The sequence below is a fragment of the Enterobacter sp. ECC-019 genome, from assembly GCF_043974075.1.
Lineage (GTDB): Bacteria > Pseudomonadota > Gammaproteobacteria > Enterobacterales > Enterobacteriaceae > Enterobacter > Enterobacter asburiae_D.
This window is the reverse complement of record NZ_CP143759.1, coordinates 454,574-512,244: the sequence shown is the minus strand read 5'-3', so window position 1 is coordinate 512,244 and position 57,671 is coordinate 454,574. Positions and strand designations below refer to the sequence as shown.

Here is a 57,671-nt window from a genome sequence, read left to right as displayed (position 1 = left end):
AGATTGTCCAGTTGGCTGAACTCGGATTGTAATGTGCTGAAAGATTTATTTATATTGGATATGGTATCAGAAAAGTTTACAAGGAAATTATCACTGCCTTTCTCTCTTGTTTTATTTGTGACGAGCAATTTAATAATGGTGTCAAAGTGTTGATGCAGAGATGCTATTTTATCATCTAAAATAACTGGCGACATGTTTTTGTAACATTGTACTGTACGCTCGTAAAGGGAATTCGAATCAGTTACGTAATAATCCTGAAGATCTAACATCTTGAATAGATCTTTAGTTTTCCCATTCAGCATATAATCATAGGCTACAACTTTTTTTCCATGACAGGCTGCGGTAATTGCTCCATGAAAACTCACACCAATATAAGCATGGCAACCTGCCAACATGCTCATTATTTCGTACATATTGAGTTCTTTTTCATAAAGAGTATATCGGGAATCTGCGTGTTGGTTTATCTCTCTAAGAATGCTTTCATCATCATGAGTATATGCCAATGGTAGCAGTATGATTTCAAAGCCTAAGTTGTAGAAATAATCTAATGACTTAACAACATCAGGGATGGCGCTCTTGGGTAGGAATCTGTTCGCGTGATAAACAATGTATTCTTTATCGCTGGTTCTTAAATCATTTAGCGATTTCTCAATAAGCTCACCTGGAATGCATTCTGTCATCATAAATGCAGAATCAGGGAATACGTTAATTAATGCATCGTCTATGCCACTGTCTGTTAGAATTTTCTTGGTATAGTTATCCCGGACTGATATATAGTCAATAGGGTCACATAATGCTTGAGTAAGTTTCTGGTAAAATGGTGAGAAATCATGATAGCCGCCAAGTAGATTCCAGATTAATTTTATGTTGTGCTTGTATGCAACAATAGAAGGAATAACCCATGTTTCAAACACCGGGTAGTCTACGAACTCGTCCGAGTCTCTTTTGATTTTTTGCTGACCACTTGCATAGTGGAATATTCCACCGCCACCAACAACAATCGCATCAAAATTATGTTTGAGATGCAATGATTCCATCTCATTTAAAGGGTAAACAATCTCATTTAATGATAGGCTTTGTGTCCCCCCCACCGGTGAGAAAAGATAAAGCTTGATATTCAGACCTTTCATTTTCATTATTTTATCGAAAATAATTGGAAATAAATGATCGCCATAATTTGCGATATCATAAACGCCAGTGAATGCAATTTTTAGTGGTTCATTAGACATGTATATTCTCTTTAGATAAGTTTTATTCCAGTACAACATGTATAGCATCAAGTGTACTATATCTCTGAAATTAAACAACAATAAGTTAAGTTATGAATTGCAGGAGAAACAACGAGTTAGATACCCAGGTGATTTTTCAGAGTAGTTGATAGGTTTTGGATGTTTGAACAAAATCAATAATATCTGTTTCGCGATTTGATGCTGAAGCAACTTATCCATTAAGTATTTTCTAATTGCAATGACATTAGCGTCGATGGCGCATAACAATGTAACAACCAAACCGGATGTGTAGTCTGGATGCAGCGGTCATTGTAATAAAATTGCTTTAAGACAAATAGTTATTGGTTGACTTCCTTCATTGCTTCCGTCTGCTCCCACATGTGGGGTGTTCCTCTGCCCCACATTCTGCTTTGTTAACCGTTTATTCATCCTTCTACTCCACATGCTTCCGTTATACTAGCGGCATGACATGACAGGAGCGTTTATGAATCAATCCTATGGAAGGCTGGTAAGCCGGGCCGCAATGGCCGCGACGGTAATGGCGTCGTGCTTGCTGGTCATCAAGGTTTTCGCGTGGTGGTATACCGGATCGGTCAGTATTCTGGCGGCGCTGGTGGACTCACTGGTGGATATTGCTGCTTCGCTGACCAACCTGCTGGTGGTACGTTACTCGCTGCAGCCGGCAGATGAAGAGCACACGTTTGGACATGGCAAAGCGGAGTCGCTGGCCGCGCTGGCGCAAAGTATGTTCATTTCGGGTTCTGCGCTTTTCCTGTTTCTGACCGGCATTCAGCATCTCGTCTCGCCGACACCGATGAACGATCCCGGGGTGGGCGTGATTGTGACGATCGTTGCGCTTATATGCACACTTGTTCTGGTAACGTTCCAGCGCTGGGTTGTTCGCAAAACGCAAAGTCAGGCTGTACGGGCGGATATGCTTCATTATCAATCTGATGTTATGATGAATGGGGCTATTCTTATTGCGCTCGGTCTGGCCTGGTATGGCTGGCATCGGGCCGATGCGTTGTTTGCGTTAGGGATTGGTATCTATATTTTATATAGCGCCCTGCGGATGGGGTATGAAGCGGTGCAATCACTGCTTGACCGCGCCCTCCCGGACTCAGAACGTAATGAAATTTTTTCCATCGTGACCTCCTGGCCCGGCGTCAGCGGTGCACACGATCTTCGAACGCGGCAGTCAGGGCCGACCCGCTTTATTCAGATTCATATTGAAATGGAAGACAACCTGCCACTGGTACAGGCTCATGTTATTGCTGAGCAGGTCGAGCAGGCGATTTTGCAGCGTTTTCCTGGTTCAGACGTCATCATTCACCAGGATCCCTGCTCGGTTGTACCCGGTCATGTTGGGCTTTCGTAATTCGTTGTAAAAAAGTGAGCCAGGCCAGCATTTTGTGTATAAATTACCGCCATTTGGTCTGACCTGAATCAATTCAGCTGGAAGGGATTGATATACTATTTGCAGTATTCGTTGGCCGATAAATTTCTTCCGGCAACAGATTTCAATTTTGCATTCCTAAGTTCAGAGGTAGTCATGATTAAGAAAATCGGTGTGTTGACAAGCGGCGGTGATGCGCCGGGCATGAACGCGGCAATTCGTGGTGTTGTCCGTGCAGCGCTGACGGAAGGCCTGGAAGTTTTTGGCGTTTATGACGGTTATCTGGGCCTGTATGAAGATCGTATGGTTCAGCTCGACCGTTACAGCGTGTCTGACATGATCAACCGTGGCGGTACTTTCCTCGGTTCTGCGCGCTTCCCGGAATTCCGTGATGAACACGTTCGTGAAGTGGCTATCGAAAACATGAAGAAACGCGGCCTGGACGCCCTGGTGGTCATCGGCGGTGACGGCTCTTACATGGGTGCAAAACGTCTGACCGAAATGGGTTTCCCGTGCATCGGTCTGCCGGGCACCATCGACAACGACATCAAAGGTACTGACTACACTATCGGCTTCTTTACTGCACTGGGTACCGTTGTTGAAGCGATTGACCGTCTGCGTGACACCTCGTCTTCTCACCAGCGTATCTCTATTGTTGAAGTGATGGGCCGTTACTGCGGCGACCTGACGCTGGCGGCAGCCATTGCGGGCGGTTGCGAATTTATCGTCGTGCCAGAAGTCGAATTTAGCCGTGAAGATTTGGTGGCTGAAATCAAAGCGGGCATCGCGAAAGGTAAAAAACACGCGATCGTGGCTATCACCGAGCACATCTGTGACGTTGATGAGCTGGCGAAGTACATCGAAGCGGAAACCAAACGCGAAACCCGCGCGACCGTACTGGGTCACATCCAGCGTGGCGGTTCCCCAGGCCCTTACGACCGTATTCTGGCGTCCCGTATGGGCGCGTATGCTATCGATCTGCTGCTGCAAGGCCATGGTGGTCGTTGCGTCGGTATTCAGAACGAAAAACTGGTTCACCATGACATCATCGACGCCATTGAAAGCATGAAGCGTCCGTTTAAAGGTGACTGGCTGGACTGCGCGAAAAAACTGTATTGATCAGCGTTTGTATTGTGCCGGGTGGCGGCTTCGCTTTACCCGGCCTACAAAAGCACGGTTCGTAGGCCCGGTAAGCGAAGCGCCACCGGGCTTTTTTATCCGCAGAGTTTGCCTTTTTATTCCTCAAAGTTATAGCCAATCTTTTTTTATTCTTTAATCCTCGAATCGCTTTCTGGCACGCTGCATTCATCAAAACACTACACAAGAGAGCTGGGCGATGAATAAATGGGGCGTGGGTTTAACATTATTGCTGGCATCGACCAGCGTTCTGGCTAAGGACATCCAGTTACTGAACGTGTCATACGACCCGACGCGTGAACTGTACGAGCAATACAACAAAGCGTTTGCAGCACACTGGAAGCAGGAAACCGGTGACAATGTCGTGGTTCGCCAGTCTCACGGTGGTTCTGGCAAGCAGGCGACCTCCGTCATCAACGGTATTGAAGCTGACGTGGTGACCCTGGCGCTGGCCTACGATGTCGACGCTATCGCCGAGCGTGGCCGCATCGACAAAAACTGGATCAAACGCCTGCCGGATAACTCCGCGCCATACACCTCGACCATCGTCTTCCTGGTGCGTAAAGGAAACCCGAAACAAATTAAAGACTGGAACGACCTGATCAAACCGGGCGTTTCGGTGATTACCCCAAACCCGAAAAGCTCTGGCGGCGCTCGCTGGAACTACCTGGGCGCGTGGGGCTATGCGCTGCACCACAACAATGGCGACCAGGCCAAAGCGCAGGAATTCGTGAAAGCGCTGTATAAAAACGTCGAGGTGCTGGACTCCGGCGCGCGTGGCGCCACCAACACCTTCGTCGAGCGCGGGATTGGCGACGTGCTGATCGCATGGGAAAACGAAGCCCTGCTGGCCACCAACGAGCTGGGCAAAGACAAATTTGAGATCGTCACCCCAAGCGAATCGATTCTGGCTGAGCCGACCGTCTCTGTAGTCGATAAAGTGGTTGAGAAGAAAGACACCAAAGCGGTTGCTGAAGCGTACCTGAAGTATCTCTACTCACCGGAAGGCCAGGAAATTGCGGCGAAAAACTTCTATCGTCCACGCGATCCGGCCGTTGCGAAGAAATACGAAAGCGTCTTCCCTAAACTGAAACTCTTCACCATTGATGACGAGTTCGGCGGCTGGACCAAAGCGCAGAAAGAGCACTTCTCTAACGGTGGCACTTTCGACCAGATCAGCCAGCGCTAACCATTAGCCAATGACACAGTGACCCGGCGTGAGAAATCCGCCGGGTTTTTTATTTGGTCATCATTTTGCGTTACTCTTTTGCCTCTATTGAAAACAGGGAACGCGTTGTGAAAAAAATTATCTTATTGATCCTCATTGTCATCGCCCTTGCCGCAGGCGGCTGGTACTGGATGAAGGCGGGTAATCCGAATGCGTTGCGACATATCGTTCTCGACCAGTGTGTGCCGAATCAGATCCAGAATCGTAACCCGGCACCCTGTGCGCAGGTGAAAACGGATGCAGGCTATGTGGTATTTAAAGATCGCAACGGGCCGCTGCAATACCTGCTGATGCCGACATATCGCATCAACGGTACCGAAAGCCCGCTGTTGACCGACGCTCATACGCCGAACTTTTTCTGGCTGGCGTGGCAGTCACGCAGCTTTATGACCCTGAAGCGTGGATCCGAGGTGCCTGACAGCGCCATTTCGCTGACGATTAACTCCCCGACGGGTCGTACCCAGAACCATTTCCATATTCATATCTCCTGCCTGCGCCCGGACGTGCGCGAGAAGCTCAACGCAGCACAGGGAGAAATCAGCACCCAGTGGCTGCCTCTTCCTGGCGGGCTGGAAGGACATGAGTATCTTGCTCGCCGGGTGACGGAGAATGAACTGGTCCAGCGCAGCCCGTTTATGATGCTGGCAGAAGAGCTGCCGGAAGCGCGCGACCATATGGGGCGCTTTGCCCTGGCGATGGCGCAGCAGTCGGACGGCTCGTTTGTGTTGCTGGCGACCGAGCGCAATCTGCTGATGCTCAACCGCGCGTCGGCAGAGGAATTACAGGATCATCAATGCGCTATCCTGAATTAACCCCACCATAAATCGCGTTTACTCGGGCTGCCTGTCACCGTAGACTTGCTGAAAAATTCTACAGGAGACAGGTATGTCGCTCTGGTTAACGCATCCTCTGCTGCTGCCCTCACTGATCGTTGGCGTCACCATCGTGCTGTGGGCGACGTCGCTATTGCCGGAATTTATCACCGCGCTGCTGTTCTTCACGGCGGCGATGATCGCCAGAATCGCCCCGCCGGAAGCGATCTTCGGCGGTTTTGCCTCGTCGGCTTTCTGGCTGGTATTCAGCGGTTTTGTGCTCGGCGTGGCGATCCGTAAAACCGGACTGGCGGACAGGGCCGCCCGGGCGCTGTCGTCAAAACTCACCGACTCCTGGATGTTGATGGTGGCGAGCGTGGTGTTGCTGAGCTATGCGCTGGCGTTTGTGATGCCGTCGAACATGGGGCGTATTGCGCTGCTGATGCCGATTGTCGCGGCGATGGCAAAACGCGCTGGCATCGCCGACGGCTCCCGCGCCTGGTATGGGCTGGCGCTGGCCGTGGGGTTCGGCACCTTCCAGCTTTCGGCGACTATCCTGCCTGCTAATGTCCCTAATCTGGTGATGAGCGGTGCGGCGGAAGGCTCGTACGGCATCCATCTGAACTATGTCCCGTATCTGCTGCTGCACACGCCGGTGCTGGGCATTCTCAAAGGCCTGATCCTGATTGGCCTGATCTGCTGGCTATTTCCCGGTAGCCCGAAACCGCCGAAGGAACAGGCGCTGTCTGAGCCGATGGGGCGGGACGAAAAGCGTCTCGCCTGGCTGCTGGCGGTGGTGCTGGGGATGTGGGTGACGGAGAGCTGGCACGGCGTGGGGCCCGCGTGGACGGGGCTGGCGGCATCGATCGTCGTCATGCTGCCGCGCGTTGGCTTTATCACCGGGGAAGAATTTTCAGCGGGCGTGAACATGCGTACCTGCATTTACGTCGCGGGTATTCTCGGTCTGGCAATCGTGGTGACGCAAACCGGTATCGGAACGGCTGTGGGCGAGGCGTTGCTTCGCATTATGCCGCTGGATGCAGACAGACCGTTCACCAGTTTCCTGGCGCTGACCGGTATTACCACCGCGCTCAACTTCATTATGACCGCCAACGGCGTGCCGGCGCTGTACACCACGCTGGCGCAGAGTTTTTCGGACGCGACCGGTTTCCCGCTGCTGTCGGTGATCATGATTCAGGTGCTGGGCTATTCCACGCCGCTGCTGCCGTATCAGGCGTCGCCGATTGTGGTGGCAATGGGGCTCGGGAAGGTGCCTGCAAGGGCGGGGATGGTGCTTTGTCTGGCGCTGGCTATCGCAACGTATCTGGTGCTGCTGCCGCTGGATTATCTGTGGTTTAGCGTGCTGGGTCGTTTGTAACGATTGAGTAGGGCGGGTAAGCGCAAGCGCCACCCGCCACAAAGGCAATTACGCCTGTTTAGCCGCTTCTGCCGCTTTAACGATCACCGCGAAAGCGTCAGCTTTCAGGGATGCACCGCCAACCAGCGCGCCATCGATGTCTGGCTGGGTGAACAGCTCAGCAGCGTTGGAGGCGTTTACGGAACCGCCGTACTGGATGATCACTTGCTCAGCGACTTTCGCATCTGCTTTAGCAATGTGGTCACGGATGAATTTGTGAACCGCCTGAGCCTGCGCAGGGGTTGCAGATTTGCCGGTACCGATCGCCCAGACTGGCTCGTATGCGATTACCGCGCCTTCGAACGCTGCCGCGCCCTGGGTTTTCAGCACGGCGTCGATCTGACGTGCGCACACTTCTTCGGTTTTGCCCGCTTCGTTTTCCGCTTCGGTTTCACCGATGCACAGAACCGGGATCAGACCCTGCTCTTTCAGCACGGCGAATTTCTTCGCGATGAACTCATCGGATTCTTTGTGATAGGTGCGACGCTCGGAGTGGCCGATGATGATGTATTTCGCGCCGATATCTTTCAGCATTTCAGCGGAGGTTTCACCGGTGAACGCGCCAGACAGGTTAACGTCAACGTTCTGCGCGCCCAGAATGATGTGGCTGCCGTCAGCGGCGTGTTTAGCCAGATCCAGGTACATATCCGGCGGAGCGATAGCAACCGCGCAGCCCGTCACGCCAGCCAGCTCTTTACGCAGGTTCGCAACCAGCTCGTTTACCATGTGGCGGCTGCCGTTCAGTTTCCAGTTACCCATCACTAAAGGATGTCGCATTTCAATTCTCCACGCTAAATAAGCGAATTAAGGAATATGGCCACCCTGTCGGGCAGCATGGTCTGTGAATCAGTATAGAGATTTTCCCTCGAAAGGCTTTGCTTTTTGTCATTAATTCGCCCCGCCGAGAGTGTCAGATAGTGCCAGCTTAATCGGTTCAACAGCGAAGGTCAGTCCTTTTTCGCCGTTGTCCGCCACAACATAGCGGATCGCGCCTTCGGTATCGGCGTAGTAACGCTTGTTTTTCCCGGCGGTAAGGAGTTTTTGCAGCTTTTGCTGACTTTGCTTTTTCGTCAGCGCAGGGGTAAAGGCCTGCAGTACCGCGCTCATGTACTCCAGCGCTTTCGCCTTAGCGGTTTTCTGCTCTGGCCCCTGTATCGGCAGCCAGGTGATTTGCATGCTTTTAATTTTTAACGTCCCGCGCTCCAGCGCCGTGGAGGCATACAAATTCTCGTTAATCTTGCTTGCCGCACGGGTCAGGGTAGGCGTATCGCGGGGGCCATCAATGGCGCGAAACTCATCCAGCGGGAGCGTGGGGTTGGCCTGATTGAAGGCTTCACGAAACTGGCTGATGGACTGATCGAACGACGGCGCGCCCGCCAGCAGATACGGTGCTGTGGTCGGGGCAGTGGTTTCGGCGGCGTGCAGGGGATGACCCACGCTGAGCAGCGCTAAACACAGGAAGAGAGAACGTGCCGAACTTTTCATCAACATTGCCCATGGCCGTAAGTGCTCATGATTAAAACGATATCTGGTCGGCTTGTCAAAAGGTCACAACTCCAGGGTAAAATGCGCGCTATACGATAATAAGGAACCTTACATGACCATACAGCAGTGGCTGTTTTCGTTCAAAGGGCGTATTGGACGCCGTGATTTCTGGATCTGGATGGTGACGTGGGTTGTCGCCATGCTGCTTCTGTTTTTCGTTGCTTACAATGCATGGCTGAGCACGCAAACGGCGGCCTTCGCGCTGGTTTGCCTGCTATGGCCAACGGCGGCGGTTGTCGTAAAACGGCTGCACGATCGCGGACGTTCCGGCGCGTGGGCATTTCTGATTATTCTGGCGTGGATGCTGGTGGCGGGGAACTGGGCGATGCTTCCGTCCATCCTGCCGTGGGTCGTGGGCAGGATGGTGCCGAGCATTATCTTCGTGATGATGGTTGTCGATCTGGGCGCGTTTATCGGCACCCAGAGCGAAAACAAATACGGTAAAGACACCCTTGAGGTGAAATACCGCTGATCACCAGTAGTGTTCGGCGGTCATATGGCCCGGTCGGCGACGAAGGTGTTTCGTCATCTGCCGGGTTTCCTTCAGAAGCTGCTGCGTGTCACGTACCATCTGCGGGTTGCCACACAGCATGACGTGGCTGGTTTCAGCATTCAGCGGCAAACCCACCGCGTCTTCCAGGGCTCCACTCTCAATTAACGCCGGGACGCGACCGGTAAGCGCTCCTGCTACGGTTTCGCGGCTGACCACCGTCTGAATCTTTAATTTCCCGCCGTACTGCTGTTCAAGCGCCTGCATCTGCGGCAAATAGCTCAGGTCTGCAGCGTAGCGCGCAGCGTGAACCAGCACGATGTTTTTAAAGCGTTCCAGGTCTTTGCCGTACTGCAAAATAGAGAGATAAGGGCCGATGGCCGTACCGGTTGCCAGCATCCAGAGCGTGTCGCAGTCAGGGATCTCTTCAAGCACAAAGAAGCCTGCCGCTTCACTCACAATTTGCACGTCGTCGCCGGGCTTTAGGGCGGCAAGGCGCGGGCTGAGCTTACCGTCAGGAACGGTGACCAGATAGAACTCGAGATCCGGGTTATCAGGCGCGTTAACGTAAGAGTAGGCGCGCTGCACGCGCTCGCCGTCGACGTCCAGCCCCAGCTTCGCAAATTGCCCGGCTTTAAACGGGTGAACGGGAGCATGTACGGTGAGACTAAATAGCGCATCGGTCCAGAACTGTACCTTTGTGACTTTACCTGTTACCCAGTCCGCCATGATCTTCTCCTGTGCTGTTTCTCTGTTCTATCTTCCGTACTTGTGGTGACAATTTCCAGCCCGTCAGGGCCGGAAAGCTCTATCGATCAAACGGTTTTACAGAATGTGCATCTGCACGTCCGGGTCTTTGCGGTCGAGATAGTGGATAGACTGGATGCGGCGAATGGTGCGTGATTTACCGCGGATCAGCAGGGTTTCAGTGGTGGCCATATTACCCTTGCGGGTGATGCCGTCCAGCAGATCGCCTTTGGTGATGCCGGTCGCCGAGAAGACAACGTTATCGCTGCGCGCCATCTCGTCCAGAGCCAGCACTTTATTGGCCTCGATGCCCATCGCTTCGCAGCGCGCCAGCTCGTTTTCCCCGATACGGCGGTTCTCTTCGCTGTCGCCTTTCACCTCATGGCGGGGCAGCAGACGGGCCTGCATATCGCCATCCAGCGCGCGGATCACCGCCGCAGAGACCACACCTTCCGGCGCGCCGCCAATGCCGTACAGCACGTCTACTTCGCTGTCCGGCATGCAGGTCAGGATCGAGGCGGCAACGTCACCGTCCGGAATGGCAAACACGCGCACGCCGAGCTTTTGCATCTGCGCGATGGTGGCGTCGTGGCGCGGTTTTGCCAGAATAGTCACGGTGAGTTCGCTAAGGGGTTTGCCCAGGGCTTTGGCGATGTTGTGCAGGTTCTCTTCCAGCGGCAGGCTAAGGTCGATTGCGCCTTTCGCGTCAGGACCGACAATCAGCTTTTCCATGTACATATCCGGCGCGTTGAGGAAGCAGCCCTTATCGCCCACGGCCATCACCGCTAAGGCATTGGCCTGACCCATCGCCGTCATGCGGGTGCCTTCGATCGGGTCAACCGCGATATCTACGGCATCGCCTTTGCCGGTACCGACTTTTTCACCGATATAGAGCATCGGCGCTTCGTCGATCTCGCCTTCGCCGATCACGATGGTGCCGTCGATGTTGACCTGGTTAAGCACAATGCGCATGGCATGGACGGCTGCGCCGTCTGCGGTATTTTTGTCGCCACGACCCAGCCATTTATAGCCTGCAAGGGCGGCTGCTTCGGTGACGCGGGAAAACTCGATAGCAAGTTCACGTTTCATGAGGTACTCGTGCAATAAAAGGAATTGCACGAAGTTTATCACAGAGTGGGGAGGGGGGAGGGGACCGGTGCGGCCGGAGCCCCTCACCCTAACCCTCTCCCAAATGGAGAGGGGATTAAGGACAATTACTCTTCGTGCTCTTCCCACGCCAGGGCGCGTTTCACCGCTTTCTTCCAGCCGCTGTAGCGGAAGTTACGCTCGGTGGTTTCGATGCCTGGGCGGAATTCGCGTTCGATAACCGCTTTTTCCTGCAGCTCGTCCAGGTTCTGCCAGAAGCCTACCGCCAGGCCGGCAAGGTACGCCGCGCCCAGCGCCGTCACTTCACGCACTTCCGGGCGCTCCACGCGGGTGCCCAGAATGTCGGACTGGAACTGCATCAGGAAGTTATTCGCTACCGCGCCGCCATCCACGCGCAGAGCGTGCAGACGAATGCCGGAGTCAGCCTGCATCGCTTCCAGCACGTCGCGTGTCTGATAGGCGATAGATTCCAGAGTGGCGCGAATAATGTGGTTTGAGTTCACACCGCGCGTCAGGCCGAAAATCGCGCCGCGTGCATACGGATCCCAGTATGGTGCGCCCAGACCGGTGAACGCAGGCACCACGTACACGCCGTTGGTGTCTTTCACTTTGGTCGCGAAGTACTCGGAGTCGAACGCGTCGCTGATCAGCTTCATCTCGTCGCGCAGCCACTGGATAGACGCACCGGCCATGAATACCGCACCTTCCAGCGCATAGTTCACTTCGCCGCGCGGGCCGCAGGCAATGGTGGTCAGCAGGCCGTTTTCTGATTTCACCGCTTTCTCGCCGGTGTTCATCAGCATAAAGCAGCCGGTGCCGTAGGTGTTCTTCGCCATCCCTTCCTTGACGCACAGCTGGCCGAACAGCGCCGCCTGCTGGTCACCGGCGATGCCTGCGATAGGAATACGCGTACCGCCTTTACCCCCGATGTTGGTCTGGCCGTATACTTCAGAAGACTTGCGTACTTCAGGCAGCATTGCGCGCGGAATGTCCAGCGCGTCCAGCATCTTGTCATCCCACTCCAGGGTGTTGATGTTGAACAGCATGGTACGCGAGGCGTTGGTGTAGTCGGTGACGTGAACGCGTCCCTGGGTCATCTTCCAGATAAGCCAGGTATCGACGGTACCGAACAACAGCTCGCCACGTTTAGCACGCTCGCGTGAACCTTCCACGTGGTCGAGGATCCATTTCACTTTAGTGCCGGAGAAATACGGGTCAATCACCAGGCCTGTTGCGCTACGGATGTAGTCTTCCATGCCCTCGCGCTTCAGTTTTTCGCAAATTTCTGCGGTGCGGCGGCACTGCCAGACGATGGCGTTGTAAATAGGCTTACCGGTTTCGCGCTCCCAGACTACGGTAGTTTCACGTTGGTTGGTGATACCAATCGCGGCAATCTCGTCGGAACTGATATCGGCTTTCGCCAGCACTTCGACCAGCGTGGAGCTTTGCGATGCCCAAATTTCCATCGGGTCGTGTTCTACCCAGCCTGGGCGAGGATAAATTTGCTCAAATTCGCGCTGTGACACGCTGACGATGTTCGCGTCATGATCCATTACGACAGCGCGGGAGCTGGTAGTGCCCTGGTCGAGCGCAACGATATATTTTTTTTCGGTCATGGTATGTGTCCCGTAGTCAGATTACAGCGAAGCTTTTTGTTGTGCGGTAGAAGTCGTTTCCTTCTCCTCTTCCACACAGGTGTCGCACGGTAAGTGGCGACCAATTAATTTGCGGTAGCTAAACGCACCCAGCGCAGCCCCGACAACCGGCGCAAACAGCGGTACCAGGAAGTAAGGAATGTCTTTGCCACCGGTGAAGGCGACGTCGCCCCAGCCTGCGATAAAGGCGAACGCTTTTGGTCCGATATCACGTGCCGGGTTCATCGCGAATCCGGTCAGCGGGCCCATGGATGCGCCAATCACCGCAATCAGCAGGCCAATCAGCAGGGGTGCCAGCGGGCCGCGCGGAATGCCGTTTCCGTCGTCGGTCAGTGCCAGGATAACGCCCATCAGAATAGCGGTAATCACCATTTCAACTGCGAACGCCTGCACAAAATTGATATGCGGGTTAGGGTAGGTTGAGAAGATGCCTGCCAGATCCAGACTTTCGACGCTGCCGCGTACCATATGATGCGTCTGTTCGAAGTCGATGAAAAGATTGTAATAAAGCCCGTAAACTAACGCCGCTGCGCAAAACGCGCCGGCAAATTGAGAAATAATGAAAGGAACAACTTTGCGTCCGTCGAAGCACGCGAACAGCCACAGTGCGATTGTCACCGCCGGGTTAAGATGTGCACCAGAAACCCCTGCAGTCAGGTAGATGGCCATCGCCACGCCCAGACCCCAGATGATACTGATTTCCCACTGACCAAAACTGGCACCCGCCACTTTCAGTGCAGCGACACAGCCCACTCCGAAGAATATCAACAACCCGGTACCAAGGAACTCGGCAATGCACTGGCCTTTTAAGGTTGATGTCTGACTCATAATCGGAATCCTGAAGAAATTGATGTTTATTGTTAGCATGGCCGCCCGTGACAGCCACGATGCCCTGTAGACATAGTGTTAATTTATCGTTAACGAGCAAAAACGAGAAATATCGAAATCAAAATGTGTGGTCTGCGTCAATAAAATGAGCGTTTTCGCGCCATAAAGCACATTTTTACATCAGTACAGGAATGTGAGCTGAATCATTTCATTAACGAATCAGTTAACAATTTAGGGGTATATGACGTGAACGCACCAGGACCAGACCTAAAAGTGTTGCAAACCGCGATCTGCGCGGTGTGTCGCTGGACACAGAGCGCCGCGCTCCATACAATCGACGGTATATGTCGTGCGCGTTTATGTTAAAGCGTCGCCTTGCAATTCAGGAGAGGTAGCATCATGTCTTTAGAAGTGTTTGAGAAACTGGAATCGAAAGTACAGCAGGCGATTGACACCATCACCCTGCTGCAGATGGAAATTGAAGAGCTGAAAGAGAAGAACAACAGCCTGGCGCAGGAAGTTCAGAACGCTCAGCACGGCCGCGAAGAACTGGAGCGCGAAAACAACCAGCTGCGCGAACAGCAGAACGGCTGGCAGGATCGCCTGCAGGCGCTGCTGGGACGTATGGAAGAAGTTTAATTCCCATTGGGATTAATGAGTAGGCCGGGTATGGCGAAGCCGCCACCCGGCTTTTTTTTTACTGGCATAAAAAAGGCCGCCAGCGGCGGCCTTAACGCTACTTGTCCTGCGTTGTCATAGTAAGAGCAATCAACACATTCGGTTCATCACTCTTTACAACGAGTACGCTGGCGACAATGAACGCGATACATAAATAGCGTTTCATTATGCGGTCCCTGTGGCTAACCGCTCCACCGTTCACCACCGGTGATAAGTCGGTGGACACAAGCCCTGGTGTGGGCTGTTTTACGGTTGTGAATACACCTTTCCCAGGACCGATGCCCATGTGCGAGATGGCGGAAAGGGACGCAGCATCATAGTTAACATCAGCCTCGCCGTTAAGACGTGCAAATAAAATTAGGATGTTATAAAGGGTCTAAGGGATTGCCTGTCTTTTATTGAGGGGTATGATAAAAGTCCCTGGTGTGGAGCTGTAAATCCTCCCAACGGACCGCGAATCCTGAGGGACAAAAAAAACCGCCACATTGCTGTTGGCGGTTTTTTTATGGTTCACGCTGACTGTTCTACTACTCGATATCCAGCGGATCTTCGGAAAGGATAATGCCGGTATTATCGGCGTAGAGATGGTCCCCGGAGAAAAAGGTCACGCCGCCGAAATTGACGCGCACGTCGCTTTCGCCGATGCCGTCACCCGCCGCCCCTACCGGTATGGCCGCGATGGCCTGAATCCCGATATCCAGGTCTTCCAGATCGTCGACCTGACGCACGGAACCATACACCACAAGGCCTTCCCATTCATTCTGGACGGCAATACCGGCCAGTTCAGCATCAATTAATGCACGGCGCACGGAACCGCCGCCATCGACCACAAGAACGCGGCCGCGGCCATTCTGTTCGAGCAGATCGTACAGCAACCCGTTGTCCTCGAAACATTTCACCGTGACGATTTGACCGCCAAACGACGACCGCCCACCAAAGTTGGAGAACAGCGGTTCAACGACGTTGACATCTTCCTGGTAGATGTCACAAAGCTCGGAGGTATCGTATTTCATAGGTTTAACGCTCAGTTGCTGCGAATGTGTTCAGTATATCGTGCGAAATGCGTTGTTGGCAAAATCATCAATTGTTAATTGATATTTGTCAGCTAACGCAGCGTCTGGCTTAACACAATCCCGATGACGAACAACAGGTTAGTCAGCAACGCGCCTTTTACCGTGCGCTCCAGCATTGGCGGCATGGCGGACGGGCTGAGTTCACGCATTACAAAGCGGGCCTGCTTAATCAGCAGCGGCGCGGCAAGCACAAACAGCCAGCCCCACAAGCTCTGCAAGGAAATCAGGTTAAACAGCGCCAGACAAACCAGCGCGCCAATGAGCAGGCAGGCATGATAGCGGCGGGCATTGACCGGCCCCAGACGCACCGCCAGGGTATTTTTGCCGTTCTCGCGATCGCTGTCGATGTCGCGCAGGTTGTTGATGTTGAGCACCGCCGTCGCCAGCAGACCGCAGGCGGTCGCGGGCAGGAACAGGGCAGGGATCACCGTATGCGCCTGCAGGTACCAGCTTCCCATCACGCTCAACCAGCCGAAGAACACCAGTACGGAGATATCACCGAGCCCAATATAACCGTAAGGACGCGTGCCGACGGTGTAGGTGATGGCCGCGATAATGGCCAATAAACCCAGCACCAGGAAGCCAATAAAATCGCTGGTGGTCTTAGACGCCACCGTCACCAGCGCCAGGCCGGATACGCAGATCAGCACCACGGTGATAATCAGCGCGCGTTTCATCTGCGCCTGAGTAATCACCCCTTTCTGCATTCCGCGCAGTGGCCCTATGCGGTCCGGCTTGTCGCTGCCTTTTACCGCGTCGCCGTAGTCGTTGGCGAGATTGGAGAGGATTTGCAGCAGGCCAGCGGTAATCAATGCCAGCGCGGCGACCAGCGGATCAAAATAACCCTGCCACCAGGCAAGGGCGGTACCGACGATAATCGCGGCAAAGGCCAGAGGAAGTGTTTTAGGGCGCAGACTTTCGAGCCACGCCTGAGTACGGCTGATGTCAGTCATAAGTATTTAGCCAATAAAAATGGGGGCATTAGCCCCCATTAAACGTGATGAGAATCCAGTAACCGCGATTATAGGATAAAACGGCTCAGATCTTCATCTGCCACTAACGCATCCAGATGTTTACTCACATATTCTGCGTCAATGGTAACGGTTTGACCGTTAAGGTCGCTCGCGTCGTAAGAAATATCTTCTACCAGGCGTTCCAGCACGGTATGCAGGCGACGCGCACCGATGTTCTCGGTGGTTTCGTTGACCTGCCAGGCGGCCTGGGCAATACGTTTGATACCGTCTTCGGTGAACTCGAGGTTCACGCCTTCGGTCGCCATCAGCGCTTTGTACTGTACGGTAGCAGAGGCGTTTGGTTCGGTCAGGATACGTTCGAAATCTTCAGTGGTCAGAGCCTGCAGCTCAACGCGGATTGGCAGACGTCCCTGCAGCTCAGGGATCAGGTCTGACGGGCTGGCCACCTGGAACGCTCCGGAAGCGATAAACAGGATGTGGTCCGTTTTCACCATGCCGTGCTTGGTGGAGACGGTGCAGCCTTCAACCAGCGGCAGCAGGTCGCGCTGAACGCCTTCGCGGGACACGTCCGGACCGGAGCTGTTGCCGCCGCGCTTACAAATTTTGTCGATTTCGTCGATAAAGACGATGCCGTGCTGTTCAACCGCGTCGATAGCATCTTGTTTCAGCTCTTCCGGGTTCACCAGCTTCGCCGCTTCTTCTTCAATCAGCAGCTTCATCGCGTCTTTAATTTTCAGCTTACGCGCTTTCTGCTTCTGGCCACCCAGGTTCTGGAACATGGACTGCAGCTGGCTGGTCATCTCTTCCATGCCCGGAGGCGCCATGATTTCCACACCCATTGGCGCGGCAGCGAGATCGATCTCAATCTCTTTGTCGTCCAGCTGGCCTTCACGCAGCTTCTTGCGGAATGCCTGGCGCGCAGCGGACGGCTCCGCCTGCTGTTCAGCCTGGCCCCAGTTGTTTTTAGCCGGTGGGATCAGCACGTCGAGAATGCGCTCTTCGGCCATCTCTTCCGCGCGGTAGCGGTTTTTCTCGATTGCCTGGACGCGCACCATCTTAATCGCCGAGTCGGTCAGATCGCGGATGATGGAGTCCACTTCTTTACCCACATAGCCCACTTCGGTGAACTTGGTGGCTTCAACTTTAATGAACGGTGCGTTAGCCAGCTTCGCCAGACGACGGGCGATTTCGGTTTTACCGACGCCGGTCGGGCCGATCATCAGAATGTTTTTCGGCGTCACTTCGTGGCGCAGCTCTTCGTCGAGTTGCATACGACGCCAGCGGTTACGCAGGGCGATAGCCACGGAACGCTTGGCGTTATCCTGGCCGATAATGTGCTTGTTCAGTTCGCTGACAATTTCGCGTGGGGTCATTTCAGACATGGGAGATCCTTACGCTTTGGAGGTCAATTCTTCGATGGTGTGGTTGTGGTTGGTATAAATGCAGATATCGCCTGCAATATCCAACGCCTTCACCGCGATATCACGCGCGTTCATGTCGGTATTTTCCAACAGCGCGCGGGCTGCAGCCTGGGCATAAGGGCCGCCAGAGCCGATGGCAATCAGGTCATTTTCCGGCTGAATCACGTCGCCGTTACCGGTGATGATCAGCGAGGCGGTTTCATCGGCCACGGCCAGCAGCGCTTCGAGCTTGCGCAGCATGCGGTCGGTACGCCAGTCTTTCGCCAGCTCAACGGCAGCTTTCACCAGATGACCCTGGTGCATTTCCAGTTTGCGTTCAAACAGTTCAAACAGCGTAAAGGCGTCCGCCGTGCCGCCTGCAAAACCGGCGATCACTTTGTCGTTGTAGAGACGACGCACTTTCTTAACGTTGCCTTTCATGACGGTATTACCCAGCGTGGCCTGGCCATCACCGGCGATTACCACATGGCCGTTACGGCGTACACTTACTATTGTTGTCACGAGCAGACCCCCTGGTTACAGAATCGGGAAACAGAAGCCCTGAGCCTATGCTCAGGGCTGAATTAAATGATAGATGGGGGGGATTTTGGGGGTTTCAACCCCCGGAGGCGAGTCGAATGCAGTTTGTGTGACCGGCAATTTTCAAACGCGAAATGGTGCCATCGGCGTTTTCTTTGCCTTTAACCGGACCAATCACCACGCGATTCCAGCCGTTATTGGTGGTAATACGCGAATCAAACCCTTCAAAGGCCAACTGAGCACGTACCGTTTCCGCCTGCTCGGCGCCTTTGAACGAACCGCACTGTACCATCCAGCGGCGTTCGTCTTTTTTCTCTGCCGTCTGCTTCGGCGCTTCGGTCTCTTTGGTGACCGGCGCGGCCTGCTGCGTTTTCGGCTGCTGCGCGGTGTTATGCGCTGGCGTCTGGAGCAGATCCTGATACGGCTGAGCCGCTTGTTTTTGCGGCTGCGCTTTTGGCTGCTGTTGGACAGGCTGAGACTGCACCGTACGCGTCTGCTGCTGGTATGGCTGTTCCGTTACCCGCGGCTGTGCTTTCGGCTGCTGCACCGGCTGGGTTTGCGCCCATTGCTGCTGTTGTTGCTGCTGGATCTGCTGTTGCGCCTGACGCCGCTGCAGCGTTTGCTGGCGCTGCGCCGGGGTCTGCTCATTCCACGGCACTTCGTTCAGTTGCGTAGGCTGCTGGCGCATATCGGCCTGCATCTGTGCCAGCAGCTGACGCTGTTCATCCGTCAGCTGATTCGCATTCTTCACTTCACCACCCGCAGAAGGTTCGGTTGGCGCACGCACCCCAGGCTGACGGCTTTCCAGCTCTTTGATATAGCGCCAGCGCTCTTCAGGCTTCGGAGGAAGGCCATTTCCGGCCACTTTACTGGCCTGAAGCGCCTCAGACTCTTCTTTTTTATGGTGCGTGATAAAGTACAGGCCACCAATGAAGGCGACGACTACAGCCGCAGCAATAGCGACCATTGCTGGCGATACAGCAGGCAGGTTACGTTGCTTTTTCCTTGAGCTACTCTTTTTGCGTCGCGAAGGTGCCGGCTGGCCGCGACGTACATAATCTCGTTGTGCCACTATCGTTTCGCTGTATTTATTCGTTCGTCAGTCCGCCATGTTACTTAAGCGGCGGGGCTTTGACCAGATAAGGGTATCCGAAAGACGTTTACTTTAAGTCAATGCCTGGGTAGTACCGCGAACAATCAGTTCGCAGTCCAGCAACCGCGAGCCGCTGCTAACTGTTTGACCGTGAAGCTGATCCAGCAGAAGCAGCATCGCTTCCCGGCCGATCTGATAGCGCGGCTGAGCGACCGTTGAGAGCGGCGGATCGCAAAATTCTGAAAGCGAAATATTATCGAATCCGATGATCGATAAATCTTTCGGTATCCGCAGGCCGCGGCGTTTGGCGTACGACAATGCGCCCAGCGCCATCACGTCGCTGTGACAAAATACGGCGGTTGGCGGTTCAGGCAGGTCCAGAAGTTTCTCCAGCGCTTGTCCACCCGCGGCGAAGGTAAAGTCACCGCGCGCAATGTAATGCGGATCGACGGTGACGCCGGTACGGCGCAGCGCCTGAACGTAGCCCTGTAAGCGGTAGTGGCACAGCGGCATCTCTTCCGGCCCGGCAATACAGCCAATGCGCTTATGCCCCAGTTCCTGGAGATAGTTTACGGCGTTGAACGCGGCGGTGAGGTTATCAATGTGGACCGTCGGCAGCTCCAGCTCTGGCGCAAACTCGTTGGCCATGACCATCGGCGGTAAATTACGCTGCTCTTCAATGCTGGCATCAAACGGCAGACGAGAGCCAAGCAGCAGCATGCCGTCGATCTGCTTGGTGATAATGAGATCGATGAAGGTTTTTTCCTGCTGGTTCTGGTGAGCACAGTCGCCAATCAGCACCAGGTAACCCTGTTCCGCTGCGGTGACTTCAATACCGCGGATAATCTCGCTGAAGAAGGGGTCACAGATGTCCGGCACAATCACCAGAATGGTGCGCGACTCATTGCGTTTAACGTTACGCCCCATCGCCTGTGGGAAATAGCCTACTTCAAGCGCAGCCTGCTCCACCCGGTTACGGGTCGCCTGGGAGACTTTATCCGGGTTCATTAATGCGCGGGATACCGTTGCCGTAGAGACTTGTGCTTTCTGGGCAACGTCTTTCATGGTCGCCGGTGCAACCTCTTTCCTGGACTTCAACGTCTTCTCCTCGCCTGAACACCGAACTTCTGACATCACCATTTTTACAGATAGTTAATGGAATCGGTTACAGAATTTTCATAAAAAGTGTGAGGAACGTTAAATTTTTCGATCCGTCTTCAACCTTCGATGGGATCAACGTCCAGTACCCACTTCACTTTTCGCGCTTCCGGCAGGGTATTAATCAGTACCAGCGCACCGCTGACGATGTGCTGAAGGCGAACCCGCGAGGGGTGCTGGAGCAAAATTTGCCAGCGGAAACGTCCGCCGCGTTTTGGAGCCAGCGCTGGAACCGGACCCAAAATCCACAGCTGATTATCCACCAGCGGGCTGGCCTGCAGGAGGTTTCTCAGTTGCTGCAGGAAAAGCGGCGCCTGCTGGTTGTTATGATCTTCCGCGCGGATGATGACGTGGCTGGTCCACGGCGGGAGCTGCATGGTCTGGCGTTCGGTCAGCGCCTGCTCGGCAAAGGCGTCATAGCCTTTATGCAGGAGGGTTTGCAGCAGCGGGTGCTCAGGATGGTGCGTTTGCAACACCACTTCACCCTGTTTACCGGCGCGACCGGCACGCCCTGCCACCTGGGTATAAAGCTGGGCGAAGCGCTCGGCGGAGCGGAAATCTGCCGAGAACAGCGCGCCGTCCACGTCCAGCAGGGCGACCAGCGTCACGTCCGGGAAGTGGTGGCCTTTGGCCAGCATCTGGGTGCCAATCAGGATGCGCGCGCCGCCGCGATGCACTTCTGCTAACTGCTGTTCCAGCGCACCTTTGCGGCTGGTGGTGTCCCGGTCGATACGCGAAATAGGCACGTCCGGGAAGAAAGGACCAAGCGCCTGTTCCAGCTGTTCCGTTCCCAGACCCACCGGCACGATATGCGTGGAACCACACGACGGGCACTGGCGCGGCACCGGGCGCTGGCTGTCGCAGTGGTGGCAGCGCAAATGCCGCTGGGCCTGGTGGAAGGTGTAGTAGTGGTCGCAGCGCGGGCACTCGGCAATCCAGCCGCAGTCGTGACACAGCAGGGCGGGCGCGAATCCGCGTCGGTTGAGGAACAGAATGACCTGATTTCCCGCCTGCAGGTGCTGGCGCATACGGGTAATCAATGCAGGCGCAAGCCCGGCCTGGACCTGCTGGCCTTTCAGATCCAGCACGTGCTGAATGGCCGGACGGGCATTCCCCGCGCGGCGCGTCAGGCGCAGCATATGGTATTTGCGCTGGCGCACGTTGTGCAGCGTTTCGAGCGCAGGCGTGGCGGAGCCGAGAATAATAGGGATCTGCTCACTGTGCGCGCGATAAACAGCCAGATCGCGGGCGTGATAGCGCCAGCCTTCCTGCTGTTTATAGGAGCTGTCGTGTTCTTCGTCGATCACGATAACGCCAAGATTTTTAAACGGCGTAAACAGCGACGAGCGGGTGCCGATCACAATCGCCGCTTCGCCGTTTTTCGCTTTCAGCCAGGCGCTGAGGCGTTCGCTGTCGTTCAGGCCGGAATGCAGCACCTCAACCGGCGCGTTAAAGCGTTCGCGGAATCGGGCGATGGTTTGCGGCGTCAGGCCAATTTCCGGCACCATCACCAGCGCCTGTTTGCCCTGAGCGAGCACGTTTTCCAGCACGCTCAGGTAGACCTCCGTTTTGCCGGAACCCGTCACCCCTGCCAGCAGCCAGGCAGAGAAATGATCGGAAGCGCTATGAATCGCGCCCACGGCGGTGGCCTGCTCGGTATTCAGGCGCAGGCGATCCCCTGAAACGGAGAAACTTTCGCGCCAGTCGTAAAGGGCAGGTGCTTCGCTTGCCAGTTCGCTCAGCCCTTTCTTTCTTAATGCCTGTAGCGCCGTTTCGCTGACCTCAAGCTCGTCAACCTGATGCCGCCAGATTTTCCCCTGACGCAGCGCCGCCAGGGCCTGCTGCTGTTTCTGCGAGCGCTTGAGGCTATTAATATCGACCGCCTGACCCTGCTCGGTAGCAAACCAGTACCACATCGGCGCATGGCTGGCGCTTTTGCCCTGGCGCAGCATGATGGGCAGCGCGTGGAACAGGACGTCGCCAATGGGGTGATGATAATAATCCGCCGCCCACAGCAGCAGTCGCCAGGTACTGGTGGAGTAAACGGGCTCGCTGTCCAGTACCTCAACGACCGACTTCAGTTCATTGAGCGGCAGTTCGCTTTGATCGCTGACGGAGACAACAATCCCCACACGCTGCTGTTTGCCAAACGGCACGGTCACGCGACAGCCCGCTTTGGCGCTCATGCTGTCGGGCAGCAGATAGTCAAAGGTGCGGGGAAGCGGAACGGGCAGGGCAACGTGAGCGACGGGCATCGAATCTTCCTGACTTGAAAAGTGGCGCGTTAGTATACACATTAGTGAAAGCAGCGTGCGGATCAGTTTGCATACGCTGGTCAAATTCTGTATGATTCGCCGCCTTTGGTGTATATTACGCCAGAGAAATTACATTCAACATCGCGTGGTGTCTGGCGTTAGGGCTGGAAGAGCGACGCGGCCTTAACTGAGGTTCTCCCATGAAAAAAGATATTCACCCGAAATACGAAATGATTACTGCAAACTGTTCTTGCGGTAACTCTATCCAGATCCGCTCCACCGTGGGCCACGATCTGAACCTGGACGTGTGCGGCAAATGCCACCCGTTCTACACTGGTAAGCAGCGTGATGTTGCAACCGGTGGCCGTGTTGACCGCTTCAACAAGCGTTTCAGCATCCCGGGCGCTAAATAAGTTTCCCGAAAAAAAGGCACCGCAAGGTGCCTTTTTTGTATCCGCTTCTCAGTATTCCCACGTCTCCGGGTCAATACCCAGTTCACGCATGATCACCTTCGCCTCTTCCGGGATTTCATCACTGCGCTCTTTACGCAGGTCTTCATCGTTCGGCAACGGTTGACCGGTAAACGCATGCAGGAACGCTTCGCACAGCAGTTCGCTGTTGGTCGCGTGGCGCAGGTTGTTCACCTGACGACGCGTACGTTCATCGGTGAGGATCTTCAACACCTTCAGAGGAATAGAAACCGTAATTTTCTTTACTTGTTCACTCTTCTTACCGTGCTCAGCGTATGGGCTGATATATTCGCCGCTCCATTCAGCCATGAGATACCTTTAATCCTCTCAGTCATTTATCTAAAGGTGCAAAACCTGTAACCACCCGTTTTGAACCGCAATCTTGCCTAGTTTACCGTAGAGACGATACCGTGGCACGGATATTGCCGCTGCAGCGTGCACTAAAGCATATAATTTTAACGGCTATTTGCGCATTGCTCAATCTATACGCAAAGAAGTTTAGATGTCCAGATGTATTGACGTCCATACTTTCAATGTTTACTCTGGTGCCTGACTTTTCACCTCATTCGCCAGGAAGCCCTCACCATGACGCGTAAACAGGCCACTATTGCAGTGCGTAGCGGATTAAATGATGACGAGCAGTACGGCTGCGTTGTCCCGCCGATTCATCTTTCCAGTACCTACAATTTCACCGGATTTAATGAACCCCGCGCGCATGATTATTCGCGTCGTGGCAACCCTACGCGTGACGTGACCCAGCGTACGCTGGCCGAGCTGGAAGGTGGCGCAGGTGCAGTATTAACCAATACGGGGATGTCCGCCATTCACCTGGTGACCACGGTGTTCCTGAAACCAGGCGACCTGCTGGTCGCGCCGCACGATTGCTACGGCGGCAGCTATCGCCTGTTTGATAGCCTGGCGAAACGCGGCTGCTATCGCGTGCTGTTTGTCGATCAAAACGACGAACAGGCGCTGAAACAGGCGCTGGCAGAGAAACCAAAGCTGGTTCTGGTGGAAAGTCCAAGCAATCCATTGTTGCGCGTTGTCGATATTGCGAAAATTTGTCAGCTCGCAAGGGATGCGGGAGCGATAAGTGTAGTGGATAATACGTTCCTCAGTCCGGCCCTTCAGAACCCACTCGCATTGGGTGCCGATCTGGTATTGCATTCATGCACTAAATATCTGAACGGCCATTCTGATGTGGTAGCGGGCGTGGTGATTGCCAAAGATCCCGACGTTGTCACCGAACTGGCATGGTGGGCCAATAATATTGGCGTCACTGCGGGTGCCTTCGACAGCTATCTGCTGTTGCGCGGCATCCGCACGCTGTCGCCGCGCATGGAAGTGGCGCAGCGCAATGCCCAGGCGATTGTCGATTTCCTGAAAACCCAGCCGCTGGTGAAGAAGCTCTATCACCCGTCGCTGCCGGAAAACCAGGGGCACGAGATTGCCGCGCGCCAGCAGAAGGGATTTGGCGCGATGTTAAGTTTTGAACTGGACGGTGACGAGCAAACGTTGCGTCGCTTCCTGAGCGGGCTGTCATTGTTTACGCTGGCGGAATCATTAGGTGGGGTTGAAAGCTTGATCTCCCACGCCGCGACCATGACGCACGCAGGTATGGCACCCGAAGCACGTGCCGCCGCCGGGATTTCTGAGACGCTGCTGCGGATCTCAACCGGTATTGAAGATTCTGAAGATTTAATTGCCGATCTGGAAAATGCCTTCCGGATCGCAGCCAAGGGGTAATCATGAGTGTGATAGCGCAGGCAGGGGCGAAGGGTCGTCAACTGCACAAGTTTGGTGGTAGTAGTCTTGCTGATGTGAAATGTTACCTGCGTGTCGCAGGGATCATGACGGAATATTCACAGCCGGGTGACATGATGGTTGTCTCGGCGGCGGGCAGCACCACCAACCAGTTGATTAGCTGGCTGAAACTGAGCCAGACCGATCGCCTTTCTGCGCATCAGGTGCAACAGTCCTTACGTCGTTACCAGAGCGAGCTGATTGCCGGCCTGCTGCCTGCGGACGTGGCGGACGGGCTGATCAGCGCCTTCACGCATGACCTTGAGCGACTGGCCGCCCTGCTGGACAGCGGGATTACCGACGCGGTGTATGCCGAAGTGGTCGGCCACGGTGAAGTGTGGTCCGCGCGCCTGATGGCCGCCGTGCTGCAACACCTGGGTGTGGATGCGGCCTGGCTCGACGCGCGTGATTTCCTGCGCGCCGAACGCGCCGCGCAGCCGCAGGTGGATGAAGGGTTGTCCTACCCGCTGCTGCAACAGCTGCTGGTGCAGCATCCGGGCAAACGTATTGTCGTCACCGGCTTTATCAGCCGCAGCAACGCGGGCGAAACCGTGCTGCTGGGTCGTAACGGTTCGGACTACTCGGCAACGCAAATTGGTGCCCTGGCGGGTGTTTCCCGTGTCACCATCTGGAGCGACGTGGCCGGTGTTTACAGCGCGGACCCGCGTAAAGTGAAAGATGCCTGTCTGCTGCCGCTGCTGCGTCTCGACGAAGCCAGCGAGCTGGCGCGTCTGGCCGCGCCGGTACTGCACGCGCGCACGCTGCAGCCGGTTTCCGGCAGCGATATCGACCTCCAGCTGCGCTGCAGCTATACCCCGGATCAAGGCTCTACCCGTATTGAACGCGTACTGGCCTCCGGTACGGGCGCGCGTATTGTCACCAGCCACGACGACATCTGTCTGATTGAGTTCCAGGTGCCTGCGGGCCAGGACTTCAAACTGGCGCATAAAGATATCGACCTGGTATTAAAGCGTGCCCAGGTACGCCCGCTGGCCGTTGGCGTTCACAATGACCGCCAGCTGCTGCAGTTCTGCTATACCGCTGAAGTGGCTGACAGCGCGCTGAAAATTCTGGATGAAGCGGGCCTGCCGGGCGAGCTTCGCCTGCGTCAGGGGCTGGCGCTGGTGGCGATGGTGGGTGCGGGCGTCACCCGTAACCCGCTGCACTGCCACCGCTTCTGGCAGCAGCTGAAAGGCCAGCCGGTGGAATTCACCTGGCAGTCGGAAGAGGGCATCAGCCTGGTCGCCGTTCTGCGTAAAGGCCCAACCGAGAGCCTGATTCAGGGCCTGCACACCTCCCTGTTCCGCGCGGAAAAGCGCATCGGTCTGGTGCTGTTTGGTAAAGGCAACATCGGTTCCCGCTGGCTGGAGCTGTTCGCCCGCGAGCAGGTCACGCTCTCGGCGCGTACCGGATTTGAATTCATTCTCGCGGGCGTAGTGGACAGCCGCCGCAGCCTGCTAAACTACGAAGGGCTGGATGCCAGCCGCGCGCTTGCCTTCTTTAATGATGAAGCCGTAGAGCAGGATGAAGAGTCGCTGTTCCTGTGGATGCGCGCGCACCCGTATGACGATCTGGTGGTGCTGGACGTTACCGCCAGCGAACAGCTTGCCGATCAGTATCTTGATTTCGCCAGCCACGGTTTTCACGTCATCAGTGCGAACAAGCTGGCGGGGGCGAGCAGCACCGATAAATACCGCCAGATCCACGACGCGTTTGAAAAAACAGGGCGCCACTGGCTTTATAACGCCACGGTAGGGGCTGGCCTGCCGGTTAACCACACCGTGCGTGACCTGATTGAAAGCGGTGACAGCATTCTGGCGCTGAGCGGTATCTTCTCCGGTACGCTCTCATGGCTTTTCCTGCAGTTTGACGGCACCGTACCGTTCACCGACCTGGTGGATCAGGCGTGGCAGCAGGGTTTAACGGAACCCGATCCGCGCGTTGACCTCTCCGGTAAAGACGTGATGCGTAAGCTGGTGATCCTGGCGCGTGAAGCCGGTTACGACATCGAACCGGATGCCGTACGCGTCGAATCGCTGGTGCCTGCTGGCTGTGAAGAAGGCTCTGTGGACCATTTCTTTGAAAATGGTGAAGAGCTTAACGAGCAGATGGTACAGCGTCTGGAAGCAGCGAACGAGATGGGGCTGGTGCTGCGCTACGTGGCGCGTTTCGAGGCCAACGGAAAAGCGCGAGTCGGCGTCGAGGCGGTGCGTCCTGAACATCCGCTGGCGGCGCTGCTGCCGTGCGATAACGTCTTCGCCATCGAAAGCCGCTGGTACCGCGATAACCCGCTGGTGATCCGCGGTCCGGGCGCGGGGCGCGATGTCACCGCCGGGGCGATCCAGTCCGATATCAACCGTCTGGCTAAGCTGCTGTAAAAACTGAATTTCCCTCTTCCTGTGGGAGAGGGTCAGGGTGAGGGCGCCAGACCGCACTCACCCTCATCCTGAATTTCTCTCATATTCCCTGAGCAAACCTCACCGTTATTGTTGATTATTTATGTTGACGTCCCTCCGCTTTTCCGTCATTTTTACATCTGGACGTCTAAACGTATAGAAGTTCACAACACAACAGACAACGACATGCGATTGATAGAGGTAAGGTATGAGCTTTTTTCACGCCAACCAGCGGGAAGCACTGAATCAGAGCCTGGCCGAAGTAAACGGCCAGATTAACGTCTCTTTTGAATTTTTCCCGCCGCGCACCAGTGAAATGGAGCAAACCCTGTGGAGCTCTATCGATCGTCTCAGCAGCCTGAAACCGAAGTTTGTCTCCGTGACTTACGGTGCGAACTCCGGCGAGCGTGACCGTACGCACAGCATCATTAAAGGCATTAAAGACCGTACCGGTCTGGAAGCGGCTCCGCACCTCACCTGTATCGACGCCACCCGCGACGAGCTGCGCGCCATCGCCCAGGATTACTGGAATAACGGCATTCGTCATATTGTCGCGCTGCGCGGTGACCTGCCGCCGGGTAGCGGCAAGCCGGACATGTATGCCGCCGATCTGGTCGCGCTGCTGAAAGACGTGGCCGACTTTGATATCTCCGTTGCCGCTTATCCTGAAGTGCATCCGGAAGCGAAGAGCGCCCAGGCCGATCTGCTTAACTTGAAGCGTAAAGTGGACGCTGGTGCGAACCGTGCCATTACCCAGTTCTTCTTTGATGTGGAAAGCTACCTGCGCTTTCGCGACCGCTGCGTCTCCGCGGGCATCGACGTTGAAATTATCCCGGGTATTCTGCCGGTCTCTAACTTCAAACAGGCGAAGAAATTTGCTGATATGACCAATGTGCGCATTCCGCTGTGGATGTCTAAAATGTACGAAGGTCTGGACGATGACCCGGAAACCCGCAAGCTTGTAGGGGCCAATATCGCGATGGACATGGTGAAGATCTTAAGCCGCGAGGGCGTGAAAGATTTCCACTTCTACACGCTGAACCGCGCGGAGATGAGCTACGCCATTTGTCATACGCTCGGCGTTCGCCCGGCGTGATAAACATAAAGCCCTCATAATATGAGGGCTTTTTAGTCAGGTAAAAAACTTAAAAGGTATTAGCTATCGAATCTGTGGATTAATTCAACTATATCTTATTGCTAGTGGTGTATATCGTAACGGTAACACTGTAAAAGGGAGCATAGCGATGAGCACGTCAGACGAGACCAATAAAGCGGCATCAGTCGGCAAATGCCCGTTCCATCAGGGCGGCGTCGATCACAGCGCGGGCGCAGGTACAGGCAGCCGCGACTGGTGGCCAAAACAACTCCGCATCGATCTTCTTAACCAACATTCCAATCGTTCGAACCCACTGGGTGAAGACTTCGACTACCGCAAAGAATTTAGCAAGCTGGATTACTCCGCCCTTAAAGGCGACCTCAAAGCACTTTTAACCGACTCCCAACCGTGGTGGCCTGCCGACTGGGGCAGCTATGCGGGCCTGTTTATCCGTATGGCCTGGCACGGCGCGGGTACCTATCGCTCCGTTGACGGGCGCGGTGGGGCAGGACGCGGTCAACAGCGCTTTGCGCCGCTGAACTCCTGGCCGGATAACGTGAGCCTGGATAAGGCGCGCCGTCTGCTGTGGCCCATCAAGCAAAAATACGGACAAAAAATCTCCTGGGCTGACCTGTTTATCCTCGCGGGTAACGTGGCGCTGGAGAACTCTGGCTTCCGCACCTTTGGTTTTGGCGCCGGGCGTGAAGACGTCTGGGAACCGGATCTGGACGTGAACTGGGGTGATGAAAAAGCCTGGCTGACCCACCGTGACCCGGAAGCGCTGGCGAAGCGCCCTCTGGCCGCCACCGAAATGGGCCTGATCTACGTTAACCCGGAAGGGCCAAACGCCAGCGGTGAACCCCTGTCTGCGGCGGCGGCAATTCGCGCGACCTTCGGCAACATGGGGATGAACGACGAAGAGACCGTTGCGCTGATCGCGGGCGGCCATACTCTCGGCAAAACCCACGGTGCGGGTGACGCCACGCACGTGGGCACCGACCCGGAAGCCTCGCCGATTGAAGCGCAGGGTCTGGGCTGGGCCAGCACGCACGGTACGGGCGTTGGTGCAGATGCCATTACCTCCGGTCTGGAAGTCATCTGGTCACAAACCCCGACCCAGTGGAGCAACTACTTCTTCGAGAACCTGTTCAAATACGAATGGGTGCAGACCCGCAGCCCGGCGGGTGCGATTCAGTTTGAAGCCGTTGATGCGCCGGAAATCATGCCCGATCCGTTCGACCCGTCGAAAAAACGCAAACCTACCATGCTGGTCACCGACCTGACGCTGCGTTTCGACCCGGAATTCGAGAAAATTTCCCGCCGCTTCCTGAACGATCCGCAGGCTTTCAACGAAGCCTTCGCGCGCGCGTGGTTCAAGCTGACCCACCGTGATATGGGGCCAAAAGCGCGTTACATCGGCCCTGAAGTGCCGAAAGAAGATCTGATTTGGCAGGACCCGCTGCCGCAGGCGGTGTTCAATCCGTCGAAAGAAGACATTGAAAGCCTGAAGGCGGAAATTGTGGCATCCGGTCTGTCCGTGAGCGAACTGGTTGCGGTTGCCTGGGCGTCAGCTTCAACCTTCCGCGGTGGCGATAAGCGCGGCGGTGCCAACGGTGCGCGTCTGGCGCTGGCTCCTCAGCGTGACTGGGATGTTAACGCCGCGGCGGTTCGTGCGTTGCCGGCTCTGGAAGCTATCCAGCGCACCACCAACAAAGCCTCACTGGCCGATATCATCGTGCTGGCGGGCGTCGTGGGTGTTGAGCTGGCTGCGAAAGCCGCAGGCGTTTACGTCAACGTGCCGTTCACCCCGGGCCGCGTGGATGCGCGTCAGGACCAGACGGATATCGAGATGTTTAACCTGCTCGAACCCATTGCCGATGGCTTCCGCAACTACCGTGCGCAGGTGGATGTGTCCACCACTGAGTCACTGCTGATCGACAAAGCCCAGCAGCTGACGCTGACCGCGCCGGAGCTGACGGTGCTGATCGGTGGCCTGCGCGTGCTGGGTGCCAACTTTGATGGCAGTAAGAATGGCGTGTTCACCGACCGCGAGGGCGTGCTGAGCAACGATTTCTTCGTGAATCTGCTGGACATGAATACCCAGTGGAAGGCGACCGACGAATCTAATGAATTGTTTGCCGGAAGCGATCGCGCCAGCGGTGAAGTGAAATATACCGCCACCCGCGCCGATCTGGTCTTCGGTTCTAACGCCGTCCTGCGTGCGCTGGCAGAGGTTTATGCCAGTGATGATGCACATGAGAAGTTTGTCCGCGACTTTGTTGCCGCATGGGCGAAGGTGATGGATCTGGACAGGTTTGACCTGCAGTAACCGTTGTGCCGGGTGGCGCTAACGCTTATCCGGCCTACGGGCAAAAAAATCCCCGCTGATGCGGGGATTTTTATTCACGCTATTTACGCCCACTCCTGCAGGAACCGCTGTCCATACTGGTCGGCCACCAGCAGTGCCGCATAAACCTGATCCGGCGTAACGCCGCCGGGCATGTTGTGAATAGTTTCTCCTTCGGCACAGGAGGCTTCCGCGATCAGTCGCATTTTGGCCGGAATATCCTCTTTGATGTTCAGCTGTGCCAGCGTGATCGGCAGCCCAACGCTGTGACAAAGCGCGGCGACGGTCTCTATTTCTTCTACCGGCGCGTTTTCCAGTACCAGCTGCGTCAGCGTACCAAACGCTACTTTTTCGCCGTGATAGAAGTGATGCGCATCCGGTACCGCCGTCATACCGTTATGAATAGCGTGTGCCGCCGCCAGACCACCGCTTTCAAAGCCTACGCCGCTGAGATAGGTGTTGGCTTCGATAATGCGTTCCAGCGCCGGTGTAACCACATGCTGTTCTGCGGCCAGCATGGCTTTTTCACCCTCTTCAACCAGCGTGTTGTAGCACAGCTCGGCCAGCGCGAGTGCAGCCTGCGTACATTTGCCGCCCGCCATGGTGGTCGCGCCGCTGCGCGAGCAGGCGCGTGCTTCAAACCACGTCGCCAGCGCATCGCCAATCCCGGCGGCAAGCAGACGTGCCGGCGCACCCGCTACCACTTTGGTATCGACGATAACCATGTTCGGGTTGTGCGGCAGCATCAGATAGCGATCGAACTCACCGCTGTCGGTATAAATGACGGAAAGGGCGCTGCACGGCGCATCGGTGGAGGCAATGGTTGGCGCAATAGCCACGGGTACGTCCATAAAATGGGCCAGCGCTTTGGCGGTATCCAGCGTTTTACCGCCGCCAATGCCCAGCACCGCCATGCAGTCGGCGCTGTCGGCCAGCTTTTTCAGTCTGTCGATTTCATTTTGTGAACATTCGCCGCCAAACGGCGCGATTTCGCCATGCAGTTCGGCTTTTTTAAAACTCTGACGCAGGGTCTCTTCGGCAAAACCCAGCACAAATTTATCGCCGACAACCAGCCAGCGATTGGCCAGGGGCTTCAGATAGTCGCCGAGACGGGTAAGCACATCAGCGCCCTGGATATATTTCCCCGGCGATTGAATGATACGGTCCATAACAGTTCTCCCTTAGAGGTTGAGGTTACCAAACGCGTTTTTCCAGTCCTGCTCGAACTTCTCTATGGCTGACTCTACCGCTGGCGTACCGAGCATTTGTTGCGCTACGTCTAAGGGAAGCGTGATTGCCTCGCATCCCACCAACAGGCAGTCCAGCGCCTGACGCGGCGTTTTGAAACTGGCGGCCAGCACTTTGCTTTCCGGCGCGTGCATTTCCAGCAGAGATTGCAGCTCCTGGACCATGCGAATGCCATCACCGCCCTGAGCATCAACGCGGTTTACATAGGGGGCGACATATTTCGCCCCGGCCAGTGCGGCAAGCAAACCCTGTGCCGCGCTGTAAACGGCGGTTCCAAGCGTGGTTATCCCCTCTTTTTTCAATGCCTTAATTGCGGTAAGCCCCTCAGCCGTGACTGGGATTTTTACCACGATGTCCGGGATGGCGTTACTCAGACGTTTTGCCTCCGCCACCATGCCTTCGGCATCGCGGCTCATGGTTTGAGCAAACAGCGTGCCTTTAGGCCCGATGGCTTTTTGCAGGCGCGGGAGCACGTCCCAGATGGATTCGCGGCTGGCAGCAATGATGCTCGGGTTGGTGGTGACGCCCGCAATGGGAAAGATGCGGGCCAGACGTTCTACTTCCGCCACGTTGGCGGTATCCAGATACAGTTCCATTACTCTTCCTCGTTTCAGAGTTCTAATTCGTGTTGCAGCAGGGAAGCGATGGCCTCTTCCGAGCAGGCGTTAACCAGCGCGTTGCGGAAATCGTCATGCATGATGCGGCGGGCCAGGCGGGAGAAAATACGCATATGCTGGTCGCCCGCGGCGTGTTTGTTTAGCGTCAGCATGATGATGAACTGTGCTTCTTCATCTCCCCACATGACGGGGGATTTCAGGCGCGCAACGCTGATGGTGGATTGCTCAATATGCTCAGACTTGCTGTGCGGAATGGCGAAGCTGAAGCCAAGACCGGTGGAGAAGACGGCCTCACGCGCCCACAGGTCGGCCTCCAGCTTGCGGGGGTAGCGGCAACGTCCGGCGAGCAGCAGGTTATCGGTCATCCCTTTCATGACCTCTTCTTTACTGTTCCAGTCATTGTCCAGTGAAATACAGCGAGGTGTGACCAACGGCGTGTCCTGCTGGTTCATGCGGAACTGCGCCAGCAGGTGTTCCACTTCAAGCGAGGTGCGACACGCCATGGCCTGGTTCAGCAGCTGGCGGCAGGCGCGGCTATCAAGCTGTGCCAGGCGCGCTTTGGTTGCCGGAATGGCGGGCGACCCCATGCTCAGCTCGTCCAGTCCCAGACCCACCAGCAGCGGCAGCACTGAACCTTTTGCGCCCAGCTCTCCGCACAGGCCAATCCATTTCCCCTGGCGATGGACGGCCTGTACCGCATAATCCAGCGCCCTCAGGAAGGCCGGGTTCAGGCTGTTGTAGTGGCGTGTGACTTTGGCGTTGTCGCGGTCGACGGCCAGCAGATACTGCGTCAGATCATTGCTGCCAATGCTAAAGAAATCAATCTCTTCACAGCACTGATCGATGATGAACATCACCGAAGGCACTTCCAGCATGATGCCGAGCGGGATTTTTTCATCGAACGGAATATGTTCAGCGCGAAGCTGCTGTTTCGCTTCGGCAAGTTTCTCTTTCACCCACATGATCTCTTCCATAGAAGAGATCATCGGGATCATGATCTTCAGGCTGCCGTGAGCAGAGGCGCGCAGGATCGCCCGAAGCTGGGTGGTGAAAAGCGCTCCGTACTCTTCGTAAATGCGCACGGCGCGGTAGCCGAGGAAAGGGTTGTTTTCCGCCGGGATATTCAGGTATTCCACCGGCTTATCGCCGCCGATATCCATGGTGCGCACGATAATGCTGCGCCCGTTTGCACTTTCCAGCGCCTGACAGAAAATGTTGTACAGCTCGTTTTCACCGGGCGCGCTGGTACGGTCCATATACAGCATTTCGGTGCGAAACAGGCCAACTCCCTCGGCGCCGTTCCCGAATGCTGCCTGCGCTTCCACCGCGTGGGCGATGTTCGCGGCAATCTCAATGCGCAAGCCATCGGTGGTTCTGGCTTCCCGATCGAGCCAGATGCGCTGCTGCTCGCGTAGTGCCTGTTGTACTCGTGCTTCCTGTTGATAGTAGCGCGCTACCGCATCGCTGGCGTTGACCACGACCGCACCGGCATTGCCATCGATAAATACAGGTTTATTGCGCCACGGCAGCAGGCTTTCGCTGTCGACGCCCACCAGCGTCGGAATATTAAAGGAACGTGCAAGAATGACGGTGTGCGAGGTTGTTCCGCCGCTTTTTAACAGCAGCCCCTTAAGCAAGGTTTTATCGAGTTCCAGGAACTGGCCGGGCGTAAGATCATCAGCCAGACAAACGCTCTGCTGAGTGAGCTGTCCCGGTGCCGGGAAGCGTTGTTCACCATAAATCTGTTGTAAAAGTTGATAGCAGACATCGCGCACATCCAGCACGCGTTCCTGCAGATAGCTGCTGCTGGAACGAGAGAACGTATCGCAGAAATGGTTGGCTGTGGCGATTGTCGCTTGCGCGCAGCTTAGCCCCTGGCTCACGCCCGCAAGCAGATGCTGGCGTAAAGAGGTATCCGTCGCCAGCGATCGATGTGCCTCAAGAATGGCGCCGGCGGTGCTGTCGCTGTCCAGCGCGCGAAGCTCAATGTTTTTCACCAGCAGGGTGAGGCCGCTGTCCAGCGCGGACTGCTCTTCTTCCACGTTATTCGCGTCGGGTAAATCCGTCAGTGCATTGAGATCCAGCGAGGTCAGCAAGGTCAACACGCCCCGGGTGCTACCGCTGCAAACGGGCAGGGCGCGGAAAAGCGTTGGGTTAAGGCGCGCGAGGGATTCTGGCAGCGGATCGCGCTCAATATGGATGGCTTCTGCGAGCGGCGCATCACAGTGTGGAAACTCTTCCCGGAGCCACTGTTCCAGCTGTTGATGGGCGTTCTGCTCATCTTCACCGTGGATCACCAGACGACAGGCGTCGCCTGCCAGCGTGTCGGTGCCAATAAGTGCCAGCGCGCTCTTGGCATTTCCTTTTCGGTCAGTGCGCAGGTTATGCCACTCGATCTGTGAGATAAACGTATTACACAGCGTCTCCACATGACTTGCCGGACGCGCGTGAACCCCGTTGGGCAATTCACAGGTAAATTCCACTACCAGAGCCATACACACTCCTGAAACCAATCATCATTCATTGGGGAACAGCATACGGGTGTGTTGATGGCGCGCGCCATGTGACAAATCTGCCAAAAGCTGGACAAATGTAATGTCACGTGAAAAGTGAGATTTGACTCACAGGTTGTGGTGGTTTGTCTTATGCGTACCGTCTATCCGAAATATCGAGGCGGATCGCATTTTTATTTCGATATTACAAAAATCCAGTAAATGGCCTTTTTGTCTCCTGTCCGCCGCCTTCCTGATTGCCTATTGTTTGCCACAACATCTTTATGGTTTTAGGCCAGGAGCGACATATGAAAGAGTTGGTGCATATTCTCAAGAACACGCGGCAGCATCTGATGACCGGGGTGTCGCACATGATCCCGTTCGTGGTCGCGGGCGGTATTTTGCTGGCGGTTTCAGTCATGCTGTACGGCAAGGGCGCGGTACCGGATGCCGCAACCGATCCCAACCTCAAAAAGCTATTCGATATCGGCGTGGCGGGATTAACGCTGATGGTGCCTTTCCTGGCCGCCTATATTGGCTACTCCATTGCCGAACGTGCAGCGCTTGCTCCCTGCGCTATTGCCGCGTGGGTCGGTAACAGCTTCGGTGCGGGTTTCTTCGGCGCCATTATTGCCGGGATCCTCGGCGGGATTGTGGTCTGGTATCTGAAAAAACTGCCGGTCCCGAAAGTCCTGCGATCCGTCATGCCTATCTTCATCATCCCTATCATCGGCACCTTTGTTACCGCGGGCATCATGATGTGGGGTCTGGGCGAACCTGTTGGTGCGTTGACGACGGGCTTAACCCAGTGGCTGCAAGGGATGCAGCAGGGCAGCATCGTCGTGTTGGCCATCATCATGGGGTTGATGCTGGCCTTCGACATGGGTGGCCCGATTAATAAAGTCGCCTATGCCTTCATGCTGATCTGCGTTGCTCAGGGCGTCTACACCGTGGTGGCGATTGCGGCGGTAGGCATCTGCGTTCCACCGCTGGGATTAGGCCTGGCGACGCTGATTAATCGCAAGAATTTTACCGGTGAAGAGCGTGAAGCGGGTAAGGCTGCATTAGTGATGGGCTGCGTGGGGGTTACCGAAGGGGCCATTCCGTTTGCCGCTGCCGACCCTCTGCGCGTCATTCCCTCCATCATGCTGGGATCGGCATGTGGCGCAGTGACGGCTGCCGTGATGGGCGCGCAGTGCTATGCCGGATGGGGCGGGCTCATCGTTCTCCCTGTGGTGGAGGGCAAACTGGGCTACATCGCGGCGGTCGCCGTAGGGGCTGTGGTGACGGCCCTTAGCGTCAACGTGCTGAAGAGTATTGCCCGCAAGAATGCAAAACCGGTCGATGAAAAAGAGGACGACCTGGATCTGGATTTCGAAATTAACTGAGTGAGGAAGAGAACATGGCCCGAATTATCGCAGTAACAGCATGTCCGTCTGGCGTTGCCCATACCTACATGGCGGCCGAAGCGCTGGAAAGCGCCGCTAAAGCCAAAGGCTGGGAAGTGAAGGTTGAAACGCAAGGGTCGATTGGTCTTGAGAACGAGCTGAATGCTGAGGATATCGCCGCAGCGGATATGGTGATCCTGACCAAAGATATTGGCATTAAGTTCGAAGAACGTTTTACCGGGAAAACCATCGTGCGCGTGAACATCAGCGACGCGGTAAAACGCGCCGACGCCATCATGAACAAGATTGATGCCCACCTGGCGCAAACCGCCTGACGTTCTCCCGCCCTTCGGGGCGGGTTTGTTTTCCGTTACAGGAGTTCCCTCATGACGAATCGTACCCAGCGTTTGAAAGACGCACTTTTTGCCAGCCCACGTGAAATCTCGCTTGAGCGTGCTTTGCTCTATACCGCCAGCCACCAGCAGACGGAAGGCGAGCCGGTTATCCTCAGGCGTGCAAAAGCCACGGCGTACATTCTTGACCATGTGAACATCGCGATTCGTGATGAGGAATTGATTGCCGGAAACCGGACCGTTAAACCGCGTGCGGGCATCATGTCTCCTGAGATGGATCCGTACTGGCTGCTTAAGGAGCTGGACCAGTTTTCCACGCGTCCGCAGGACCGCTTTGACATCAGCGATGAGGACAAGCAGACCTACCGCGACGTGCTGTACCCCTACTGGGAAAAACGGTCCATGAAGGATTTCATTAACAGCCAGATGACGGATGAGGTGAAAGCCGCTGTGGGGACGCAAATTTTCAGCGTCAACCAGACGGACAAAGGGCAGGGGCATATCATTATTGATTATCCACGCCTGCTCAATAATGGCCTGGGTGCGCTGGTGGAGGAATTGCGCGAACGCTGCGCCCGCGATGCGCAGAACACGTTTTATGCCGCCGCGCAGATTCTGCTTGAAGCGTCCCAGCGTCATATTCTGCGCTACGCCGCGTTGGCTGAAACGCTTGCAACCGTCTGTGATGACGCTTCACGGCGTGAAGAATTACGGAAGATGGCAGAGATCTCCCGCCACAACGCGCAGCATAAGCCGCAAACGTTCTGGCAAGCGTGTCAGCTGTTCTGGTACATGAACGTCATTTTGCAGTATGAATCCAACGCCAGCTCGCTCTCTATCGGGCGCTTTGACCAGTACATGCTGCCCTTTTATCAGGCCTCGCTCTCACAGGGCGAAGATCCCGCGTTCCTGAAAGAGATTCTGGAATCGCTGTGGGTGAAGTGCAATGACGTGGTGCTTTTACGCTCGACCAGCAGCGCCCGCTATTTTGCCGGGTTCCCGACAGGGTATACCGCACTGTTGGGCGGCCTGACGGAGAGCGGGCGTAGCGCGGTGAACGTGCTTTCCTTCCTGTGTCTGGATGCTTACCAGAGCGTTCAGCTTCCGCAGCCGAACCTCGGCGTGCGGGTTAACGAACTTATCGACCGGCCTTTCCTGCTGAAAACGGCGGAGACGATCCGCCTGGGTACCGGCATCCCGCAGATCTTCAATGATGAAGTGGTGGTGCCTGCCTTCCTCAATCGGGGTGTGTCGCTGGAAGATGCCCGCGACTACGCGGTGGTTGGCTGTGTAGAGCTATCGATTCCGGGGAAAACCTACGGTCTGCACGATATCGCGATGTTTAACCTGCTGAAGGTGATGGAAATCGCGATGCAGGAGAACGAAGGCAACGCAGGGCTGAGTTATGAAGGCTTGCTGGAGCATATTCGCGACAAAATTAATCACTACATTGCGCTGATGGTCGAGGGGAGCAATATCTGCGATATCGGCCATCGTGACTGGGCTCCGGTGCCGTTGCTCTCTTCTTTTATCAGCGATTGCCTGGCATCAGGGAAAGACATTACCGACGGTGGCGCACGCTATAACTTTTCCGGCGTGCAGGGGATCGGGATAGCGAATTTGAGCGACTCGCTGCATGCCCTGAAAGGGCTGGTGTTTGAACAGCAGCGCTTAAGTTTTGACGAGCTGTTAGCCGTGTTAAACGCTAACTTTGCCACGCCTGAGGGCAAAAAAATCCGCGCCCGGTTGATCAATCGCTTCGAAAAATACGGCAATGATATCGATGATGTCGACAACATCAGCGCTGAACTGCTTCGCCACTACTGTAAAGAGGTCGAAAAATACCGGAACCCGCGCGGCGGGCAGTTCACGCCCGGCTCTTATACCGTATCGGCACACGTACCGCTGGGGGCGGTGGTGGGGGCAACGCCCGATGGCCGTTTTGCCGGGGAGCAACTGGCAGACGGTGGGCTCTCGCCGATGCTGGGGCAAGATATGCAGGGGCCGACGGCGGTACTGAAATCGGTAAGTAAGCTGGACAACTATCTTTTATCTAACGGCACGCTGCTAAACGTTAAATTCACCCCTGCGACGCTGGAAGGCGACACCGGGCTGCAAAAGCTGGCGGATTTCCTTCGCGCCTTCACCCAGCTTAAGTTGCAGCATATCCAGTTCAACGTGGTGAATGCGGACACATTGCGTGAAGCGCAACAGCGTCCGCAGGATTTTGCCGGGCTGGTGGTACGCGTTGCCGGATACAGCGCCTTCTTTGTTGAGTTATCGAAGGAGATCCAGGATGACATTATCCGCCGCACAGCGCATCAGCTGTGACGTGGTTGAAACGCGCGTCGACGTGGCGCGTATTTTCAACATCCAGCGCTACTCATTAAATGACGGACGCGGCATCCGCACGGTAGTTTTTTTTAAAGGCTGCCCTCACCGCTGTCCGTGGTGCGCGAATCCGGAGTCGATCTCCCCGAAAATCGAGACGGTACGTCGGGAGAGCAAATGCCTCCACTGTGCTCCCTGCCTGCGGGACGCTGAGGAGTGTCCCTCCGGCGCGTTCGAGCACATCGGGCGCGATGTGACCCTGGATGAGCTGGAAAACGAGGTGATGAAAGACGATGTCTTCTTTCGTTCCTCGGGAGGCGGGGTGACGCTTTCGGGCGGGGAAGTGTTGCTGCAGGCGCCTTTCGCGACACGGCTTCTACAGAGGCTGCGTCGTTTCGGCGTGCATACGGCCATCGAAACGGCAGGCGATGCGCCGTTGTCCCGACTCATGCCGCTGGCCCGCCAGTGTGATGAAGTGCTGTTTGATTTGAAGATCATGGACACGGCGCTGGCCCAATCAATTGTGGCAATGAATCTTCCCAGAGTGCTGGATAATTTCCGCCAACTGGTGGCTGACGGGATAAACGTGATCCCCCGCGTCCCGCTTATTCCTGGCTATACGCTTAACGAAACGAACATGGCGCGCGTGCTGGCTTTCCTGCTACCTTCAGGAATACGGCATCTGCATTTATTGCCCTTCCATCAGTATGGGGAGCCAAAATACCGTCTGCTGGGACAGGAGTGGGGAATGCGGCAAGCGAGCCCGCCGACAGAAGATGAGGTGTCAGCGATGCGTCAACTGGCCGAGCGCGAAGGTTTCAATGTTACCCTGGGAGGCTGAATATGACAGTGATAGCGGGACGTCATCTGGTTGCGGTGACCGCGTGCGTCAGTGGCGTCGCACATACCTATATGGCTGCCGAACGGCTGGAAAAGCTCTGCCAGCAGGAGAAGTGGAGCGTTAACATCGAGACGCAGGGAGCGCTGGGCGTTGAGAGCGAGCTTACGGAAGAGGACATTCAGCGTGCCGATGTCGTATTGCTCATTACTGACATCGAACTGGCGGGCAGTGAACGTTTCGAGCATACGCGCTACGTGAAGTGCGGTATTAACGCCTTTTTACGTGACCCACAAAAGGTAATGGGCGCGGTGCGTAAAATGCTATCCGCTCCGCAGCATACTCAGGTCATTCTGGACTAGCGGCCTTCCCGGTGAGCTGGCTGTGATACTGGCGACGGTACTCTGACGGCGAACGCTCCGTGTTCTTGCGAAATAACCGGCAGAAATAATTGCTGTCGACAAATCCGCAGGCATGCGCCACCTCTTTCACTTTTAAATCATACCCTTTCAACAGCTGGCGCGCGTGTTCCAGCCGAGTATGCGTCAGGTATTCATTGAAACCCACTGCGCCCGTTTTCTGGAACAGATGCGACAGGTAGTTTGGGGATATATAAAACGCCTGCGCGACGGATTCCCGGGTAAGCGGAGTGGCGTAGTGTTCATCAATATAGACCCGAATCGCTTCAAACAGAGCCTGACTGCGGGAGGCGGTTTGGATCTGACTCCCCAGCAGGTCGACGCAGTGGCTAAGCAGGCTTGCGATAATCAGCCGCGCGGTTTGCTGCTCGTGCGGTTGCATCTGCATTTCATGGAGCGTCTGTAAGAGAAGCGATCCAATGCGCGGACCGCGGCGGGCAACGTGCTGCTTTGCCAGGTTACGAACGTCTACACCATCCCAGTGCAAAAGGCTAAACCCAAGCTGCTGTTTGCCAAACAGGATGCTCAGCGTGGTTGCGGGGGCTTGCCATTGTGGATTATTCCAGCCGCCAGCCGGGACGTATAAAACATCACCCTGCTGTAAAACGCAGTCAGCCAGGTCTTTCATCGAACCTTCGATCACCATCTCCAGACGCGGAAAATCGACCTGCAAGGCAAGTTCGGGGGCGGAGGTCGCAGGATTTGCAAAATGCACCTGACGCAGAGGCATTGTGCCGTTGATCAGGTCAGTCAGGATGTGGGTAATGTCGTGGTGCATGGTGGATACCAGGGTATTGCCGGGAGGCGCTAACGCTTACCCGGCCTACTTATCGTAGGCCCGTGCAAGCGCAGCGCCGCCGGGCGTAAGCATTAGCCGGTGTTACGCATACCCGCCGCAACGCCTGCAATCGTCACCATCAGCGCCTGTTCAACGCGCGGATCCGGCTCTTTACCTTCCTCTTCCGCCAGACGCGAACGGTGCAGCAGCTCTGCCTGCAGGACGTTCAGCGGGTCGGTGTAAATGTTACGCAGCTGGATAGACTCGGCGATCCACGGCAGGTCCGCCATCAGATGTGAGTCGTTGGCGATGTCCAGCACCACCTTGATGTCACCTTCCAGCAGTTCGCGCAGCTCCTTACCCAGCGCCCACAGCTCTGGCTTCACCAGACGCTGGTCGTAGTATTCCGCCAGCCACAGGTCAGCTTTCGAGAAGACCATCTCCAGCATACCCAGACGGGTAGAGAAGAACGGCCAGTCGCGGCACATGGATTCCAGTTCGTTCTGTTTGCCGTCTTCCACCACTTTTTGCAGCGCGGCGCCGGCACCCAGCCAGGCGGGCAGCATCAAACGGTTCTGCGTCCAGGCAAAGATCCAGGGGATCGCGCGCAGAGACTCTACGCCACCGGTTGGGCGACGCTTCGCAGGACGTGAGCCCAGCGGCAGTTTACCCAGCTCCTGCTCAGGCGTGGCCGAGCGGAAGTAAGGGACGAAATCTTTGTTTTCACGCACGTAGCCGCGGTACAGATCGCAGGAAATATCAGACAGCTCGTCCATGATATGGCACCAGGATGCTTTCGGCTCCGGCGGCGGCAGCAGGTTTGCTTCCAGGATCGCGCTGGTATAGAGCGACAGGCTGCTGATGGTCACTTCCGGCAGGCCGTATTTGAAGCGGATCATCTCGCCCTGCTCGGTGACGCGCAGGCCGCCTTTCAGGCTTCCCGGCGGCTGCGACAGCAGCGCTGCGTGCGCCGGTGCGCCGCCACGGCCAATTGAACCACCGCGTCCGTGGAACAGGGTCAGTTCAATACCGGCTTTCTCGCAGGTTTTGATCAGTGCGTCCTGCGCCTGATACTGCGCCCAGGATGCCGCCATCACGCCCGCATCTTTAGCGGAGTCGGAATAGCCAATCATCACCATCTGTTTGCCCTGAATAAAGCCGCGGTACCAGTCGATATTCAACAGCTGGCTCATGACGTCGTTGGCATTGTTCAGGTCGTCGAGGGTCTCAAACAGCGGGGCGACCGGCAGAGCGTAGTCGATTCCCGCTTCTTTCAGCAGAAGGTGAACGCCCAGCACGTCGGACGGGGTCTTCGCCATGGAGATCACATAGGCGGCCACCGATCCTTTCGGCGCATCAACGATCGCTTTACAGGTGTTGAGCACTTCGCGGGTTTCGTTACTTGGCTCCCAGTTGCGCGGCAGCAGAGGGCGCTTCGAGTTCAGCTCGCGGATCAGGAAGGCCTGTTTGTCGGCTTCGGACCAGCTTTCATAATCGCCGATGCCGAGATAGCGGGTCAGCTCGCCCAGCGCTTCGGTATGACGGGTACTTTCCTGACGTACGTCGATACGCACCAGCGGCACGCCGAAACACTTCACGCGGCGCAGGGTGTCGAGCAGTTCGCCATTGGCGATGATGCCCATCCCGCAGGCCTGCAGTGATTTATAGCAGGCGTAGAGCGGCTCCCAGAGCTGTTCGTTCTGGCTGAGCAGCCCTTCTGGCTTCGGCAGGCGCTGACCTTTCAGACGCGCTTCCAGCCAGGCCTGCGTGGCCATCAGCTGACCACGCAGTTTTTTCATCAGGAAACGGTACGGCTCGCTGGCACCTTCTTCCCCGGCCAGCGCGCGCAGTTCAGGCGTTGCTTCAACCATCGACAGCTCGGAGATCAGCACCTGAATGTCTTTCAGGAACAGGTCGGTCGCTTTCCAGCGGCTCAGCAGCAGGACGTGACGGGTGATTTCCGCGGTTACGTTCGGGTTACCGTCGCGGTCGCCGCCCATCCAGGAGGTGAAGCGCACCGGAACAAAGTCGACCGGCAGGCGGTAGCCAAGGTTTGCTTCCAGCTGTTCGTTCAGCTCGCGCAGGTAGTTAGGCACCCCTTCCCACAGGCTGTTTTCCACCACCGCAAAGCCCCATTTGGCTTCGTCGACCGGGCTTGGGCGATGCTTACGAATCTCATCGGTGTGCCAGGACTGGGCAATCAGCTGGCGCAGACGGCGCATCAACTGGTTGCGTTCGTAGTCGGCAATGTCTTTGTTATCCAACTGCTTAAGACAGTTGTTCACTTCCACCATTTTGTGGATCAGGGTGCGACGGGTAATTTCGGTTGGGTGTGCGGTCAGCACCAGCTCCAGCGAAAGCGATTCCACCGCTTTTTTGATGGTGGCTTCGTTGAGGTCTGGCTGGTCTTTCAGTTTACGAAGGGTGCGGGCAATGACTTCCGGATTGCTGGCCGCTTCGCCGTTTGGCGAAATGCTGTGGTATTGCTCAGCGGTGTTGGCCAGGTTCAGGAACTGGCTGAATGCGCGTGCAACGGGCAGCAGCTCATCGTTAGAGAGGTTCTGCAAGGTGGTGAGCAGCTCCTGACGACTGGCCTCGTTACCGGCACGGGAAGATTTAGACAGCTTGCGGATGGTTTCAACGCGGTCGAGGATGTTCTCCCCCAACGCATCTTTGATGGTATCTCCAAGCACTTTGCCGAGCATACTGACATTACTACGCAACGCGGAATATTGTTCGTTCATAAAAACCCAGTCACCCCATCATTTTTGTTTATGCCCAGGCGAAAATTTTCTGGACATTATTTTGTCATCTCCCTTTATAAAGCCACGTAAAACCCCCGTCGTCAATTGCTGCGAAAACGGTTCAGCAAACGAATAAATGCGGGCAATTTACGAAATTTAATTCGCATTGCGTCAGATAAGAGATGCTTATGGAAATGTGACGGAGATCGCGGGATTTTCCCCTCTCCAGGAGAGGGGAAACGTCATTAATGCCAGCAGAAGTGATGCACAACCTGAGTAATCAGTTCGCGGGTAGGCTTGATGAAGCGGGTTTCCAGATATTCGTCCGGCTGGTGTGCCTGGTTGATCGAGCCAGGGCCAAGGACCAGCGTCGGACAAAGAGTCTGAATAAACGGCGCTTCGGTGCAGTAGTTCACCACGTCGGTTTTCTCACCCAGCAGCTTTTCCACTACTTCAACCAACTGATGGTCCGGCGGGCATTCGTAACCCGGGATCGGCGGATGCAGTTCGGAGACCGTCAGGCGGCCCGGCCAGCGCTCGCTTACCGGTGCCAGCGCTTCGTTCAGCAGGCCGTCGAGATCGCTCAGGGTCATGCCCGGCAGCGGGCGGATGTCCATATGCAGTTCGCAGCAGGCGCAGATACGGTTGGAGGCATCACCGCCGTGCAGGCTGCCGAGGTTCAGGGTTGGATACGGTACGGTGAACGCCTCGTAGTGATAGCGCTCTTTCAGGTCGTCGCGCAGGGTCATGATGCGGCCGATGGCGTCATGCATCAGCTCGATGGCGTTCACGCCGCGCGCCGGATCGCTGGAGTGGCCTGACTGGCCCAACACGCGCACGGCGGTAGAAATATGGCCTTTATGCGCGCGGATCGGCTGCAGAGAAGTCGGCTCGCCGATGATCGCGCAATCCGGGCGAATCGACGTGTTTTCAGAGAAGTAGCGCGCGCCCGCCATGCTGGTCTCTTCATCGGCGGTCGCCAGAATGTAGAGCGGTTTTTTCAGCTTCGTCACGTCCACGTCACGCAGCGCGTCGAGGATAAAGGCGAAGAAGCCTTTCATGTCGGCGGTGCCCAGCCCGTAGAGCTTGTTGTCGTGCTCGGTCAGGGTGAACGGATCGCGCGTCCAACGGCCATCGTCAAACGGTACGGTGTCGGTATGACCGGCCAGCAGCAGGCCGCCCGCACCGGTTCCGGTGCTGGCGAGCAGGTTAAATTTGTGGCGTGTTCCGGGGACGGGCTGAACCTCAACGTTAAACCCAAGATCGCTAAACCAACCCGCCAGCAGATTGATTAAAGACTCATTGCTCTGATCCAGCGCTTCTTCCGTTGCGCTGATGGACGGGGTGGCAATCAGGGCGCGGTAGATCTCGATAAATGGCGGTAAGTTCATTTTCATTGTTGACACACCTTAGGTCGTGATAGTATCAATATTCATGCAATAAATGTGAATAAAAATACATTAACGTTGAGCATAAAGGAACCCGATGTTGAATACGCTGATTGTAGGCGCTAGCGGTTATGCGGGCGCAGAGCTTGTAAGCTACGTGAATCGCCATCCACATATGACCATAACCGCTTTGACCGTGTCAGCGCAAAGCAATGATGCAGGAAAGTTAATTTCCGATTTGCATCCGTGGCTTTTGGGCATTGTCGATCTGCCGCTGCAGCCCATGTCTGACATCAGCGAGTTTACCGACGGCGTCGACGTGGTGTTTTTAGCCACCGCGCACGAGGTCAGCCACGACCTGGCGCCGCAGTTCCTGGCCGCCGGCTGCGTGGTGTTCGACCTCTCCGGCGCGTTCCGCGTTAACGACGGCGCGTTTTACGAAAAATATTACGGCTTCGCTCATCAGCACCCGGATCTGCTTGAAAAAGCGGTGTACGGCCTGGCGGAGTGGAGCGCAGACAAGCTGAAAGAAGCGGATCTGATTGCCGTGCCGGGCTGCTACCCAACGGCGGCGCAGCTTTCACTGAAGCCACTGATCGACGCGGGCCTGCTGGATCTGAGCCAGTGGCCGGTGATCAACGCCACCAGCGGCGTGAGCGGAGCAGGGCGCAAGGCCGCTATTTCTAACAGCTTCTGCGAAGTGAGCCTTCAGCCGTATGGCGTGTTTAATCACCGTCATCACCCTGAAATCACAACCCATCTGGGCGCCGAGGTGATTTTCACCCCGCACCTGGGCAGCTTCCCGCGTGGGATCCTCGAAACTATTACCTGCCGCCTGAAGCCCGGCGTGACCAAAGAGCAGGTGAACGAGGTCTTCACCCAGGCGTATGCGGATAAACCGCTGGTGCGCCTGTACGACAAAGGCGTGCCGGCGCTGAAAAACGTAGTCGGCCTGCCATTCTGCGACATCGGCTTTGCCGTACAGGGCGAGCATCTCATCGTTGTCGCCGCGGAAGATAACTTACTCAAAGGCGCTGCCGCACAGGCAATGCAGTGTGCAAATATTCGTTTCGGTTTCCCGGAAACGCAGGCTCTTATTTAAGGTGTGATGATGAACCCATTAATTATCAAACTCGGTGGTGTACTGCTGGACAGCGAAGAAGCGCTGGAGCGTCTGTTTACCGCGCTGGTGAACTATCGCGAATCACACCAGCGTCCGCTGGTGATCGTGCACGGCGGCGGCTGCGTGGTGGATGAGCTGATGAAAGGGCTCAACCTGCCGGTGAAAAAGAAAAACGGCCTGCGCGTGACGCCTGCTGACCAGATTGACATCATTACCGGTGCGCTGGCGGGTACGGCGAACAAAACGCTGCTGGCGTGGGCGAAGAAACACCACATCGCGTCCGTTGGCCTCTATCTGGGCGATGGCGACAGCGTAAAAGTGACCCAGCTCGACGAAGAGCTCGGCCACGTTGGACTGGCGCAGCCAGGTTCGCCTAAGCTGATTAACACGCTGCTGGAAGGGGGTTTCCTGCCGGTGGTGAGCTCCATCGGCGTGACCGAAGAGGGCGAGCTGATGAACGTCAATGCGGACCAGGCGGCGACGGCACTGGCGGCAACGCTGGGTGCGGATCTGATCCTGCTCTCCGACGTGAGCGGCATTCTGGACGGTAAAGGCCAGCGCATTGCGGAAATGACGGCTGAGAAAGCCGAGCAGCTGATTGCTCAGGGCATTATTACCGACGGCATGATCGTCAAAGTGAACGCCGCGCTGGATGCCGCACGCACGCTGGGCCGCCCGGTGGATATCGCCTCCTGGCGCCACGCGGAGCAGCTCCCGGCACTGTTTAACGGCACGCCGATTGGCACGCGTATTTTAGCGTAATCGATTTAATGTTTTGTAGGCCCGGTAAGCGCAGCGCCACCGGGCAATGAAATTCAAAGATATTAAGGAAGCATGTTATGGCACTTTGGGGTGGGCGTTTTACACAGGCAGCGGATCAGCGGTTCAAACAGTTCAACGACTCTTTGCGCTTCGACTACCGCCTGGCCGAACAGGATATTGTCGGCTCTGTGGCCTGGTCCAAAGCGCTGGTGACGGTGGGCGTACTGACCGCGGACGAACAGTTACAGCTGGAAGATGCGCTGAATAACCTGCTGGAAGAGGTGCGTCTCAACCCGCAGCAGATCCTCGAAAGCGATGCTGAAGATATTCACAGCTGGGTGGAAGGCAAACTGATCGACAAAGTCGGCCAACTCGGTAAAAAGCTGCACACCGGGCGCAGCCGTAACGACCAGGTCGCCACCGACCTGAAGCTGTGGTGTAAAGATACCGTCGGTGAACTGCTAGCGGCCAACCGTCAGCTGCAGAGCGCGCTGGTGGAGACCGCGCAGAACAACCAGGACGCGGTGATGCCGGGTTATACCCACCTGCAGCGCGCGCAGCCGGTGACTTTTGCGCACTGGTGTCTGGCCTACGTTGAGATGCTGGCGCGTGATGAAAGCCGTCTGCAGGATACCCTGAAACGTCTGGACGTCAGCCCGCTGGGCAGCGGCGCGCTGGCCGGTACGGCGTATGAAATCGACCGCGAACAGCTGGCAGGCTGGCTGGGCTTTGCTTCCGCCACCCGTAACAGCCTGGACAGCGTGTCCGACCGCGACCACGTGCTGGAGCTGCTCTCCAATGCCTCTATCGGGATGGTGCACCTGTCGCGCTTTGCCGAAGATCTGATCTTCTTTAACTCTGGCGAAGCGGGCTTCGTCGAGCTGTCCGACCGCGTGACCTCAGGCTCATCCCTGATGCCGCAGAAGAAAAACCCGGACGCGCTGGAGCTGATCCGCGGCAAATGTGGCCGCGTGCAGGGTGCGCTGACCGGTATGATGATGACCCTGAAAGGGCTGCCGCTGGCGTACAACAAAGATATGCAGGAAGACAAAGAAGGGCTGTTCGACGCGCTCGACACCTGGCTGGACTGCCTGCATATGGGCGCGCTGGTGCTGGACGGCATTCAGGTGAAACGTCCGCGTTGCCAGGAAGCGGCGCAGCAGGGCTATGCAAACTCCACCGAGCTGGCGGACTACCTGGTGGCGAAAGGCGTACCTTTCCGTGAAGCGCACCATATTGTGGGTGAAGCGGTAGTGGAAGCCATTCGTCAGGGTAAACCGCTGGAAGATCTTGCGCTGGCCGACCTGCAGAAATTCAGCGCGGTTATCGGGGATGATGTGTATCCGATTCTGGCGCTGCAGTCTTGCCTGGATAAGCGTGCGGCGAAAGGCGGCGTGTCGCCGAAGCAGGTGGCGCAGGCGATTGCGGATGCGAAAAACCGGTTGGTTTGATTTGAATAGTGCGGGCTGGTGCCCTCACCCCGGCCCTCTCCCACCGGGAGAGGGAGAAAAACGGAGCCTGGCTTAGCGCCAGGCTTTTTTACGCAAAAAAAATGCGGACCACGGGGTCCGCAAAAGTTCACGTTGGCTTTAGTTGTTCGAGTTTTGAGAGAAACTCGCTGACGGTGCGGGGTCGTTTTGGGTCAAACACGTGCCGCCTCGTCTATGTGGTGTATTATTCAACAGAATGCTTGATAGGGATAATCGTTCGTTGCTATGCTATCTATCGCCATGAACTATCGTGGCGACGGAGGATGAATAATGAATATTCGTGATCTTGAATACCTGGTAGCGTTAGCCGAGCATCGTCACTTTCGCCGCGCGGCAGATTCCTGCCACGTCAGCCAGCCCACGCTGAGCGGTCAGATCCGCAAGCTGGAAGACGAGCTGGGCGTGATGCTGCTGGAGCGCACCAGTCGTAAGGTTCTGTTCACACAGGCAGGTCTTCTGCTGGTGGATCAGGCGCGTACCGTGCTGCGCGAGGTCAAAGTGCTCAAGGAAATGGCAAGCCAGCAGGGGGAAGCGATGTCCGGCCCGCTGCATATTGGCCTGATCCCAACCGTTGGCCCGTACCTGTTGCCGCACATCATTCCGATGCTGCACCAGACGTTCCCGAAACTCGAAATGTACCTGCATGAAGCGCAAACCCATCAGCTGCTGGCGCAGTTAGATAGCGGCAAGCTCGACTGCGCCATTCTGGCGCTGGTGAAAGAGAGCGAAGCGTTTATTGAAGTGCCGCTGTTCGATGAGCCGATGATGCTGGCGATCTATGAAGATCACCCGTGGGCGAACCGCGATCGTGTACCGATGTCCGATCTGGCCGGTGAAAAGCTGCTAATGCTGGAAGATGGCCACTGCCTGCGCGATCAGGCGATGGGCTTCTGCTTTGAAGCGGGTGCGGATGAGGATACCCATTTCCGCGCAACCAGCCTGGAAACGCTGCGTAATATGGTCGCGGCGGGAAGCGGCATCACGCTGCTGCCTGCGCTGGCGGTGCCGCGCGAGCGTAAACGTGATGGCGTGGTCTATCTGCCGTGCATCAAGCCGGAGCCGCGTCGCACTATCGGCCTGGTGTATCGTCCGGGTTCACCGCTGCGCAGCCGCTATGAGCAGCTGGCAGAGGCCATCCGTAGTTCCATGGATGGCCATTTTGACAGCGCGTTAAAACAGGCGGTTCAGGCCGTTTAGTGCCGCTACCCGGTAGGCTTCCGCCATGGTCGGGTAGTTAAAGGTGGTGTTAACGAAGTACTCAATGGTGTTACCACCACCTTTCTGCTCCATTATCGCCTGGCCGATATGAATGATTTCCGCCGCGCGTTCACCAAAGCAGTGAATGCCGAGGATCTCTTTCGTCTCGCGGTGGAACAGGATCTTCAGCGTTCCCACGCTCATCCCCACGATTTGCGCCCGCGCCAGATGTTTAAACTGCGCACGACCTACCTCGTAAGGCACCTTCATTGACGTCAGCTGCTGCTCGGTTTTGCCGACTGAACTGATTTCCGGGATGGTATAGATGCCCGTCGGAATATCTTCGATCAGGTGCGCCGTCGCTTCGCCTTTTACCAGCGCCTGAGCCGCAATGCGCCCCTGGTCGTAAGCGGCGGAGGCCAGGCTTGGGTAACCAATCACGTCGCCAACCGCGTAAACGTGCGGCAGGGCGGTCTGATACATGCTGTTGACCTTCAACTGACCGCGGCTGTCGGTTTCAAGCCCGATATTTTCCAGCTGCAGTGAATCGGTGTTGCCGGTGCGACCGTTGGCGTACAGCAGGCAATCGGCTTTCAGCTTTTTACCGGACTTCAGGTGCATGATCACCCCGTCGTCACAGCCTTCGATTTTCTCGTACTCTTCGTTGTGGCGAATCACCACGCCGCTGTTCCAGAAGTGGTAGGAGAGGGAATCTGACATCTCCTGATCGAGGAACGCCAGCAGGCGGTCGCGGGTGTTGATCAGGTCAACTTTGACGTCCATTCCGCGGAAGATCGACGCATATTCGCAGCCAATGACCCCTGCACCATAGATAATGACGTGGCGGGGTTCATGGTGCAGGCTCAGAATCGAGTCGCTGTCGTAAACGCGCGGGTGCGAGAAGTCCACGTCGGCGGGATGGTATGGGCGTGAACCGCAGGCAATCACAAATTTTTCAGCCGTGATGGTTTCAACCGAACCGTCGTGGCATTCGAGTGCCAGGGTGTGTTCATCCACAAAATGCGCGTTGCCCTGCAAAATCTCACAGTGGTTACGCTCATAAAACCCCTGACGCATGCGCGTCTGCTGGTTAATAACGGTATCCGCGTGATTCAGGATGTCAGCAAAAGATGAACGAAGAAGTCGGGAGTGGTCGCTGTAAAGAGGGTTCTGGTTAAATTCGATAATGCGGCTAACGGCGTGGCGGAGGGCTTTCGAAGGGATGGTGCCCCAGTGGGTGCAACCGCCGCCGACATTATGGTAGCGCTCGATGACCGCTACTCTGGCTCCCTGTTTCACCAGACCCATAGCAGCACCTTCGCCGCCGGGGCCGGAACCAATAACTATTGCGTCGTAATCGTAGGAATGTGGCATGGTAAGGCTTACCTGTTCTTATACATAAAAGCAACAGAATCATAACATCATTGCCAGAGTAACCCAATTATCGTTGTGCTTTTTTCCGGCAGTGGAGCACAAACCGCACGTAAACAATCATTCACAAAGCCAGGCAAACAGATTAATTTTATTCTCTGGTATAGTGCCATCAGGCCTTTGGAAGGATTCAACTATCGTGATGGGCGTAAGAGCACAACAAAAAGAGAAAACCCGGCGTTCGCTGGTGGAAGCCGCATTCAGTCAACTGAGTGCTGAGCGGAGTTTTGCCAGTTTGAGCCTGCGCGAAGTCGCACGCGAGGCCGGGATTGCGCCAACGTCCTTCTATCGTCATTTCCGTGATGTGGATGAACTGGGCCTGACCATGGTCGACGAGAGCGGTCTGATGCTGCGCCAGCTGATGCGCCAGGCGCGTCAGCGTATCGCCAAAGGGGGCAGCGTGATCCGCACCTCCGTATCGACCTTTATGGAATTTATCGGCAATAACCCCAACGCGTTTCGTCTTCTTCTGCGCGAGCGTTCGGGCACATCGGCGGCGTTTCGTGCCGCCGTCGCGCGTGAAATTCAGCATTTCATCGCGGAACTTGCCGACTATCTTGAACTCGAAAACCATATGCCGCGTGCGTTTACTGAAGCACAGGCTGAGGCGATGGTGACGATTGTTTTCAGCGCGGGTGCCGAAGCGCTGGATGTCAGCATTGAACAACGCAAGCAGCTCGAAGAGCGACTGGTATTGCAGCTCAGGATGATCTCCAAAGGCGCGTACTACTGGTATCGCCGTGAACAAGAGAAACTGGCACATCAAACCGAAGAGTGAAGGTGAGTAATGAAACAGTCAGGTCAGGATAAAGGGACGCTGTTGCTGGCATTGATCGCTGGCTTATCCATTAATGGTACGTTTGCCGCTATTTTTAGCTCCATCGTTCCGTTTTCGATTTTCCCGCTTATTGCGCTGGTGCTGACGGTTTACTGCCTGCATCAACGTTACCTGAACCGCACCATGCCGGTGGGGTTACCGGGGCTGGCCGCTGCCTGCTTTATCCTGGGCGTCTTGCTGTACAGCACCGTGGTTCGCGCGGAATATCCGGATATCGGCTCTAACTTCTTCCCTGCGGTACTGTCTGTGGCGCTGGTGTTCTGGATTGGCTCGCGCATGCGTAGCCGCAAGAGCCAGTTACCAGAGTAATGAATTATTTGTAGGGCAGGTAAGCGAAGCGCCACCTGCCAAAAACGCCGGATGGCGCTACGCTTATCCGGCCTACAGATCACCGTGCAGTAAGTAAAACGCCGCACTCCATATGGTGCGTATACGGGAACTGATCGAACAGCGCCAGACGTTCAACCTTGTGCGTCTGGCCTAATGTTTCGAGGTTCTTGCACAGCGTCTCCGGGTTACAGGAGATGTACAAAATGCGCGGGTACGCCTGCACCATCTTCTCGGTTTCGCTGTCCAGGCCACTGCGCGGCGGGTCGACAAAAATCGTCTCACACTGGTAGCTCTTCAGATCGATCCCTTCCAGGCGGTTAAACTGGCGTACGCCGTTCATGGCCTGCGTGAACTCTTCTGCGGCCATACGAACGATCTGCACGTTGTCGATATGGTTGGCGGCAATGTTGTACTGCGCGGCGGCCACCGACGGCTTGGCGATTTCCGTTGCCAGCACGCGATCGAAGTTACGCGCCAGCGCCAGCGAGAAGTTGCCGTTACCGCAGTAGAGCTCAAGCAGATCGCCCGTTGACCCTTCCGTCGCCTTCAGCGCCCACTCCAGCATCTGCACGTTCATCGCGGCGTTCGGTTGGGTGAAGCTGTTCTCGACCTGACGGTAAACCATCTCTTTACCCGCCACCGGCAGGCGCTCGTCGATGTAGTCCTGATCCAGCATGATTTTGGTTTTGGTCGCCCGGCCAATCAGGTGAACGTTGATGTTCTGCGCACGCAGCCCATCGCGCAGCGCTTCCGCCTGCTCGCGCCACTCGTCGTTAAGCGCTTTGTGATAGAGCAGAGAGACAATCGCCTGATTGCTTTGCGTGGTCAGGTAGTCAATCTGGAACAGCTTGTTACGCAGTACCGGATTGTTACGCACACCGTCCATTATCAGCGTCATTAACTGGTTAATGAGCTCGCTCGCCGCCGGAAAGCTGTCCACGCGGATACGGGACTTTGTCTGCTGATCGAAAATGATGTGGTACAGGTCGTCACCGTCGTGCCAGATGCGGAACTCGGCGCGCATGCGGTAGTGGCTAACAGGAGAGCGGAACACCTCGGGAACGGGCGCGTTGAAAGGCGTCATCATACTTTGCAGGCGGACGACTTTCTCTGCCAGCTGCGCGTCGTACTGTTCTGTCGGGAGGTGTTCTGGGGTCATGATGCGTCCTGAGTGATAAAGAATTACGCGGGGATTGTAGGCATTGTTCAGGGGATGTCCAGATTTAATGGCCAATAGCTGTCTGGACATCCATACGTGTCTAATTGTAGCATTCTGTTTCCGGTCTCCTGAGAGTGAAAAGGGAATCCAGTGTAAATCTGGAGCTGACGCGCAGCGGTAAAGTCTGGCGGGATGAGCGTTGTAGACACTGTGAAAATGGGAAGTCTTCATCCTTATATAGCCACCTAGCCCGAAGACCTGCCGGGATCACGTCGCATTTGGTTTCATCATCGCGTGCTATCGATGAGGCCTGCGGCATCCTTCTTATATTGTGGATGCTTTAACAATGATTAAAAAAGTATCGCTGTTGACGGCGTTGTCCGTTACGGCATTTTCGGGCTGGGCGCAGGATAGCGCCGACTCGTTGGTGGTGACGGCAAATCGTTTTGAACAACCGGCAAAAACTGTTCTGGCGCCGACGTCCGTCGTGACGCGTGAAGATATTGAACGCTGGCAGGCAAAGAGCGTGGTGGAAATCATGTCACGTCTGCCTGGCGTGGATATCGCGCAAAGCGGTGGGATGGGCTCGAACTCTTCGACTTTTATTCGCGGAACGGAATCTCGCCATGTGCTGGTGCTGATTGACGGTATTCCTTTGAATAACGCCGGGATCAGCAACGTTCCCGATCTGAGCCAAATCCCGACCTCGCTGATTCAGCGTATTGAGTATATCCGTGGTCCGCGTTCGGCCCTGTATGGCTCCGACGCGATTGGTGGCGTGATTAACATCATCACCGGACGTGATAAGCCGGGTGCAGAAATCTCAGCGGGTGTCGGCTCTAAGGGTTATCAGACCTATGATGGCGCTTTCCAGCAGGTGCTGGATAAAACCAAAATCACCATGGCGGGTAACTACACCTATACCCGTGGTTTTGACATCGCCGCAAAAGATGCGCCGCGCCAGCCTGACCGCGATGGCTTTATGAGTAAATCGCTGTACGGCTCCGTGGAACAGCAGATTACCGACAGCGTGAGCGGCTTCTTCCGTGGCTTTGGTTACGACAACCGCACCGCGTATGACGGTTACGATCACTACGACGCCAACTTTATGGTGGATGGACGACCTGATACTCGCCAGCTCTACAGCCAGAACTGGGATACCGGTCTGCGTTACAACCAGGGAATTTTCCAGTCACAGCTGGTGGCGGGTTACGGTCGCAGTAAAGATCAGAACTATGATCCGAAGAAAGGGCGTTACGCTGATTCCGCCACCATGGATGATGTGAAGCAGTACACCACCCAATGGCTCAACACTGTGGAAGTCGGTCACGGCAACATTGGTGCAGGTCTGGACTGGCAAAAGCAGAAGACGCAGGCCGGAACGGGCTACCTGGATAAAGGCTACGAGCAACGCAATACCGGCGTGTTTGTTTCGGCGATGCAGCAGTTCAGCAGCGTGACGCTGGAGGCGGCGGCGCGAAATGACGACAACTCCAATTTTGGTAACCATGGAACATGGCAAACTAGCGCCGCGTGGGAGTTTGTGGATGGCTATCGCGTGATTGCCTCCTACGGTACCGCTTTTAAAGCGCCAACCATGAGCCAGATCCACAGTGCCTCTTACGGTAATCCGGACCTTAAACCGGAGGAGAGTAAGCAGTGGGAAGGGGGCTTTGAGGGCCTGACGGGACCGGTCAACTGGCGTATCACCGGTTATCGCAATGACATTGATAATCTTATTAGCAGCGATCCGCATACGTATCGTTACTACAACGTTGACGAAGCACGTATTAAAGGTGTTGAAGCGACGGCACAGTTCGATACTGGCCCGGTCGGACATCAGATTTCCTATGATTATGTCGACCCGCGTAATGCAAAAACCAACGAAGTACTGGCCCGCCGTTCTAAGCAGCAGGTTAAGTACCAGCTTGACTGGCAGGTATGGGATCTCGACTGGAACCTTGCCTACCGTTATCTGGGCACCCGCTATGATGTCGCGATTGATCCAGACACCTATTCGTCAGAACGCGTGAAAATGGGCGGTGTAAGCCTGTGGGATATCGCAGTTTCGTATCCTGTCACCTCACATCTCACAGTTCGTGGTAAAATAGCCAATCTGTTCGATAAAGATTACGAGACAGTTTATGGCTACCAAACTGCAGGACGGGAATACACCTTGTCTGGCAGCTACACCTTCTAATCCGCGTCCCACCGTGCTGGTGTTTGATTCCGGCGTCGGTGGGCTTTCGGTCTATGATGAGATTCGGCATCTTCTGCCGGATCTCCATTACATCTACGCCTTCGATAACGTCGCTTTCCCGTATGGGGAAAAGAGCGAAGATTTTATTGTCGAGCGCGTGGTGGAAATCGTCACCGCGGTACAAAAGCGCTATCCCCTTGCGCTGGCCGTCATCGCCTGTAATACGGCGAGCACCGTTTCTCTTCCCGCCCTGCGTGAAAAATTCCAGTTCCCGGTTGTGGGCGTCGTTCCTGCAATAAAGCCCGCCGCACGTCTGACGGCGAATGGCATTGTGGGTTTGCTGGCAACGCGAGGTACGGTAAAGCGTCCTTATACCCGCGAGCTGATCGACCGTTTTGCCAACGAATGCCAGATTGCGATGCTGGGTTCGGCTGAGCTGGTGGAGATGGCTGAAGCGAAGCTCCACGGAAAGGCGGTATCACTCGACGAGCTGCGTCGTATTCTTCGTCCGTGGCTGCGGATGCCCGAACCTCCGGATACTGTTGTGCTGGGTTGTACCCACTTCCCGCTATTACAAGAAGAGCTATTAGAGGTGCTGCCGGAGGGGACGCGCCTGGTGGATTCCGGTGCGGCTATCGCCCGTCGTACGGCCTGGTTGCTGGAGCATGAAGCGCCGGATGCGAAATCTACCGATGCGAATATCGCGTTTTGTATGGCTATCACGAAAGAGACTGAGCAACTTTTACCCGTTTTACGCCGTTATGGCTTTGAAACGCTCGAAAAACTGGCGCTATAGCACGGTTTTGAGCAAAAAAGAGACGGTTGAAAGTTTTTTTTAAAAGAGGGGTTGTCAACGTCTGAGAACTCCCTATAATGCGCCTCCACTGACACGGAACAACGGCTTACAGGCCGCCGGGTTAGCGGGGTTCAGAGATGAACGCCAGCAGAGAAAAGCGAAAATAATCACTTGACTCTGAATGAGGAAAACGTAATATACGGGACCTCGCAACGGTGAGCTTAACGCCGCGTTGCAACTGCTCTTTAACAATTTATCAGACAATCTGTGTGGGCACTCAAAGTGACATGGATTCTTAATGTCTTCGGACAATAAATGAATACCAAGTCTCTGAGTGAACATACGTAATTCATTACGAAGTTTAATTCACGAGCATCAAACTTAAATTGAAGAGTTTGATCATGGCTCAGATTGAACGCTGGCGGCAGGCCTAACACATGCAAGTCGGGCGGTAACACAGGGAGCTTGCTCCTGGGTGACGAGCGGCGGACGGGTGAGTAATGTCTGGGAAACTGCCTGATGGAGGGGGATAACTACTGGAAACGGTAGCTAATACCGCATAACGTCGCAAGACCAAAGAGGGGGACCTTCGGGCCTCTTGCCATCAGATGTGCCCAGATGGGATTAGCTAGTAGGTGGGGTAACGGCTCACCTAGGCGACGATCCCTAGCTGGTCTGAGAGGATGACCAGCCACACTGGAACTGAGACACGGTCCAGACTCCTACGGGAGGCAGCAGTGGGGAATATTGCACAATGGGCGCAAGCCTGATGCAGCCATGCCGCGTGTATGAAGAAGGCCTTCGGGTTGTAAAGTACTTTCAGCGGGGAGGAAGGCGATAAGGTTAATAACCTTGTCGATTGACGTTACCCGCAG

At 55.8% G+C, this 57,671-nt stretch carries 48 protein-coding genes, 1 rRNA gene and 1 riboswitch (2 of these 50 running past the window's edge); of the genes, 26 read left to right on the top strand and 23 right to left on the bottom strand.

Annotated features, from left to right (window positions below):
* On the bottom strand, window positions 1–1,229 hold the 5' portion of the coding sequence (locus V1566_RS02505) for a polysaccharide pyruvyl transferase family protein (protein ID WP_395304971.1). It extends 280 nt beyond the left edge of the window; the window shows 1,229 of its 1,509 coding nt (coding positions 1–1,229); its start codon is at window positions 1,227–1,229; its stop codon lies beyond the left edge, outside the window.
* Between the two features lie 484 nt (window positions 1,230–1,713).
* Between V1566_RS02505 and fieF the strand changes: the two genes are divergently transcribed.
* The 5 genes from fieF to V1566_RS02480 all read left to right on the top strand — a co-directional run bounded on the left by fieF (window position 1,714) and on the right by V1566_RS02480 (window position 7,180).
* Window positions 1,714–2,607: a CDF family cation-efflux transporter FieF gene (fieF, locus tag V1566_RS02500; protein WP_148244653.1), complete on the top strand. Its 894-nt coding sequence runs from the start codon at window positions 1,714–1,716 to the stop codon at window positions 2,605–2,607.
* A 174-nt stretch (window positions 2,608–2,781) separates the two neighbouring features.
* A complete protein-coding gene (gene pfkA / locus V1566_RS02495) occupies window positions 2,782–3,744 on the top strand; it encodes a 6-phosphofructokinase (protein WP_134347562.1) in 963 nt (320 codons plus the stop codon).
* Window positions 3,745–3,961: 217 nt separating this feature from the next.
* Window positions 3,962–4,951 carry a sulfate ABC transporter substrate-binding protein gene (locus tag V1566_RS02490; RefSeq protein WP_029741703.1) on the top strand — a complete coding sequence of 330 codons (990 nt, stop codon included), beginning with the start codon at window positions 3,962–3,964 and terminating at the stop codon, window positions 4,949–4,951.
* A 107-nt stretch (window positions 4,952–5,058) separates the two neighbouring features.
* Window positions 5,059–5,802 carry a CDP-diacylglycerol diphosphatase gene (locus tag V1566_RS02485; RefSeq protein WP_339275707.1) on the top strand — a complete coding sequence of 248 codons (744 nt, stop codon included), beginning with the start codon at window positions 5,059–5,061 and terminating at the stop codon, window positions 5,800–5,802.
* 73 nt (window positions 5,803–5,875) lie between these two features.
* Window positions 5,876–7,180, top strand: a complete 1,305-nt coding sequence (locus V1566_RS02480) for an SLC13 family permease (protein ID WP_395304970.1) — start codon at window positions 5,876–5,878, stop codon at window positions 7,178–7,180.
* Window positions 7,181–7,228: 48 nt separating this feature from the next.
* Here the strand turns inward: V1566_RS02480 and tpiA are convergent, their stop codons facing one another.
* Both tpiA and V1566_RS02470 read right to left on the bottom strand, forming a co-directional pair.
* Window positions 7,229–7,996: a triose-phosphate isomerase gene (gene tpiA / locus V1566_RS02475; protein ID WP_014172206.1), complete on the bottom strand. Its 768-nt coding sequence runs from the start codon at window positions 7,994–7,996 to the stop codon at window positions 7,229–7,231.
* Window positions 7,997–8,107: 111 nt separating this feature from the next.
* Window positions 8,108–8,704 (bottom strand): DUF1454 family protein, encoded by a 597-nt coding sequence (locus tag V1566_RS02470; RefSeq protein ID WP_395304969.1) that lies wholly within the window; start codon window positions 8,702–8,704, stop codon window positions 8,108–8,110.
* A 112-nt stretch (window positions 8,705–8,816) separates the two neighbouring features.
* On the opposite strand from V1566_RS02470, the gene V1566_RS02465 reads away from it, so the two are divergent.
* Window positions 8,817–9,236 (top strand): DUF805 domain-containing protein, encoded by a 420-nt coding sequence (locus V1566_RS02465; RefSeq protein ID WP_395304968.1) that lies wholly within the window; start codon window positions 8,817–8,819, stop codon window positions 9,234–9,236.
* On the opposite strand, the gene fpr is transcribed toward V1566_RS02465, so the two are convergent.
* The 4 genes from fpr to V1566_RS02445 form a co-directional block, all read right to left on the bottom strand.
* Window positions 9,237–9,983 carry a ferredoxin--NADP(+) reductase gene (fpr, locus tag V1566_RS02460; RefSeq protein WP_395304967.1) on the bottom strand — a complete coding sequence of 249 codons (747 nt, stop codon included), beginning with the start codon at window positions 9,981–9,983 and terminating at the stop codon, window positions 9,237–9,239. It lies immediately after the preceding gene.
* A 96-nt stretch (window positions 9,984–10,079) separates the two neighbouring features.
* Complete coding sequence (gene glpX / locus V1566_RS02455) at window positions 10,080–11,090, bottom strand: class II fructose-bisphosphatase (protein WP_395304966.1); 1,011 nt, start codon at window positions 11,088–11,090, stop codon at window positions 10,080–10,082.
* Between the two features lie 125 nt (window positions 11,091–11,215).
* A complete protein-coding gene (glpK, locus tag V1566_RS02450) occupies window positions 11,216–12,724 on the bottom strand; it encodes a glycerol kinase GlpK (protein ID WP_063144383.1) in 1,509 nt (502 codons plus the stop codon).
* A gap of 21 nt (window positions 12,725–12,745) precedes the next feature.
* Window positions 12,746–13,591: an MIP/aquaporin family protein gene (locus tag V1566_RS02445; RefSeq protein ID WP_032639961.1), complete on the bottom strand. Its 846-nt coding sequence runs from the start codon at window positions 13,589–13,591 to the stop codon at window positions 12,746–12,748.
* A gap of 399 nt (window positions 13,592–13,990) precedes the next feature.
* On the opposite strand from V1566_RS02445, the gene zapB reads away from it, so the two are divergent.
* Window positions 13,991–14,230, top strand: coding sequence for a septal ring assembly protein ZapB (zapB, locus tag V1566_RS02440; RefSeq protein ID WP_010436935.1), 240 nt, complete (start codon window positions 13,991–13,993; stop codon window positions 14,228–14,230).
* Window positions 14,231–14,796: 566 nt separating this feature from the next.
* Here zapB and rraA read toward each other — a convergent pair.
* From rraA to priA, 7 genes are all read right to left on the bottom strand, one after another.
* Complete coding sequence (rraA, locus tag V1566_RS02435; RefSeq protein WP_023309687.1) at window positions 14,797–15,282, bottom strand: ribonuclease E activity regulator RraA; 486 nt, start codon at window positions 15,280–15,282, stop codon at window positions 14,797–14,799.
* Window positions 15,283–15,374: 92 nt separating this feature from the next.
* Window positions 15,375–16,295, bottom strand: coding sequence for a 1,4-dihydroxy-2-naphthoate polyprenyltransferase (gene menA / locus V1566_RS02430; protein ID WP_033146936.1), 921 nt, complete (start codon window positions 16,293–16,295; stop codon window positions 15,375–15,377).
* A 68-nt stretch (window positions 16,296–16,363) separates the two neighbouring features.
* The gene (gene hslU / locus V1566_RS02425) at window positions 16,364–17,698 is read right to left on the bottom strand and encodes an HslU--HslV peptidase ATPase subunit (protein ID WP_023309685.1); all 1,335 of its coding nucleotides are present in this window, start codon (window positions 17,696–17,698) and stop codon (window positions 16,364–16,366) included.
* A gap of 9 nt (window positions 17,699–17,707) precedes the next feature.
* Window positions 17,708–18,238: an ATP-dependent protease subunit HslV gene (gene hslV / locus V1566_RS02420; RefSeq protein WP_008501802.1), complete on the bottom strand. Its 531-nt coding sequence runs from the start codon at window positions 18,236–18,238 to the stop codon at window positions 17,708–17,710.
* Between the two features lie 94 nt (window positions 18,239–18,332).
* The gene (ftsN, locus tag V1566_RS02415; protein WP_395304965.1) at window positions 18,333–19,328 is read right to left on the bottom strand and encodes a cell division protein FtsN; all 996 of its coding nucleotides are present in this window, start codon (window positions 19,326–19,328) and stop codon (window positions 18,333–18,335) included.
* A 93-nt stretch (window positions 19,329–19,421) separates the two neighbouring features.
* A complete protein-coding gene (cytR, locus tag V1566_RS02410; protein ID WP_023309683.1) occupies window positions 19,422–20,447 on the bottom strand; it encodes a DNA-binding transcriptional regulator CytR in 1,026 nt (341 codons plus the stop codon).
* A gap of 119 nt (window positions 20,448–20,566) precedes the next feature.
* On the bottom strand, window positions 20,567–22,762 hold the full coding sequence (priA, locus tag V1566_RS02405; protein WP_395304964.1) for a primosomal protein N': 2,196 nt from the start codon (window positions 22,760–22,762) through the stop codon (window positions 20,567–20,569).
* A gap of 200 nt (window positions 22,763–22,962) precedes the next feature.
* On the opposite strand from priA, the gene rpmE reads away from it, so the two are divergent.
* Window positions 22,963–23,175, top strand: a complete 213-nt coding sequence (gene rpmE / locus V1566_RS02400) for a 50S ribosomal protein L31 (protein ID WP_003862040.1) — start codon at window positions 22,963–22,965, stop codon at window positions 23,173–23,175.
* 48 nt (window positions 23,176–23,223) lie between these two features.
* On the opposite strand, the gene metJ is transcribed toward rpmE, so the two are convergent.
* The gene (gene metJ, locus V1566_RS02395) at window positions 23,224–23,541 is read right to left on the bottom strand and encodes a met regulon transcriptional regulator MetJ (RefSeq protein ID WP_015966498.1); all 318 of its coding nucleotides are present in this window, start codon (window positions 23,539–23,541) and stop codon (window positions 23,224–23,226) included.
* Window positions 23,542–23,817: 276 nt separating this feature from the next.
* Between metJ and metB the strand changes: the two genes are divergently transcribed.
* The 4 genes from metB (at window position 23,818) to katG (ending at window position 30,856) form a co-directional block, all read left to right on the top strand.
* Window positions 23,818–24,978 carry a cystathionine gamma-synthase gene (metB, locus tag V1566_RS02390; RefSeq protein ID WP_063144389.1) on the top strand — a complete coding sequence of 387 codons (1,161 nt, stop codon included), beginning with the start codon at window positions 23,818–23,820 and terminating at the stop codon, window positions 24,976–24,978.
* Between the two features lie 2 nt (window positions 24,979–24,980).
* The gene (locus V1566_RS02385) at window positions 24,981–27,413 is read left to right on the top strand and encodes a bifunctional aspartate kinase/homoserine dehydrogenase II (RefSeq protein ID WP_047345503.1); all 2,433 of its coding nucleotides are present in this window, start codon (window positions 24,981–24,983) and stop codon (window positions 27,411–27,413) included.
* Window positions 27,414–27,639: 226 nt separating this feature from the next.
* Window positions 27,640–28,527, top strand: a complete 888-nt coding sequence (metF, locus tag V1566_RS02380) for a methylenetetrahydrofolate reductase (RefSeq protein WP_023309676.1) — start codon at window positions 27,640–27,642, stop codon at window positions 28,525–28,527.
* 148 nt (window positions 28,528–28,675) lie between these two features.
* Window positions 28,676–30,856, top strand: a complete 2,181-nt coding sequence (katG, locus tag V1566_RS02375) for a catalase/peroxidase HPI (protein WP_395304963.1) — start codon at window positions 28,676–28,678, stop codon at window positions 30,854–30,856.
* Between the two features lie 83 nt (window positions 30,857–30,939).
* Here the strand turns inward: katG and V1566_RS02370 are convergent, their stop codons facing one another.
* From V1566_RS02370 to ptsP, 3 genes are read right to left on the bottom strand one after another with little or no spacing between them, the layout of a single operon-like run.
* Window positions 30,940–32,043 (bottom strand): glycerol dehydrogenase, encoded by a 1,104-nt coding sequence (locus V1566_RS02370; RefSeq protein ID WP_395304962.1) that lies wholly within the window; start codon window positions 32,041–32,043, stop codon window positions 30,940–30,942.
* A gap of 12 nt (window positions 32,044–32,055) precedes the next feature.
* The gene (fsa, locus tag V1566_RS02365) at window positions 32,056–32,718 is read right to left on the bottom strand and encodes a fructose-6-phosphate aldolase (RefSeq protein ID WP_395304961.1); all 663 of its coding nucleotides are present in this window, start codon (window positions 32,716–32,718) and stop codon (window positions 32,056–32,058) included.
* A gap of 14 nt (window positions 32,719–32,732) precedes the next feature.
* Entirely contained in the window at window positions 32,733–35,234 is a 2,502-nt protein-coding gene (ptsP, locus tag V1566_RS02360; protein WP_395304960.1) for a phosphoenolpyruvate--protein phosphotransferase, read from the bottom strand.
* Between the two features lie 305 nt (window positions 35,235–35,539).
* On the opposite strand from ptsP, the gene V1566_RS02355 reads away from it, so the two are divergent.
* From V1566_RS02355 to V1566_RS02335, 5 genes are read left to right on the top strand one after another with little or no spacing between them, the layout of a single operon-like run.
* Window positions 35,540–36,619 (top strand): PTS fructose transporter subunit EIIC, encoded by a 1,080-nt coding sequence (locus tag V1566_RS02355; RefSeq protein ID WP_395304959.1) that lies wholly within the window; start codon window positions 35,540–35,542, stop codon window positions 36,617–36,619.
* 14 nt (window positions 36,620–36,633) lie between these two features.
* Window positions 36,634–36,954 carry a PTS fructose-like transporter subunit IIB gene (locus V1566_RS02350; RefSeq protein WP_024909180.1) on the top strand — a complete coding sequence of 107 codons (321 nt, stop codon included), beginning with the start codon at window positions 36,634–36,636 and terminating at the stop codon, window positions 36,952–36,954.
* A gap of 51 nt (window positions 36,955–37,005) precedes the next feature.
* On the top strand, window positions 37,006–39,303 hold the full coding sequence (locus V1566_RS02345; RefSeq protein ID WP_395304958.1) for a formate C-acetyltransferase: 2,298 nt from the start codon (window positions 37,006–37,008) through the stop codon (window positions 39,301–39,303).
* Entirely contained in the window at window positions 39,269–40,144 is an 876-nt protein-coding gene (locus V1566_RS02340) for a [formate-C-acetyltransferase]-activating enzyme (RefSeq protein WP_395304957.1), read from the top strand. The genes V1566_RS02345 and V1566_RS02340 overlap by 35 nt, the downstream gene beginning before the upstream one ends.
* Before the next feature lie 2 nt (window positions 40,145–40,146).
* The gene (locus V1566_RS02335; RefSeq protein WP_032662759.1) at window positions 40,147–40,503 is read left to right on the top strand and encodes a PTS fructose-like transporter subunit IIB; all 357 of its coding nucleotides are present in this window, start codon (window positions 40,147–40,149) and stop codon (window positions 40,501–40,503) included.
* Here V1566_RS02335 and V1566_RS02330 read toward each other — a convergent pair.
* The 3 genes from V1566_RS02330 to argE form a co-directional block, all read right to left on the bottom strand.
* Entirely contained in the window at window positions 40,490–41,338 is an 849-nt protein-coding gene (locus V1566_RS02330; RefSeq protein WP_395304956.1) for a helix-turn-helix transcriptional regulator, read from the bottom strand. The two genes, V1566_RS02335 and V1566_RS02330, sit on opposite strands and share 14 nt — an antisense overlap.
* Before the next feature lie 92 nt (window positions 41,339–41,430).
* Entirely contained in the window at window positions 41,431–44,082 is a 2,652-nt protein-coding gene (gene ppc / locus V1566_RS02325) for a phosphoenolpyruvate carboxylase (RefSeq protein WP_395304955.1), read from the bottom strand.
* Between the two features lie 245 nt (window positions 44,083–44,327).
* Window positions 44,328–45,479 carry an acetylornithine deacetylase gene (argE, locus tag V1566_RS02320; RefSeq protein ID WP_008501790.1) on the bottom strand — a complete coding sequence of 384 codons (1,152 nt, stop codon included), beginning with the start codon at window positions 45,477–45,479 and terminating at the stop codon, window positions 44,328–44,330.
* An 88-nt stretch (window positions 45,480–45,567) separates the two neighbouring features.
* On the opposite strand from argE, the gene argC reads away from it, so the two are divergent.
* The 4 genes from argC (at window position 45,568) to oxyR (ending at window position 50,042) form a co-directional block, all read left to right on the top strand.
* Window positions 45,568–46,572 (top strand): N-acetyl-gamma-glutamyl-phosphate reductase, encoded by a 1,005-nt coding sequence (gene argC / locus V1566_RS02315; protein WP_395304954.1) that lies wholly within the window; start codon window positions 45,568–45,570, stop codon window positions 46,570–46,572.
* A gap of 6 nt (window positions 46,573–46,578) precedes the next feature.
* Window positions 46,579–47,355: an acetylglutamate kinase gene (gene argB, locus V1566_RS02310; protein WP_090420882.1), complete on the top strand. Its 777-nt coding sequence runs from the start codon at window positions 46,579–46,581 to the stop codon at window positions 47,353–47,355.
* A 77-nt stretch (window positions 47,356–47,432) separates the two neighbouring features.
* Window positions 47,433–48,806, top strand: coding sequence for an argininosuccinate lyase (gene argH / locus V1566_RS02305; RefSeq protein WP_336667189.1), 1,374 nt, complete (start codon window positions 47,433–47,435; stop codon window positions 48,804–48,806).
* Between the two features lie 309 nt (window positions 48,807–49,115).
* Window positions 49,116–50,042, top strand: coding sequence for a DNA-binding transcriptional regulator OxyR (gene oxyR / locus V1566_RS02300; RefSeq protein WP_395304953.1), 927 nt, complete (start codon window positions 49,116–49,118; stop codon window positions 50,040–50,042).
* On the opposite strand, the gene sthA is transcribed toward oxyR, so the two are convergent.
* The gene (gene sthA, locus V1566_RS02295) at window positions 50,016–51,416 is read right to left on the bottom strand and encodes a Si-specific NAD(P)(+) transhydrogenase (protein ID WP_008501785.1); all 1,401 of its coding nucleotides are present in this window, start codon (window positions 51,414–51,416) and stop codon (window positions 50,016–50,018) included. The genes oxyR and sthA overlap by 27 nt on opposite strands.
* Window positions 51,417–51,612: 196 nt before the next feature.
* Here sthA and fabR point away from each other — a divergent pair, with 196 nt between their 5' ends.
* Both fabR and V1566_RS02285 read left to right on the top strand, forming a co-directional pair.
* Window positions 51,613–52,251: an HTH-type transcriptional repressor FabR gene (fabR, locus tag V1566_RS02290; RefSeq protein WP_008501784.1), complete on the top strand. Its 639-nt coding sequence runs from the start codon at window positions 51,613–51,615 to the stop codon at window positions 52,249–52,251.
* 9 nt (window positions 52,252–52,260) lie between these two features.
* Window positions 52,261–52,620, top strand: coding sequence for a YijD family membrane protein (locus V1566_RS02285; RefSeq protein ID WP_008501783.1), 360 nt, complete (start codon window positions 52,261–52,263; stop codon window positions 52,618–52,620).
* A 79-nt stretch (window positions 52,621–52,699) separates the two neighbouring features.
* Here the strand turns inward: V1566_RS02285 and trmA are convergent, their stop codons facing one another.
* Window positions 52,700–53,800 (bottom strand): tRNA (uridine(54)-C5)-methyltransferase TrmA, encoded by a 1,101-nt coding sequence (gene trmA, locus V1566_RS02280; RefSeq protein ID WP_395304952.1) that lies wholly within the window; start codon window positions 53,798–53,800, stop codon window positions 52,700–52,702.
* A gap of 104 nt (window positions 53,801–53,904) precedes the next feature.
* Window positions 53,905–54,081: riboswitch (cobalamin riboswitch) on the top strand.
* A gap of 65 nt (window positions 54,082–54,146) precedes the next feature.
* On the opposite strand from trmA, the gene btuB reads away from it, so the two are divergent.
* The 3 genes from btuB to V1566_RS02265 form a co-directional block, all read left to right on the top strand.
* A complete protein-coding gene (btuB, locus tag V1566_RS02275; RefSeq protein WP_395304951.1) occupies window positions 54,147–56,000 on the top strand; it encodes a TonB-dependent vitamin B12 receptor BtuB in 1,854 nt (617 codons plus the stop codon).
* The gene (murI, locus tag V1566_RS02270) at window positions 55,945–56,796 is read left to right on the top strand and encodes a glutamate racemase (RefSeq protein ID WP_023309660.1); all 852 of its coding nucleotides are present in this window, start codon (window positions 55,945–55,947) and stop codon (window positions 56,794–56,796) included. The genes btuB and murI overlap by 56 nt, the downstream gene beginning before the upstream one ends.
* A 383-nt stretch (window positions 56,797–57,179) precedes the next feature.
* Window positions 57,180–57,671: ribosomal RNA gene (locus V1566_RS02265) — 16S ribosomal RNA — on the top strand; it runs 1,048 nt beyond the window's last position.

Coding starts and splice junctions, on each gene's coding strand:
- fieF (WP_148244653.1), top strand. CDS start 1,714: ATGAATCAATCCTATGGAAGGCTGGTAAGCCGGGCCGCAATGGCCGCG.
- pfkA (WP_134347562.1), top strand. CDS start 2,782: ATGATTAAGAAAATCGGTGTGTTGACAAGCGGCGGTGATGCGCCGGGC.
- V1566_RS02490 (WP_029741703.1), top strand. CDS start 3,962: ATGAATAAATGGGGCGTGGGTTTAACATTATTGCTGGCATCGACCAGC.
- V1566_RS02480 (WP_395304970.1), top strand. CDS start 5,876: ATGTCGCTCTGGTTAACGCATCCTCTGCTGCTGCCCTCACTGATCGTT.
- tpiA (WP_014172206.1), bottom strand. CDS start 7,996: ATGCGACATCCTTTAGTGATGGGTAACTGGAAACTGAACGGCAGCCGC.
- V1566_RS02470 (WP_395304969.1), bottom strand. CDS start 8,704: ATGAAAAGTTCGGCACGTTCTCTCTTCCTGTGTTTAGCGCTGCTCAGC.
- V1566_RS02465 (WP_395304968.1), top strand. CDS start 8,817: ATGACCATACAGCAGTGGCTGTTTTCGTTCAAAGGGCGTATTGGACGC.
- fpr (WP_395304967.1), bottom strand. CDS start 9,983: ATGGCGGACTGGGTAACAGGTAAAGTCACAAAGGTACAGTTCTGGACC.
- glpX (WP_395304966.1), bottom strand. CDS start 11,090: ATGAAACGTGAACTTGCTATCGAGTTTTCCCGCGTCACCGAAGCAGCC.
- glpK (WP_063144383.1), bottom strand. CDS start 12,724: ATGACCGAAAAAAAATATATCGTTGCGCTCGACCAGGGCACTACCAGC.
- V1566_RS02445 (WP_032639961.1), bottom strand. CDS start 13,591: ATGAGTCAGACATCAACCTTAAAAGGCCAGTGCATTGCCGAGTTCCTT.
- zapB (WP_010436935.1), top strand. CDS start 13,991: ATGTCTTTAGAAGTGTTTGAGAAACTGGAATCGAAAGTACAGCAGGCG.
- rraA (WP_023309687.1), bottom strand. CDS start 15,282: ATGAAATACGATACCTCCGAGCTTTGTGACATCTACCAGGAAGATGTC.
- menA (WP_033146936.1), bottom strand. CDS start 16,295: ATGACTGACATCAGCCGTACTCAGGCGTGGCTCGAAAGTCTGCGCCCT.
- hslU (WP_023309685.1), bottom strand. CDS start 17,698: ATGTCTGAAATGACCCCACGCGAAATTGTCAGCGAACTGAACAAGCAC.
- priA (WP_395304964.1), bottom strand. CDS start 22,762: ATGCCCGTCGCTCACGTTGCCCTGCCCGTTCCGCTTCCCCGCACCTTT.
- rpmE (WP_003862040.1), top strand. CDS start 22,963: ATGAAAAAAGATATTCACCCGAAATACGAAATGATTACTGCAAACTGT.
- metJ (WP_015966498.1), bottom strand. CDS start 23,541: ATGGCTGAATGGAGCGGCGAATATATCAGCCCATACGCTGAGCACGGT.
- metB (WP_063144389.1), top strand. CDS start 23,818: ATGACGCGTAAACAGGCCACTATTGCAGTGCGTAGCGGATTAAATGAT.
- V1566_RS02385 (WP_047345503.1), top strand. CDS start 24,981: ATGAGTGTGATAGCGCAGGCAGGGGCGAAGGGTCGTCAACTGCACAAG.
- metF (WP_023309676.1), top strand. CDS start 27,640: ATGAGCTTTTTTCACGCCAACCAGCGGGAAGCACTGAATCAGAGCCTG.
- katG (WP_395304963.1), top strand. CDS start 28,676: ATGAGCACGTCAGACGAGACCAATAAAGCGGCATCAGTCGGCAAATGC.
- V1566_RS02370 (WP_395304962.1), bottom strand. CDS start 32,043: ATGGACCGTATCATTCAATCGCCGGGGAAATATATCCAGGGCGCTGAT.
- fsa (WP_395304961.1), bottom strand. CDS start 32,718: ATGGAACTGTATCTGGATACCGCCAACGTGGCGGAAGTAGAACGTCTG.
- ptsP (WP_395304960.1), bottom strand. CDS start 35,234: ATGGCTCTGGTAGTGGAATTTACCTGTGAATTGCCCAACGGGGTTCAC.
- V1566_RS02355 (WP_395304959.1), top strand. CDS start 35,540: ATGAAAGAGTTGGTGCATATTCTCAAGAACACGCGGCAGCATCTGATG.
- V1566_RS02350 (WP_024909180.1), top strand. CDS start 36,634: ATGGCCCGAATTATCGCAGTAACAGCATGTCCGTCTGGCGTTGCCCAT.
- V1566_RS02345 (WP_395304958.1), top strand. CDS start 37,006: ATGACGAATCGTACCCAGCGTTTGAAAGACGCACTTTTTGCCAGCCCA.
- V1566_RS02340 (WP_395304957.1), top strand. CDS start 39,269: ATGACATTATCCGCCGCACAGCGCATCAGCTGTGACGTGGTTGAAACG.
- V1566_RS02335 (WP_032662759.1), top strand. CDS start 40,147: ATGACAGTGATAGCGGGACGTCATCTGGTTGCGGTGACCGCGTGCGTC.
- V1566_RS02330 (WP_395304956.1), bottom strand. CDS start 41,338: ATGCACCACGACATTACCCACATCCTGACTGACCTGATCAACGGCACA.
- ppc (WP_395304955.1), bottom strand. CDS start 44,082: ATGAACGAACAATATTCCGCGTTGCGTAGTAATGTCAGTATGCTCGGC.
- argE (WP_008501790.1), bottom strand. CDS start 45,479: ATGAAAATGAACTTACCGCCATTTATCGAGATCTACCGCGCCCTGATT.
- argC (WP_395304954.1), top strand. CDS start 45,568: ATGTTGAATACGCTGATTGTAGGCGCTAGCGGTTATGCGGGCGCAGAG.
- argB (WP_090420882.1), top strand. CDS start 46,579: ATGATGAACCCATTAATTATCAAACTCGGTGGTGTACTGCTGGACAGC.
- argH (WP_336667189.1), top strand. CDS start 47,433: ATGGCACTTTGGGGTGGGCGTTTTACACAGGCAGCGGATCAGCGGTTC.
- oxyR (WP_395304953.1), top strand. CDS start 49,116: ATGAATATTCGTGATCTTGAATACCTGGTAGCGTTAGCCGAGCATCGT.
- sthA (WP_008501785.1), bottom strand. CDS start 51,416: ATGCCACATTCCTACGATTACGACGCAATAGTTATTGGTTCCGGCCCC.
- V1566_RS02285 (WP_008501783.1), top strand. CDS start 52,261: ATGAAACAGTCAGGTCAGGATAAAGGGACGCTGTTGCTGGCATTGATC.
- trmA (WP_395304952.1), bottom strand. CDS start 53,800: ATGACCCCAGAACACCTCCCGACAGAACAGTACGACGCGCAGCTGGCA.
- btuB (WP_395304951.1), top strand. CDS start 54,147: ATGATTAAAAAAGTATCGCTGTTGACGGCGTTGTCCGTTACGGCATTT.
- murI (WP_023309660.1), top strand. CDS start 55,945: ATGGCTACCAAACTGCAGGACGGGAATACACCTTGTCTGGCAGCTACA.